This window comes from Pseudanabaena sp. Chao 1811 (assembly GCF_027942295.1).
Classification (GTDB): domain Bacteria; phylum Cyanobacteriota; class Cyanobacteriia; order Pseudanabaenales; family Pseudanabaenaceae; genus Pseudanabaena.
Map to the genome: position 1 here is coordinate 4,670,208 of NZ_CP101416.1, position 57,671 is coordinate 4,727,878.

The following is a 57,671-nucleotide window of genomic DNA, read 5'->3' on the forward strand; positions in this document are numbered from 1 at the left end:
AAATAACACTAGCAAGCCTATTGAATCCTGTAGTCTGATTTCACCATATATATAAAAACAAGAAGATTTGCCCCGTTTAATCTCCCCAAAGGTCTAGCACGAAATTTTGTTCAATTTTTTTGCTCGACTCAAGTATTAAATTTTTACGTCGAGTTTTATCTCGATATATCTAGCTGGTGATTGACTTTAGACTAGTCCTTTTTGGGTTGATCAATTTTTGCCAGAGCTTCATCGATTGAGGTCTGGAGCGACAGGAATTGGTCTAAGCGAACTAGTTTGACAGTTTGAGTAACTCTAGGATTGGTAATAATCTGAAGAGTACCATTCAGTCCCTGAGTTTTTTTTGCCATTTGCACCAAAACCCCAAGACCAGAGCTATCGACAAAATCAATGGTTGACAGATCTAAAATCACGTTAGAAGGACCATCCTCAACGCATTTGCCAATTACCTTTTTAAAGGCTGGCTCAGAGAAAGCGTCGAGAAGACCTGTGAGGCGGATCAATTGATAGGTGTCCTTGACTTCGCGGCTGCCTCGTAAACTCACAGTCAGGGTTAGCGGTTCAGGAATAATGACCTCCAAGCGGTGCGAACGTACCTTAATTTGCGGGTATATTGTATTTGCTTTCTCGGCACTTGTCCAGAAAATTTGTTAAATTACCCCATCGTTAGCATTAGCTGGTTTAGTTTTATAATTGGGATTCTGCCCAATAACCCATCAGATTGTTTATGTCATCGATCGCCCAAATTCGGCAAACCTTAATCAATAAAGAGCGATCAGCAACTGAAATTGCTCAAGAGTTTTTAGATCGCATTGATCGGCTAGAACCGAAATTACATAGTTTTGTCACTGTTACTCCCGAAGTGGCGATCGCCCAAGCAAAGGTCATTGATGCCGCGATCGCCGCAGGTGAAACCTTGCCAGCACTGGCAGGTGTCCCCCTTGGCATGAAAGACAATATGTGCGTCAAAGGGATGCCTACCACCTGTGGCTCCAATATGCTCAGAAATTTTGTACCACCCTATGAAGCAACGATTACGGCAAAATTGCGCGAAGCTGGAGCCGTGATGGTTGGTAAAACCAACCTCGATGAGTTTGCAATGGGTAGCTCTACAGAAAATTCAGCGATCGCCCAGACTACGAATCCTTGGAATACGGACTATGTTCCGGGAGGATCGTCAGGTGGCTCGGCAGCAGCAGTTTCTAGCGGTGAATGTGTCATTGCTACAGGTTCCGATACGGGTGGCTCGATTCGTCAACCTGCTTCCTATTGTGGTGTGGTAGGACTAAAGCCTACCTATGGACTAGTTTCCAGATTTGGGTTAGTTGCCTTTGCTTCATCCCTCGATCAAATTGGACCTTTTGCTAACACCGTTGAAGATGCAGCAATTTTCTTGGGCGCGATCGCAGGTTATGACCCTAAGGATTCAACAAGCATTAAGACAGAGATTCCTGACTATGCAGCTTTATTAACCCCTGATTTGACTCAATCCCTCAAGGGCAAAAAAGTTGGAGTGATTACCGAAACCTTCGGCGAAGGTTTAGATAGTGAAGTAGAAGCTGCGGTCAGAAAAGCGATCGCCCATTTCGAGAGCATGGGTGCAGAGGTCTACGAAATTTCCTGTCCGCGTTTCCGTTATGGATTGCCCACCTATTACATCATTGCTCCATCAGAGGCATCAGCAAACCTCGCTCGTTATGATGGCGTAAAGTATGGCTTGCGGGATGAAAATGCCGATAATTTGCTGAGTATGTATGAAAATACTCGCGAACAAGGCTTTGGGGCAGAGGTCAAGCGACGGATCATGATTGGGACATATGTATTGTCCGCAGGTTATTACGATGCCTATTACCTGAAGGCGCAGAAAGTCAGAACTTTGATTGTGCAAGACTTCCAAAAAGCCTTTGAAAAAGTTGATGTTTTAGTCTGCCCCACAGCTCCGACTACCGCTTTCCAAGCTGGCAGTAAAACTGAAGATCCCCTTGGGATGTATCTATCGGATTTGATGACTATTCCTGTCAACCTTGCGGGACTACCTGGAATTAGCATTCCCTGCGGGTTTGACTCTAAAGGTTTACCCATCGGTCTCCAGTTAGTTGCTAATGTCTTGCGAGAAGACGTGTTGCTGCAAGTTGCCTACGCCTATGAGCAATCAACGGAATGGCACAAGCGCCAACCTACGCTATAAACAAAAAAGCCTTGCAGAGCAAGGCTTTTTTGTTGGGATTTATCGCAACTTTTTCACAATAAGTTGATAAGCTCCTCTACCTGTGCGATCGAACGCATTGACTATCGTTTTATAGGTTCCTGTGAAAGGTAGTTCAACGGTCATAGAGGCATTATTACGGCTAGGTAAGCCATTGTTTTCCTTTAAAACTTTGCTATTTGGGGCAAATAGAACTAAATAAGGATGAAAATCAGCGCTAATTAGCTCAATTTTCACAACTTGCCCTGCTCGTCCATTAAAACTAAAGGTGTCGAAAAGACTGCCATCCCTAGCTAAAACACGACTTTGAGAGCCTAAAATGCCATTTTTTTGCAAAAGCACTTCGCGATCGCCTGTTGCATCTGCGGTGAAGTTATTGCTCAAACGTCCTGAGATTGTAAAGGAGCCAGCTTCCCCGACTTCGTAGGAATTAGCATAGAGCGTATATCTGCCTGTGCTAGGTAAGGTAATAGCAAGACGAGCATTTTTACCGCCACCGCCATCATCATCTTCTGCAATCTTGCGCCCTTTCGGATCAAATAACACTAAATAGGGATCGATACCATTACCGCGCATCTCGATCACCACCGATTGACCTGCTTGACCTTGAAATTGATAAGCTTTGTAATAGCTACCATCGGGCAAGGTTTTGTCATTGGCATTGAGAGTGGCAGCGATCGCATTGCCATCAAGGGTCAAGGTACTGGGACTTGGCAGACTAGCTGTGGAATTATTCGTAATCGTGCCTTGGCGGACAGCCGCAATAAATTGATTCACGGTATCTGCTTCGATCGCTAGTCCAATACCGCTATTAGTAGAGTTAGGTGTAAAAATTGCGGTATTTACGCCCACCAGTTCACCACGACTATTGAGCAAAGGACCTCCCGAATTTCCAGGATTGAGGGCAGCATCGGTTTGTAATAATTTGCGATCGCGATCGATACGGCTGATGATGCCTGTGGTGAGTGTCCCCGCAAAGCGCCCAAAGGGATTCCCAATCGCAAAAGCTCGCTGCCCCACTTGAATACCACTGGAAGTCGCGATCGGAATTGTCGGTAAACTGGTCGTCACGCCCTCTAGCTTAATCAAGGCAAGATCTGGATTGCGGGTGCTAGCTATCACGACACCACGAAATCGACGCTTATCGCTGAGGACAACATTGACTGTAGTGACACCCCGCACAACATGGGCATTGGTCAAAATCAACCCCGTAGGATCAATGATTGAGCCACTGCCACTACCACTTTGAGATTGGATAGATACAACCGCAGGACTAGCTAATTTATAAACGCGAATATTCGTATCTTCATCGGATTGGGCATGAACTGGGGTGGATGCAACGAAAGGAAGGGTTGCGATCGCACTCATACCAATGCTAAGCAAAAAACTAGAGGCAAGCAAATTCACAAAGCTTGTTTTGATGCTCTTGTTGATCCCCTTTTTTATCTCTTTTTCCACAACGCCATCCTCAAACACAGTCATTTTTTATCTATAGCAGTTTTCAAATGAGCATATAGCGCTTTGGGTTGTGTTCCCGCCTTCGGCGGGGACACAACCCTCTACTTCACTAGATTGGTATACGCTATATGCTCATTTAAAAACAAAAAATTAATCTCGGTAAGGTTTTTGCTCTTTCATTTTGCTGACGGCAAATTGAAAACTGCTATAACACCAATGTAGACCATCTACTACAGCTTCTTGTTTCCAAAATCTATACTGCCTTACCAATTGTGAAAATATTTAGTATGTGCAGATTTTTGGGTTTATGGAAGCGTGAAGGGTTACGCTTCCATAAAACATTTAAAATTGCTATAGCTATATCAGATGTAGAAATCCTATGGAAAGTCAGAAGATCAGAGCTCTACAAAATATCTTCAGTTCTAGACTAGATACCTTGAGTCATCTCTTAGATGTAGCGGAGAGTCATTTCGGAGAGAGTATAGGGTCTCTATTGCAGCAACGTATAGCACCTGATATGTTTCCTTTCGGTACACAGATTGCATTTACCTGCAACCAGCCCCGTAACTTTGCATTGTGGTGCTTAGGACAGGCGGAAAGCAACCTCAACCCGAATGTAGACTCTTTAGCTGAAGCTCATGGTCATATTGCATCGACTCAAGAACTGCTGAAGAGTATCAATGTTGCTGATGTAAAACTTTCAGAGATAAAGCGCATTGATTTTGGACAAGGGTTGTATGCGGAAGTCCTTGGACTCATTTATGTAGATGATTTTCTGATGCCAAACTTTTATTTCCACATGACGACGGCCTATGACATTATGCGGATGGCAGGAGCACCAATCGGCAAGCGCGATTTTATGAAGCATTTCTTGCCCTTCGTAAAACATCAGGATAATGGATAAGTAGCTATGCATAATTAAAAAATAGAACCAAAAGCTGTGGCGCACGCTGCGCGTGCGCCACAGCTTTTAGGTTTTTATATTTAATTGCGCCCAACTACTTAGTTAATCACTGAAATAGTCTACAGTCCCCAATATTTCACCCTGTCTGTCAGCCAGCTATTTTTGCGCCATTTCTCCACAATAGCAAAGACCCGATCGCGAAAATCTAAATGTTGTATTCCACGCGGTAAAGCGATCGCTAAACTATGAACGGCTAAAGGTTGACCAATGATCGCGTAGTCAGGATGCTCTTTTAGCCATTGAGTGAGACTGCTACGATCACCCACAAAAGCTTTAACTTTGCCCGATTGCAAAGCATCTAAACCATCTTGATAGGAACTAGCTCCAATAATTGCTGCCTTAGGAAATTGTGATTGAATCACAGCGATCGCTGCCGAATTTTTGAGAACGGCGATCGCTATCGGTTGTCGCAGTTCTTGGATGGAGAGGTCACGCTGAGCGATCGCAATGGTGCTGTCGGTGTAGTATGGCAACGAGAAATCAACTAGGCGTGAACGATTATTTGTGACCGTAATTTGGGCGATCGCTAAATCCACTTGATTATTTTGTAATGCGGACAGGCGATCGCGATTTTTTAATGGCACAAGCTCTATGGGAAGATTTAGCTCCTTGGCTAATTCACGGGCAATGTCAATTTCTAACCCTGATAAATTGCCATCGCGATCGCGAAATCCTAAGGGTGGCAGATTATCTTTGACCCCAATCAATAACTTGCCGCGCTTTTGAATTTTATCAATGGTATTGATTTCTGGAGTGATTTCCGAAGCAATCACCATATTTGCCCTGTTTAGAGGCAGCAAAAATATGGCGATCGTGACTAATACCCCAATATTCCTCTGCGCTTTCCTCACAGAAGCTTCTCCTCAAAAAATCCAAAAAAATTTGGTCAAATCTGTCGTTTTTAAACACTTGACCAAGATAACTTATTTTAGGTGACATTTAGGTGACAAAAAAGCTTAAGGGTTCTGCGATTTAACAAGGAACCGATTTTTTGTGGTGCGGCAAAGCCGCACCACAAAAAATCGGTTCCTTATTTTCCTGCGCGTCCCTAAACAAAAAAGCTCAGCTAATAGCCGAGCTTTTTTGTTTAATTTTTTTATTCAACTAAGAGGATAAACACTCTACCGCTCTGCGGTGTGAGTACATTCTCTAAGCAAGAGACTTGGCTTTATCGACAATCGCCGTAAATGCCTGAGGATCAAGGATCGCAATTTGCGAAAGCATCTTACGATTGATATCGATGTTTGCTTTCTTCAGTAGACCAGCAAATTTGCTATAGCTCAGACCTTGTTGGCGAGCCGCAGCATTAATGCGGGTAATCCAAAGACTACGGAAATCGCGCTTCTTCTTGCGGCGATCGCGGTAGGCGTTACGAAGAGCTTTCATTACCTGCTGGTTAGCAGTGCGGAACAGCTTAGAGTGCGATCCGCGAAAGCCTTTGGCTAATTTTAATACCTTATTGCGGCGCTTTCTAGCTACGTTACCGCGTTTTACTCTCGTCATGGCTTCGTTATTATCGTGATTTGTTTTTTATTTAATTTTTTACAGGATGCTTAGCACCCTGTAAAAACCTCTTAGGCGTAAGGCATCATTGCGCTTACTCTGTCATTATCAGTTTCGTCAACTATAGCCATTTGACCCAATCTGCTCTTACGGGCAGTGGACTTATGCTCTAGTAGGTGGTTGCGACCAGCGTGGCGGCGAGCAAACTTGCCGCTACCCGTCACCTTGAATCGCTTGGCGGCAGATTTACGAGTTTTGAGCTTAGGCACTTCTTTCTAGTCCAAATTTTTGACCTTTACGAGTGTACCATAATGAAATGCGATATGTTGCACTTTAGATTGAAATTTGAAGTGAAATAATATGGCACAAACTACTTTTACAATTCAATATGGAATCTAGCTCAGAAATTAAAATGAAACGCCGCATATTTATCAGTACAGGCGAAGTGTCAGGCGACTGGCATGGGGCGATTTTAATTGAAGCATTACAAGAACGGGCTGCCCTTAAAGGGATTGAGCTAGAGATTATTGGACTGGGTGGCGATCGCATGGAAGCTGTGGGCGCAAAGCTACTTGGTAATACTGTGGGTATTGGTTCAATTGGTGCTGTTGAGGCTATACCGTACATTTTGCCAACGATTCGGCTACAGGAAAATGCCAAGAAATCCTTAAAAAATTCGCCACCCGATGTTGCCGTCCTGATTGATTACATGATGCCCAATCAAGGTATGGGTTACTTTGCCAAGCGCGTGCTAAATGTACCTGTAATTTATTACATCGCACCCCAAGAATGGGTCTGGTCTTTTAATGACAAAAACACCAAGGCGATCGCTGCTTTTACTGACAAATTGCTAGCGATTTTCCCCCAAGAGGCAGTTTATTACGAAAAGCAAGGGACAAATGTGCAATGGGTCGGACATCCCTTTGTAGATTTGATGGCAAAAATTCCCGATCGCATGGCTTCTCGGAAACTGTTAGGTATCGCTGATGATGATTTGGTCGTGACTTTATTGCCAGCATCTCGTACCCAAGAACTCCGATCAGTCATGCCCATCATTCTGAAGGCTGCCAAAATTATCCAAACCAAGTTACCCCACGTCAAATTTTGGTTGCCGCTATCCCTAGAGCGTTATCGCCCCGAAGTTGAGAAGTTACTCAAGGAATATGACATTAATGCCACAATTATTTCAGGACAATCTCAAGTAGCCATCAGTGCTGCCGATTTGGTACTGAGTAAATCGGGAACGGTGAACTTAGAGACAGCTTTGCTGAATGTACCGCAGGTGATTTTATATCGAGTTAGTGCGATTACGGCTTGGATTGCCCGTTACATTGTTAAGCTGCAATTGCCATTCATTTCGCCAGTCAATTTGGTAAATATGGAATCAGTTGTCCCTGAATTTGTTCAAAATGATGCCATTCCTGAAGCGATCGCGGAGAGTGGCTTAGAGTTGCTAACTAATCCACAGGCGAGGCAGACTATGCTTGATGGCTATACAAGAGTAAGGTCAAGCTTAGGCGAACAAGGCGCTATTAACCGTGTAGCTGACGCAATTATTGATTATTTGTAAACAAGCACCTATCTATAGGACATAATTTTTGTGGCACGGCTTCGCCGTGCCACAAAAAATCTAAATCACAGAACCCTAAGCAGTTACAAACTATAGGCGTTTGCCATCGGTAATAAAGGTACAGAACCTATCAAAGGGGAGTGGGCGACTGTAGTAATAGCCTTGAATGCTATCACAACCTAAATCTTGCAGAACTTTGAGTTCACCTTGAGTTTCTACACCCTCAGCAACGGTCTTGAAGTCAAGACTCTTTGCCATCGTGATAATGGCTTTGGCGATCGCCCGATTTTGAGCATCAGTATCAATATGCTGCACAAAGCAGCGATCGATTTTGAGAGTATCTAAGGGAAACTTCTTGATATAGGCTAACGAGGAGAATCCTGTACCAAAATCATCAATGGATAGCTTTACACCAATCGCTTTTAATTCCATCAACTTAGCTAAACTAGCATCAATGTTATGGACAACTGTAGTTTCTGTAATCTCTAGTTCTAAATACTGAGGATCGAAAGAGGTTTCTTCCAAAATATCTAAGATGCGTTTATTGAGATTCTGTTGTTGAAATTGTCTTCCCGAAAGATTTACAGACACTTTGAGTGAGGGAACATTTAAATTTTGGAGATCCGTTCCAGCATTTTGAATGGCATTGTGGTAGATCAACTTTTGAGCTGCTTTTACCTGTTGACATGCAGTTTTGAGAACCCATTCACCAATTTCAATAATAGAACCATTGCTCTCAGCGATCGGGATGAACTTCATTGGAGAAACAGTCCCTTCAGAGGAGTGATTCCAACGAATGAGGGACTCCGACCCAAACATCTCTCCTGTGGCAATATTTACCTGAGGCTGATAGTGAAGTTCAAATTCTTGATTATCAAGAGCATGGTGTAAGTCTGTCTGTAATTCTAAGCTTAGCGGCATCCTAATTTGCGCTTCATCAAAAAACTGATAACAATTACCACCCCGACGCTTAGCTTCTTGCAAGGCCAGATTAGCTCGCTGCATGATCCCATTGGCATCTTTGGGATAGAGAGAAATACCAATGCTCGCAGTGACATACACCTCAGTCATTCCCACAACAAATGGTGTAGCAAAAGATTCCAATAAAGATTTAGCAACATTATCAGCTTCTGCTTTGGGATTAGATGTTGATAGGATGATCGCGAATTCATCTCCACTGAGACGACAAATCGTATCATCTTCGTGAACTGTATCGATAATGCGTTGTGCAATTACTTGCAGAAGGATATCCCCAAATTCTTCTCCCCTTGAATCATTAATCATCGCAAAGCGATCAATATCGATAAGCAGAATGGGAATCGGAGATAACGGTAAAGTCTCGGCAATTACCTTGTCCAAATGCTCTCTTAAAGCTAGTCGATTAGGAAGTTGAGTCAAGGTGTCAAAGTACAGGAGACGGTCTAACTGTTCTTGGGCAATATTTTGAGCAATATTTTGGGCAACTTCTTGATAATGTTGATCGACTTTCGCTTTTTTACTAAGCTGAGCTGAGATCGCTTCTAGTAATTCCTCACGATTCAATGGTTTAGTGAGATAATCATCAGCCCCTTTTAACATACCTTGGCGTAAATCTTGGCGATCAGCTAAGGAAGTTAAAAAGATAAAGGGAATTATTGTCAGTCTTGGATCTTGACGAATTTCCGCCAAAAGATCATAGCCATCCATTTCAGGCATTTGCACATCAGATAAAATTAAATCTGGTGTTTGCTGCTTGGCAAGCTCCAATCCCTCCCGTCCATTTGCTGCGGAAATAACACGATATTTTGACAGTTCAAGAATGTCACAAATGTTATCTCGAATATCATCATCATCTTCTATAACTAGTAAGGCATACATTTTGTGTAACCTCTGTAACATTCCATGTATTTTATGAGCTTTACTCAACTAATGAGTCTATAATTTTAGCTTTCCAGAGTGGCAACGACAACTTAGAAGCTACGATACCTAACATTTTAGAAGCATACCGCACTTTCTAATACTTGCTAATCATACTCCTTTTCTATTTTAAAGTTGGTAAGAGGAATATATCTCAATAAATTTAAGACTGTGAATAACTTTCATTCATTACAGAAAGAGATTCAAGAAAACTTACAGCTTATTTAAAAATCCTTATATTTAGCTATAATATCGATCCAGATTAACAACTTTTATATGTAAAAAATTAGGATAATTTACGCAATTTATTGACCAGTTTTTGAATATCTGTAGAATATTTTAGTTTCAATAATTCGTCCTATAATCAATATTTTTATAACCGAGTTTACAATAAATAAAAACTAAAATTTTATAGTTATTTCTTAGGGAATAAAACGTTAGTAATATGACCAGGCATTATATCTATACCTAATGAAGATTTAACAAGATAAACAATTAAAATTGTTACTGAGCTGATCAGGAGACTCATAGCAATAATCAATAAAATTGCCACAATGATATTAGCAATTTTGGTGATTCCATTAACTTGATATTGCCTTTGTTGTTTACGAATATCTCTACCGATCAATAAAACAACAAAATAGCGAGCAAAAACTAGATCGATAATAAAGCGTAAATCAATCAACTTTGGTGCAGGTCGAGGAATAGCAGTATTGATTACTGATTTTATATTTTCTCTTTCTTCCTCACTTAGTTTGTCTAGAATACCAATAGGAATTTGATGCATGTAGTAGTTAGCATCCCTATCGTTATAATTTCTAATAGGTCTATCCATAAAACAATTATTAACTAATCTGATTAAATTTGTATTAAAGCCATTGGTATATACTCCAACCAAGTATCATTGCTGCCCAGACAATTACTACTAATCCATATTTAGATTGGTTTTTAGTTAGCCCTAATTTTGACATTCTCTGGTTAGCAAACCCTAACAAAAAAACTATGCTAATGGCTATTGTCCAAGATAAAAGTAACCATAGAGCAGTAGTTGGTCCATCAGTTTGTATAAGTTTAGAGGGCTTTGCCCATATAAATACACTAGCCCAAAACCATACAGATAGCCAAGCGATCGCCAAACTAATTGAAGAGCTGCCTGTTTGTACTAACCTCAGTGTAACTAGATAGTTGCCTAGCCAAATCAACTGGTTCGCGTTATAGGCAGCAAGGAGAACCCCCCCAGATAGACATCCTAAGAATAAAATAATTAAATAAATAATTGCATCATAAGCTATAGGTTTCATCTTCATAGTTTCAAAATACAAAGCAAAAAATATCTGCTTGAAATAGGAGCTTATAGAATCTTAAAACATAAAATATACATATCTCTTTAATCTAAGCATAAACACAGATAAGTAGCTGGACACAATTAAATATAAACCCTAAAAGCTGTGGCGCAAGCTGCGCGTGCGCCACAGCTTTTGGTTCTATTTTTTCTTATAGAAATCCTCAATGAACGTGAGTTCGGTATAAGTCAGTTGCACTGTACTTCTCACAGTGCAATGGCAAGAAAAAGCAAGAATCGGTAATCGATTCTTGCTTTTTTCCACTTATAAAACTACGGATAGTATACCCAAAGAGAGTTGTGGCAATTTGTAACAGAATTCTCTTTAATTTTCTAAATTGCTTTATCTATCTCAAGATTTGTTCATCTGTTGAAAAATCGATGTCAGCTTGATGACGATTTGATGGGAGATAGTCCTGCTCGAAGGAAGTTTTTAAGCCAGATAATAGATCGTAATTGGGCTGCCAGTTGAGATCTTGGGTTGCCTTGGTGACGGAGGCAAAGAAATGTTGGAGACGGAAAGGAAATGCTTTCTTTTTGCCAAAGTCAAAATCCTTAGGATTGTAATAGACAAAATTCAATGAGCTAGGATCTTTGCCTGCGGCGATCGCACATTGTTTGGCAAGTCCGATAAAGGTAACATAGCGCGTATCGGAAATATTGTAAATTTCGCCGATCGCTTTTTGATTGCCTAGGACTGCTGCCATAGCACTAGCAAGATCTGCAACATGACCAAGCTGGGTAATAAACTTGCCATTGCCGGGGATCGGAATCGGGAGATCGCGCACAATGCGATCAAAGAACCAAGCTTCTACATCGTTGTAGTTTCTGGGGCCATAAATGTAAGTGGGGCGAATGGAAGTATAGGGAAAGCCAGATTCGGCACGGACTTGTTGCAAATATGATTCTGTATCGAGCTTGCCCTTGTGACGACTCTTGGGATCAACGGCATCGGTTTCGTGGTAGGGCAGGATGTCACTATCAAGATAGACACCTGCCGAACTCATATAGACAAAATGCTGGAGGCGATCGCGAAAAATTTCGACGAGGGGCTGGGTATCGCTAAGTTCACGCCCATTGTTATCAAAAATTGCCTCGAAGGATTCGCCACTAAGTTTGTCGCGTAGTTGTTGGGGATCAGTGCGATCGCCAATAATTGTGCGGAGTCCTGCAACGGGTGAAGGCTTTTTACCACGGTTAAAGAGGGTTACTTCATGTCCTTGATCAACCAACAATTTGACCAGTGACACACCAATAAATCTTGTGCCACCCATTACTAAAATTTTCATTTTTGAATTAATTTAATTAGTTTTCTTGAAATTTACTAAATTCAGAATATAGCGTTTTGTGCTGTAGATTCTGCTAAGTCCATCTGCTTAATGAACTCTAAGAAGCGGATTCGTCCACTTCGCGGGCAAATTTTAATTGTGACTGCCTAGTAGGCTGTTGGAATTAAATGTAGGATGGGTTAGCGATCGCGTAACCCATCATCTTTAACTAATGGATGCGTTACGTTGCACTAACGCATCCTACAAATAATTAAGCCTAGCGACTTACTTATGGGGATAGTATTAAATAGCGATGCGTTAGATCTCTATTTTTAGATAAGCACTAGGAATTATGCGGCGACAGATAGGAATTTTTCTAATTGGGATGTTGAGCTTTTTTATTGCTACCGCAACAAGCGCCCAAAACTTTATCCCACCCACACAACTACATCTCACCTATCCGCCGTTACAACATACCACCACCGACGATCGCCTATTTTTTATTGGTACTGCCCCCAAGGATGGTCAGGTCAGTATTAACGGCAAGGTGATATCACGGAGTAACGCAGGGCATTTCGCCCCAAGTTTGCCGCTTCGGATTGGTGAAAATATTTTTCAGCTCAAGTACACCAATCCTACGGGCGATCGCAATAGTGACAAGGAAATCACAGTGAAGGTTGTGCGGGAATCAAGAATTACCTTACCGCCCAAGGACATAGGCTTTATCGGAAATTCTCTATTCCCTGCTGTCAATATTGCGCGACAGCCCAATGAAAGAATTTGCTTTGATGCGATCGCCACACCTAATGCCCAAGTTGTCGCTAGAATTGGCGATCGCGAAATTCCTCTCTTACCTCGCCGCCGTAATATTCAACTACCCCCGAATTCATCGGTACTAACAGGGAATAACGCAGCTAGTGCCGAATCGCCTTCAGGTTATTTCCGTGGCTGCGCTACCTTTGAAACGCCTAGCCAACTTGGTCAGCCTGAATATGAAATGCGCCTAGGCGATCGCATTGTTAAACAAAAAGCGCAAGGCTCCGTCGAAATTCTCTCGCCGAAAAAACTCCAGATTGCCGAAATTACGGCAACTGCGGATGCCAGAACTGGTGCAAGTACTGACTTTTCGCGCCTTACTCCCTTACCCCAAGGCGTTAAAGCTCTAGTCACAGGCAAACAGGGGGAATGGCTGCGGCTCGATTATGGTGGCTGGGTGAGAGAACGCTTTGTGAAAGTATTTGATACTGACACACAGCCGCGATCGCTAGTGCGCGGAATTAGTACAAGGATAGCGATCGATAAATACGATCCGCAGAATATTTGGACAGAGATCGTTGTTCCCCTGGAATGCAACGTCCCGATTTCTGTCAGTCAAGGCGATCGCACCTTTACATTGACTCTATATAACGTCACGTCTCAAACTGACACTATTTCCATTGTCCCCGAATCCATCATCAATAAATTGGAATGGTTGCAGTCTGATCCTGATAAAGTCACCTATACAATTGGCCTCAAACCAAAACAGCAATGGGGTTATAAGGTTCGTTATCAAGGTACAAATCTGATTGTTTCTCTCAAGCATCCACCAGTTCTCTCTACTGCAAATAAAGAACCTCAACCTCTCAATGGCATGAAAATCCTCTTAGATGCAGGACATGGTGGTAATGAAGACTTAGGCTCACGAGGTCCAACGGGATATCCTGAAAAGGATGTCACCCTGATTGTTTCCAAACTCCTGCAAGAGGAATTGCAAAATCGTGGGGCGAAGGTAGTAATGACTCGTACCGATGATATTGATCTAGATTTAGCCCCCAGAGTTGCCAAAATCGAACAGGAGGAACCAACGGTCTCCATCAGCCTGCATTACAATGCCTTGCCCGATAATGGTGATGCGATTAATACATCAGGAATTGGGGCTTTTTGGTACAATCCACAGTCTCAGGACTTCGCTAAGTTTATCCATAACTATGTTTCCCAAAAGCTGCATCGCCGTGAATATGGCGTTTACTGGAATAACTTAGCATTAGTTCGTTCTACGGTTACACCAGCAGTACTTCTAGAATTAGGTTTTATGATCAATCCCGATGAATTTGAATGGATTATCGATCCGCAGCAGCAAAAGTTGCTTGCCAAAACCCTTGCTGATGGTATTACCGAATGGATGCTGAATGCTGCTAACTAATCCTGATGACTTCTGGTCTATCTTCCATTTTGGTGATCTGATCAATGCATATATTCCTTTGCTTCTATGGACAGGGGTTGGTTTATTAATTTCCCGATTCGCGCCAATCAATACTTCTAAATTTCTTGGAGTTGGTCTCTATTGGATAGGAGTCCCATTACAACTATTTGTCCTTGCTAGACATACGCAGTTTTCGGATACACCCTACATTCCCTATGTGGCGATCGCCGCTTTAGTGCTTAGTTGGCTACTAGCCCTCATCGGTTGGCAATTTGCCAAGCAGGAACATAGCGATCGCTCTAGTTTGGGCAGCTTCATTTTGGCGACGATGCTTGGTAATACGGGCTTTGTGGGCTTGACGCTGACTAATTCCCTTGCGAGTTCTAGCTATGCCGATTGGGCGGTTTTGTATAGCATTGCTAGTAATGTGGCGGGAAATTATGGGATTGCCGTATTTATTGCTAGCTATTTTGGGAAGAGCGAGGTCAAGCCACCTTGGTGGAAATTGTTGCTCGATGTAGCCACGGTTCCAAGTCTATGGGCTTTTGCGATCGGCTGGTATACTCGCCCCATTGGTTTACCCGCAGCGATCGAGTCGGGGCTAGATGCTGGAGTATGGGTGACGATCGCCTTTGCATTGTCTCTCGTCGGTTTACGCCTTGGCAAAATCGAGAAATGGGAAAGCCTCAAACCTGCGGCGATCGCCGCTTTTTTGCGAGTGGCGATCGTGCCTTTAGCGATCGGTTTAGGCTCGACTGCTTTTGGCTTAAGACATGATCCGCGTTTAATCCTCACCCTGATGTCAGGAACCCCTACAGGGCTATCGGTATTAATTCTGGCGGAAGTCTATAACCTTGATCGCGATTTGCTAATTAGCACGATCGCCTTCTCCTTCATTGGTTTATTTTTAATGCTACCGATTTGGATCATCTTTTTTGGTTAATTGGCGATCGCTACAAAACAAGCTCTGCCCCTAGATTTGGCTGCATATAGTCCTTGATCGGCTATTTGAATGAGATCATTGACAGTGGTTTCATATTGAGGAATACAAGCACAAATACCCGCGCTGACTGTCACATAGGGACTAGCCTGTGAGTAGGCGTGAGGAATCTTTAAATCAGCGATCGCCTTGAGAGTAATTCCCACAAGTTTTTCGGCATCAGTCAAATTGGCTTCGGGTAGTAACAGTACAAATTCTTCGCCCCCATACCTTGCTGCCATATCAGTTTTGCGCTTAGCCATGTTGTTAATCGTATGGGCAACCACTTGAAGACAATGATCGCCCGCCAGATGCCCATAATGATCGTTATAGCTTTTGAAATAATCGACATCAAACAGAATCAATGCAAGGGAATGCTTATGGCGATAGGCGCGTCCTAATTCTCTATCGATCGCAATATTGAAGGCTCGACGATTAGGGATTTCGGTTAAGCTGTCGATATAGGATAGTGTTTCTAATTGTTGATTCAACTCCAAAATTTCTGCTTGGGCAAGTCGCAGTGCTTGTAACTGCTCATAGGATCTAGACGCTAACCACACAGCGATCGCAATTACAATTGAGAAGATTCCTCCAAAAATCAAAATACCTTCAGCAACAAAATTGGAAGTGGTAATCCCATATCTGGTCATCACATACAACTGCGAAGAATAAAGTGCTTGCCAAAGACAAATCGTAATCGTAAAACCTAAAACAATGAGACTCAGGGGTAAAAATAGAATTGGCAATTTTTGCTTAATCTGCAAACTTAAATAGCGAGCTTCGAGCATCAGCATCAGCCCAGTCGCCATAAAGCCAACGGAAGTATGGAGCGCCATCTTTGTGAGTTTTCCCCACCCATAGGCTGTTTCCACATGGGACAAATATCCCAAAAAAGCAACACTACCTAACCCCATTGTTAAGGCTCCCAATACACTCCCAACCAAATATTGGTTGAGGTTAATATTTTTGACTGACATGACTAAGAGCGAAATGCCACTGAGCAGGAATGCCAGAGCAGTATTAGGAGCCATACGTCCGGGTTGTGAAGTGTCAGTGACGATGTAATGTTCCATAAACAATTCATCAATATAGAAATTCACTCCTAAAATTTGTTGGGTTAGGGTTAAACCACCCAGCAATACCAACAATATCCCGATATACAGGGATACTTTCCTATATTGATTATTTAGTCCCATGAGTGCAAGACTAGCACCAATAAAACCCAACGATGTATTAAATTGCATGGGTACAAATCGGGGATTGAGCTGAATTAATTGATGTGAGCCTGTATACCAACCAAACATCACCGTTAATCCCAGTACCAGTAAAAGACCTGCACCGAAATTGACACAAAATCTCAAGGAAATATATTTACGCATCGTTGGTGATGATTTAGTAAATAGAGCGATCAGTCCGCTCATTTTTAATTGTTTTTCAAATAGAAAAGACGTGCATAGCGCGTCTTTTCTATTTGCTTCTATTTTGTTTTGCTGGCAAGGCGATGTTGAATCTCTAGATAAACAAGTAAGGCATTAACATCCGCAGGGTTTACACCACCAATGCGACTTGCTTGTCCAATCGTCATGGGTCGAATTTTACTGAGCTTTTCTCTTGATTCTTTAGAAAGAGTCTCGATCGCATTGTAATCAATATCTGGTGGCAGCTTGCGATCGCTATGTTTGGCAACTTCCTCAATCTGATGCTCTTGACGCTGGATATAGCCGACATACTTTACTTCAATTTCGGCGGCAAGACGTTCAAAGCGATTCAAATTGTCATCGGCTAAGCCATAGTGAATTAACTCCGCATAGTTAAACTTAGGACGACGCAATAGGTCAGAGAGGGTAATTGCCCCACGAATTACTTCACCAGTCTCAGCAGTAATCCTTTGACCGAGTTCATCCTTTTCCTTGACGCGAGTTTCATTGAGACGTTGCACTTCCGCATGGACACGCTCTTGCTTGTCACAGAACATTTGCCAACGGCGATCATCGACTAGTCCGATTTCACGACCGATGGGTGTCAGGCGGCGATCGGCATTGTCTGATCGCAAAATCAAGCGATATTCAGAACGGCTCGTCAACATCCGATAGGGTTCGCGCAATTCCTTTGTACATAGATCGTCGATGAGCGTACCGATATAGCTACTGGCGCGAGGCAATACCACCATCTCTTTCCCTTTCGCATAGAGAGCAGCATTCATCCCTGCAATGAGTCCTTGTGCGGCAGCTTCTTCATAACCCGTAGTTCCATTAATCTGACCCGCACAAAATAGCCCTTCAATCAATTTGGTCATCAAAGTGGGATAACACTGTGTCGCAGGAATATAGTCATATTCCACCGCATAGGCTGCACGGAGCATCTGACAATTCTCTAATCCGGGGAGAGTCCGCAACATTTGCAGTTGAATATTTTCAGGCATTCCCGTGGAGAATCCTTGAATATACAGCTCAGGAATAGTCCTCCCTTCGGGTTCGATAAAAATCTGATGGCTCTCTTTATCCGCAAAACGGACAATCTTATCTTCGATGCTGGGACAGTAGCGGGGGCCCTTAGCATCGATGAAACCTCCATACACAGGCGTAAGATGCAGATTTTCGCGAATGATGCGATGGGTTTCCGCAGTGGTGCGCGTTAAATAGCAGTTCATCTGCTCCCGTTCCACCCATGCCGAAGGATCAAAACTAAACCAGTTCTGTTCTTCATCCGATGGCTGAACTTCCATTTTGCTATAGTCTACACTGCGGCGATCGACTCGCGCAGGTGTTCCCGTTTTTAAGCGATCGGTGACAAAGCCCAAGGCATTCAGGGTTTCAGTAAGTCCTGTGACTGCAAATTCGCCTGCCCGGCCTGCGGACATAGAGCGATTTCCCACCCAGATCTTGCCATTGAGAAATGTACCTGTCGTTAAAATGACTGCTTTACAGCCATAGCCGACACCAAATTGAGTTTCAACACCATAAATCCCTTGATTGGCATCTAATAAAACATTAATGACCGTTCCCTCACGCACCGAGAGATTTGGTTCATTTTCTACCACCTGCTTCATTTCGGCGGCATATTCGCGCTTATCGGTCTGCGCTCGCAAAGCCCATACTGCGGGACCCCGCGAACTATTGAGAATTCTTTTTTGTAAATAGGTGCGATCGGTGATTTTGCCAATTTCGCCACCGAGGGCATCGACTTCATGGACGAGTTGTGATTTAGCAGGGCCCCCAACGGCGGGATTACAGGGTTGCCATGCAATGCGATCGAGGTTGAGGGTGAGGAGTAAAGTCTTGCATCCCATTCTCGCTGAAGCAAGGGCAGCTTCACAACCTGCATGACCTGCACCAACGACGACGACTTCAAATTCGTCTAGAAACTGGACTTGATTAGCTAAATTAATCGAATTCTTTATCTCGCTCATTGCCTGACAGACCTGACCAACAAAACATTATTCTAGCCTAAAACCCCTAAATATACGATGAAGCACCGTGCTTTGCACAGTGCTTCATAGGGTTGTGCTATCCGTTACGTGGTTAGCACAAGAGCTATCTACATCAAAGCTACATACGACCACGCAACATTTGCGCCATTTCGTTGGGCTTCGGCGAGTTCTCTACGGCAGTTTCTTCCGTAATGCGTCCATCCTCATAGAGCTTATAGAGAGACTGGTTCATATTGACCATTCCCTCATAGGTACATTTAGGAATGATTGCCTCAATCTCGTCTACTTCACCACGTTTGATATAGTCACGCACCGCATCGGTATTGATCATGATTTCATGAACAGCTGCACGCTTGCCATCGGTAGTTCGTACCAGCGACTGAGCAATAACACCCACCAAGGATTCCGCCACCTGAATTCGCATTGGTCCCTGTTGTTCAGGTTCATAGAGATTCAGAATCCGCTCAATGGTTTTAACTGCGCTATTAGTGTGCAGCGTTCCGAATACTAAGTGACCAGTTTGTGCAGCTTTCAGTGCTGTGTTCACAGTTTCTTTGTCGCGCATTTCCCCAATCAGAATGATATCGGGATCTTCACGCAAAGCTGCCTTGAGTGCATTATCGAACTTGAGAGTATGAATACCTACTTCCCGTTGTTTGATCAGCGCTTTTTTACTTTGGTGGACAAATTCAATGGGGTCTTCGATGGAAATTAAGTGCTTCTGCATTTCCGTATTGATGAAGTCCACCATTGCCGCTAGGGTCGTAGACTTCCCTGAACCAGTAGGACCTGTGACAAGGATCAAACCCTTATGGGTGTAACAAAGTTCACGGAATACCTCAGGTAAACCAAGTTGATCGATGGACAGAATCTTGAGGGGGATCAGTCGCAAAACCATTGCAGATCCCCGTAACGAATCAAAGACATTAATCCGACAACGGGCAAAGTCGTACTGGGTTGCACCATCAAATTCTAAGGTGTCGCGAAATTGCTGGATTTGTTTATCATCCATAATTTCGGTCAGCCATGTATCAAAGGTTTGCTTGTCGGGAACGGGATATTGCTCCTGTGTCACCATCAAGCCACGACTCCGAAAACGTACTGGTTCATTTACACCAGCATGAATATCGGAGCATCCTTGCTCATAAGCATCCTTGACAATTTGAGCAAGGGTGGGTTGCCCTGAACTACGCTGTAAAATCGCTGGTACACCTAGATTTGGTAGGTTGGGAGGTGGACCTGGCCGAATTGGAGGGCGGGGGTTAGGAGGAGGGGGAACGCTTGTAATCTGGGTATCTGTGGGGATTGCCATTTGGGCTTGGCGTGCTGCTGCTGCCACCTGAGCTTGCTTTGCTTGTAGTTGAGCCTGTTGTAGTTGAGCTTGCTGTGCAGCCTGCTGTTGAGCGGGATTTGGAACTGCACGCACTTGACCAGCAGCTCCTTGAGCAGTGGGAGCAACACGCTGCTGAGCTGCGGGATTAGGAGGTATTTGAGGATTGTTGGGAGGAGCGACACGCTGCTGGGCGGGTGGTGGTGCGGCGGGATTACGTGGCTGTTGTGGTACACCACCCCCAGAGGAAGGTGGCGGTACGGGAGGCATCCCAGATTGCGTCATAGTTGAACCTCGTTCTTAAACATTTTGGTTAGGCAGCAGGCTTAGTAATGAGAGTTTTGCTAGTCAAATTGTGCGATTTGACCTAAAAATAACCAATCCTGTTACCTCATAGGCTAAAAATATATTAGCTGTTGTAAATACTATCCTCAAATAATTAATGAATATTCTTAGTGCCCTGCGATCAAAACCGAGCGCAGAAAGCAAAAAAGCTTCTAAGCAAGCAGCCCCTAAGCAAACTAAAGGTATTGAAATCAAGTCGCAACGTGAGTTGGACTATATGCGTGAATCATCTCGCATTGTCGCTACGGTACTTAAGGAGATTTCCCAAATCATTGCCCCCGGTATGACGACGATGGATCTCGATGCTTATGCCGAGAAACGTATTCGGGAAATGGGTGCTGTCCCTAGTTTTAAAGGATATTGCGGTTTTCCTGCCAGCATTTGCTCTAGTATCAATCACGAAGTCGTTCATGGTATTCCTAACGCCAAAAAGGTAATTAAGCTAGGTGATCTGGTCAAGATCGATACTGGTGCTTTTAAAAATGGGTTTCATGGAGATTCTTGCATCACGGTGGGTGTAGGCACAATTAGCGAAAAGGCAGCTAAGTTGATGCGCGTAGCTGAGGAAGCACTATATAAGGGTATTGAGCAGGTCAAACCCGGTAACTGTATGCTCGATTTGGCTGGGGCGATCGAGGATCATGTCAAGGCTAATGGTTTTGCGATCGTTGAAGACTTTACGGGACATGGTGTTGGTCGGAATCTCCATGAAGAGCCATCGGTATTTAATTTCCGTACCCATCAATTGCCTAATGTGCGTTTTCGTCCGGGGATGACCTTAGCGATCGAGCCAATTTTGAATGCGGGAACCAAACGAGTCAGGATTTTGGCTGATAAGTGGACGGCTGTAACGGTGGACAATCAGCTTTCGGCTCAGTTTGAACATACGGTTTTGGTGACTGAGACTGGCTATGAAATTTTTACCGATCGCAACAAAATCTAAACCATTTCCAAGGCGCTGCAACGCAGCGTTTTGGGATTAGTAAAACTCAAGATTATGCAGAATATTTTTTTAGCAGGTTCGAGTCGCGGCGTTGGGCGAGAAGTTGCCAAGCTTTTGCTGGAAAATGAACCACCATCGGTAAATTTAACTGTCCTTTTACGCAATCCGACCTATGCGGTGGAGCTAGAAGCTCTAGGGGCAAAGGTTGTCTTTGGTGATGCGCTCAATGCTGCGGAACTAGAAGCGGCGATCGCGAAAGCAGGAGATGTCGATATCGTGATTACGACGATGGGTGGTCTGCCTAGCGATCGCGGCGAAAGAGCAGATTGTGAAGGCAATAAAAATCTGATCGATCTAGCTGTGAAGGCAGGAGTTCAGAAATTTATTCTCGTTTCTTCGATTGGTAGTGGCAATAGTGTGGTTGCCTTAGCGCCGCAGGTTTTAGCAACCTTAGGGGCAATTCTCAAGGAAAAGGAAAAGGCGGAGCAGCATCTCGTGGCAAGTGGCTTGACCTACACGATTATTCGTCCAGGAGGGCTAAAATCGGAGCCAGCGACGGGTAATGCTGTGCTTACGGAAGATCCTACGATATCGGGGATTATTCACCGTGCGGATGTTGCTAAGCTGGTCTGCAAATGTGTAAATTCAGAGAAAACGAATCATAAAGTTTTTTCAGCGATCGATCGCAATATGCTCTTTAAGCCAGTAGAGTTTGAGACGTTCAATTTTTAAGCTAATAGAGTGAGCTTGCTCGCTTTGTTAAAAATACAGTGAGGCAGCCATGCAGGAATATATTGTCCAAGCTGGAGACACACTTTCTAATATAGCTAGGCGATTTTTGGGCACAAATGGAGATTGGCGCGAGATTGCAAGGATTAATAACATTACGAATCCTGCAAGTTTGCAAATTGGTCAGCGCTTACTGATTCCTAATCCTGCTACACCACCGATCGCCCAAAATCCTGAAGTGGCGATGGTGCGAAATACCTTGCAGGGAGTTTATCCGCACAATAAGATTGCGATTTCCTTTACGACGGTAGGCAGTGATCTGATCGCAAATTTGCTCAATACTGGTCAGCAGGAGCGATTTGCCAAAACTAAGGATCTGGGACTGTATCGGTTCGGCATTTTTAAGCTGCGTGATTTCATTATCTATGGCTCTGGGTTGCTGCAACAGTTGCAAATGAGTCCCTCAGAAATCAATGTGATGTTGGTAACGTCTGCTAATGAAGGAAGTCTCGATGCCATTAATACTTGGGACAATCAATATTTGAGTTTTGGTATCTTTCAATGGACATTAGGCTCCGCAGGACAAGCTGGTGAGTTACCTGCTTTGTTGAGTAATTTAAAAAGACGGTATCCTACGGAGTTTCAGTATTATTTTGGACAGTTTGGCGTAGATACCATATCAATGGATGGCGTGACGGGTTGGCTTTCCCTCAATGGCAAACAACTTGTTAACGCTGCGGATAAAAACATTATGCGTCAACCGATTTGGGCATTACGTTTTGCGATCGCAGGTATGGATGCGTTAGTGCAGTCAGTCCAAGTTCTCCATGCAATTTCTCGACTCGATCAGTTCTATTTTCGACCCTCCCAGACGTTGCAGGGATTTGCGCTTTCGCAGTTACTCACCTCCGAGTTTGCCGCTGCTCTGTTACTTGATCACCATGTCAATCGCCCTAGTCATGTGATTGGTTGTGTGGCGGATGCGATCGCGCGATCGGGGTTAACGGCTGCTCAGATTGCTCAAGGTTCTGGCGATAATGAGGCTTTAATCATTCAAAATTATTTGATTTTGCGTGAAACCTATGGTGGAGCAAATGCGATGACCAAATCACGGGAACGTGCTGAGTCAATTAGAAAGGCGATCTCCACTGGCAATCTCTCACCGCAAAGGTTTTCGTTCCGTTCTAATCGCCAAGTAAGAGTTTAAGCTCTTAGCCTACAATTTATTGCAAAGCTAAACTTCTCAAACACACTTTTACATTGGATTAACTCGCTCTACGCGATCGGCGATCAGACTGCTTAGGAAATTTTAGCCTAACGACTCAAATCAGCGACTCAGCACCAACGGCTCTCAATTGTCCGCTGCATTTGAATTGTTGGGCATACGATCACAAGGTAGATACAGCTATTGCTGCTTAGATATACTGTTGATACGAAGTGCCATTGCGGCAGCCATCATGATAACAAGTGTTGTATGGTAACAAGCAAGAAACTTACGCCGCTGTGGTGAGTCTTTGTCAGTGTATAAGAAAGTTCCTGCTCCATCTGGCCCAGTAACAGAGCCATCTTCACATTGATTTTCAAGCACAGCAACCAATGGATGTTCAAAAGAGCTGCAAAAGCCGCTACCAACACAGCTCCAAATCATAGCGAGTTCCCCTGCAACATCATTGTTGCAATCAGAAATAAAGACATTAGTCCAATACGGAATCCATATTCTTAAATAGGAGATAATACGCTGACTTCGAAGCGGACGAAACCCAAAATCCGATAGATAAAAAACTTCATGGGTGATTGCGTATGCAACTTCTGCAGATACAACCCATGGTTCTGGACATGCTTCGACGTAGAGACTAGCACGCCAAGTAGTTGGTCGTTTAGACAAACCAAGCTGCCACAAATTGTAATAGAGCGCAAGATGGGACCAAGGTTGCAGTGGCAACACTTTTGCCATGTCAGATTGAGATAACATTTTGAGGACGGCATGCAACCTCTTCGAGCGGTATCCGAGTTTGTACAAAGATGCATAGAACGCACAGCAGGGAAGAAAGTCGTTTCTTGCCAGTAGAAGGTGAGTTAAGTACTGACCATGATCGCACTCCTGCCACATCCATTTAGCTATCTCATCGAGTATAGGCAGTTGAACTCCACATCGCTTGAGGAGCCAAACGGTAAGTGCCAGCTCTGAAATTGGTTTTATTCGTGTAATATCTTGCTCGGAAGATACTACCTGTCGTCCACGATTGATCGAAAACTCCTGCAATTGGCTGCTAACCCATGCCAACCCAAGCAACAAACTCCTTTTTAGGAACGAATCAAACACTAGGGAATCGTTCATTTCACTTGAAGCACTGTTCTCTCCCATTCCAAATCTATGCACCTTGAAAGCTTCGATAGAGTTTCCAAAACAATTTTAGTTTGGCGGAGTAGTTGCGCTGCCGAACTAGTCCAAGAACCTGATCTCATAAATTTTGAAAGGACAAACTGCCAGCGCAAAATATCAACAGATGATAGCGTTTTTGCTGCATCAGATAGCGCATACATACATTCAACAGCACCGCATGTAAACTCGAACCCACATAGGTTAAGGCGCGAAGCAAGAAATGAGCCAAGCTCTGTGGGAAAAACTTCGATCTGCATGCCATGTTCCTCTGTAACAAGCAGCAACTCAAAGTACTGAATACAACTAGACGGTGCAACTAAGCTAATATCACAATCAATAACTTTGGCTTGCCCAATTCGCCTAGCCAGAATCATTGAATCAATTTCTATCTCAAGCTTCCGAAGTTCGGAGTTAGACGACAGGAGTTGCTTGGACGACAGGAGTTGCTTAAAAATTCTTTTTGAAGGATCTTTCCTGCTTGATCCTATACATCTGCGGGTAACCATAGGCATCTTCTAGGATGGTAAATTATTCAACCTAGCTGGCAATGCCTCCAGCTTTACACAGTGCAAGCAGAAATCACATACAGTTGCGACGAGTTCTCCTCGTGTGCCTAGCCGAACACCAAGCTCTCGAATGCTTTCAAACTCATCAGTGGTTAAATATTGACTCGCAGGACCATTCATACCTCTCTCTTGACTGTGGCGATGCTCCTCATCCGTAACGACCAAAACTGGATTTTGACTAAAAAGCTTTAGAACAGTTCTTCGCTGTTCCTCAGTCATCGGTACTCTATCTAGATCAAAGTTAATGAAAACACTATCTTCGTTACCAAGAGCGACATAGTGAGAAACCTTGGAACGAAGAGCAGACCGAAGCTGAACTTTTTCAGACATATTGTCATTCATGGGAAACCTCACTTAGATATAACCATTTATCTGAAATCATACTCACCTAACGAAACCTGGTCAGATCAGTTAACAGAAATTGATGTTACGCCCTCTACGTTAAGAAAGTATGCCTAACTATGTATTAGACGGAAAATTTCTGTCTAATCTGACTATAGGGGATATAGGCTGAAAGTCAAATTTCTGTCTATATCCCCTATAAGGGACGTTATGCAGAAAAATTCTGTCTATTTACCTTATAAGGGATGTTATACAGAAAAATTCTGCCTAATCACCTAAATGGCGTGTTAGCCCGACGATATCATGTATTATTTAGGCTAGTTGCTTCATTATTTCATTTATGCAAACTGAGCTACAACCTCGGAAATTGCTAGATAGAGTCAGGGATCGCATACGGATTAAGCATTATTCCTCCCGCACCGAAGAAACCTATGTGCAGTGGATCAGACGGTTTATTTTGTTTCACAACAAGCGGCATCCTAGCGAGATGGGCGGCGATGAAGTCAATGACTTTTTGACCCATTTGGCAGTCAATGAAAACGTTGCTGCATCAACGCAAAATCAAGCCTTGAGCGCTATTTTGTTTCTATATCGAGAAGTCTTAGAACTTGAGTTAGGTCTTAACCTTGATGCAGTAAGGGCAAAGCGTCCCCGTAACTTACCGACAGTCTTAACTGTTGCAGAAATTTTAGAAATCTTAAATAATCTTACAGGTACTTATCAGATTATTGCTAAGTTACTATATGGTTCGGGATTACGATTAAATGAGGCGCTACAACTGCGCGTGAAGGATCTGGACTTTGCTCAGCAACAAATAATTGTCCGTGATAGCAAAGGCATGGAAAGCCGAGTTACGATGTTACCTCGCAATGTGATAGAACAACTTCAAGAACATTTACAAATTGTTAAACGTACTCATCAACAAGACCTAGCTAGAGGTTATGGTGAAGTGAATTTACCATTTACTTTGAACGAAAAATATCCCAATGCATCAAAAGAATGGATTTGGCAATATGTATTTCCTTCTAGCACGATCGCTAAAGATCCCCATAGTGAATTAATGTGCCGCTATCATATTCATGAAACTGGTATCCAAAAGGCATTAAAACAAGCTGTAAAGTCCGCCAAGATCGAAAAACGAGTTGGCTGTCATACCTTTCGTCACAGCTTTGCCACGCATTTGTTACAGAATGGCTATGACATTCGCACGGTGCAAGAATTACTGGGACACAAGGATGTGAAGACAACGATGATTTACACCCATGTGCTAAATCGTGGTGGGAAAGATGTAATTAGCCCCCTCGATTTCTAAAGGAAGTATAGCGGTTTTCAAATGAGTACACACTCATTTGAAAACAAAAAATCAGTCCCATTAAGAGTTTTGAGTTTTCATTTTGCCTACGGCAAAATGAAAACCGCTATAGCGAAGTATTGCAATGACAGAAAAGGGAGCGCTAAGCGCTCCCTTTTCGTTGACTTTATTGATTTATGTTCCTTCTGTCCAAGAATTGAGATAGTGGACTTGCTCAGGAGTGAGGGTGTCAATAGTGATGCCCATTGCTTGCAACTTCAAACGTGCAATCTCTTGGTCAATGTCCTTAGGAATTGGCACAACACCAGCAGGCAACTTGCCCTTGTTCTTAACGAGGAATTCACAGGCAAGAGCTTGGTTTGCGAAGCTCATGTCCATTACACTAGCAGGATGGCCTTCGGCAGCCGCAAGATTAACTAAGCGACCTTCACCGATGACGATGACCGACTTGCCAGACTTCAGCTTGTACTCTTGAGTGAAGTTACGCACAAAGCTTGCCGATTCGCTGAGATCGTTAAGCGCAACGAGGTCGATTTCTAGATCGAAGTGACCAGAGTTAGCCACGATCGCACCATCTTTCATGTTTTCAAAATGTTCGCGACGGATAACATGCTTGTTACCAGTGACGGTGATGAAGATATCGCCAACCTTAGCTGCTTCCGACATAGGCATCACGCGGAATCCATCCATTGCGGCTTCGATCGCGGCAACAGGGTTGATTTCGGTAACAACTACGTTTGCGCCTAAGCCCTTAGCACGCAATGCAACGCCCTTACCGCACCAGCCATAGCCAGCGACGACGATTACTTTACCTGCTAATAGGATATTGGTAGCGCGGATGATCCCGTCGAGGGTGGATTGACCAGTACCGTAACGGTTATCAAAGAAATGCTTGGTTTCTGCGTCATTAACAGCGATCGCAGGGAAGGTCAACTTGCCATCCTTGAACATGGCATTGAGGCGAACTAAACCTGTGGTGGTTTCTTCGGTAGTACCGATGATTTCAGGAATTTGATCGGCGTGGTGTAGTACCAAGGTGGTGGTTACGTCGCTACCATCATCAACGATGATGTGAGGACGGTGGGCAAGGGCAAGTTCAACGTGACGATGGTATGTAGCGTTATCTTCACCTTTGATTGCAAATACCGAAATCCCGTGATCGTAAACCAAGGAAGCAGCAACGTCATCTTGAGTCGAAAGAGGATTGCTGGCGATCAATACGGCATCTGCGCCAGCCGCTTTGAGGGCGATCGCAAGGTTTGCGGTTTCGGTGGTGACGTGGCAGCAAGCGGCGATGCGGATACCTGCAAGGGGCTTTTCGGCAGCAAAGCGATCGCGAATTTGACGTAATACGGGCATTTCGCGGCTAGCCCATTCGATGCGTTGTTTGCCTAGAGGTGCAAGAGTGATGTCCTTAATCTCGTGCTTAACGGTCACGGTTTCGGGCGCAATGGTAGTGGTCATGTATTGAGTTGAATTTTTTACAAAATTTAACCTCATTATATGCTAATCCCCATCACAGAGTTGCGGATCTTGCCCCTGCTTTTTTTAAGATGTCAATAATTTCGAGATGGCTTTTTTTAATGGCGATCGCTAAGGGTTTCGCAAAGCTATTACCAAAATTGACATCCGCACCATGTTTGATCAGCAGACGGACAATATTTGTATATCCACGGCTAGCAGCATCATAAAGCGGCGTATATCCCTCCACATAATAGTTAGGGTTCATACCGCGTTCTAATAAAAATTGCACCACCTCAGCCCGATTTTCAGCGATCGCTTCATCAAGAGCCGTATATCCGCCATCGGCTGCCAGCTCCAGTTTGGCTCCTTTATTAACTAACAGTTTCACGATTTCCAGATGCCCCATAGCTGCGGCTGTAGATAAGGGAGTACCGCCAATATAGGTATATTTGGGATTGCCATTCACATTTGCCCCATAGGCAATTAATAGTTTGGCAATTTCCAGACTATTGTTCTCAGCCACAATTTGTAAAATAGCTCTACCGTTTAAGGCTTCTTCCTCATTTTTATCAAGAGTATTAGGATCAGCGTTTCGAGATAAAGCCAATTTAGCTAAATCCAAATCCTCATTCTTAACCGCTTCCAGTAGAATCGCATTCTGTGGAACGGAATAGACTGGGCTTGTTTGAGACTGCTTAGTTAAGGGTGAGTTTAGAGTCTGATTACTTTGCGTTTTCTGTAGACTGAGTTTCGGTAGAGCCTCAGCAGCTCTTGTGGAAAATGTGGTAGCGATCACGATCGCTAGTAAGACCGAAGAAGTTGATTTCATTATCAAAATGATGTTGATGCAAGTATTTTAAATTTAGCCTCTGAACAGGTAGTCGGCTAAAATAATTAAACTTAAAAACGATCATTATCACGTTTAAAACAAAGATTTAGAGAGGACTTCGAGAAATGGCAAGATCGAAATCAAGATCAAACTATGGATGGGTATATTCTCCTAAAAAAGAGCCAAGTCCTAAAATACCCGAAGCTCTGAAAAAATTAGTACAGGAGCGTTTTCAAGAAGTTATTGACAACGATCTCAAACCTAATTGCATTCATCCGCCATCCCCCGAAGGCAAGCTCATGCACTTGGCAGATATTTTTGGCAAGTGGTATCGCAATTACTTTTACATTTGTGGAACCTATAAATATAAAAACCCCTTGACAGGTGAAGATTCTTCATCTGAGCACAAGTTTTCTCGATTTGAGTATATGGGAAGCGATCGCTTTAATGTTGCTTACATGCGCCACACAGAAAAGTTTTGGGAATTTATGCAAGATGTCACCCTAGAACAATGCCTTGAAGCATTGCAAACTCTACCGCATTTACGTCCGTTTTAGTTTGCTTTCTCTCATAGTTGCCTGTTTCCGCCATCAAAGGTGAGGAAGGAAACAATCCTCTGTACCTCACTTGTTGGGAAAGCGCTATATACTTGGGAAATAATGTAGAACATAGTGACATGATCGAGCCGATTGGATATATCTTGGGAACCAAAGATGCGACCCCCCTTGAGTTTTGGGTGGCGGTAAGTGATGGCAAAGTCCTACGTCTGGATGATGTCGTGCAAGTAAAAACCGATCGCCCCGATAAAAAAGGTGTCGTCAACTTCTATGGTGTCGTCGATCATGTGCGAACTATTCATGAAGGAACCCAATTTGATACGGATACATTTCTCGTTACCACTGGCAGTATGCCCGTAAATGTCTCCTATGCCGCCCATATCCAAGTCACCCGCATCGAGCCAGAAGAATATTTACCACCACAACCTAGCGATGCCGTCTATTTAGCCGAAGATGAGAATCTTCGCTTTGCGCTGAATTTTGATGGCATGGAGCAGCGCATCTCCGCAGGAATTATGCGAAATGGTAGTCCCGCCTATTTGAATTACGAATTTATCGATGGCACAAAGGGCGCTCATGTTAATATTTCGGGCATATCAGGCGTAGCGACAAAGACTTCCTTTGCCCTGTTTATTCTCCATTCCATTTTCAATTCGGCAGCACTAGGTTCTAAGAGAGCGAATACGAAGGCGCTAATTTTTAACGTTAAGGGAGAAGATTTATTCTTCTTAGATAAGCCCAATAACAAAATGCGGGAAGAGGATCGGGCAAGCTATCACATTCTCGATCTGCCCGTAGAGCCATTCCGTGATGTTAGGTTTTGCGTTGCGCCTAAGAAAAACACACAGGAAATCGAACCCCATCTCGATCAACGTTCCGATAATATTTCCGCCTATGTGTGGGGGATGCGTGAATTTTGTCGCGATCGCCTATTTCGGTTCTTGTTTGCAGGTGATGACCTAGAGCGAGGAAATATTGGCTTTTTAGCGAGTATTGTCGAGGAACGCTTAGCGAGATTAGCTGCGGATAATGACAAATATGATAAGAAGTTAGGATTTTTGCCGAGAACGAGTCTCGATCTAGATGATAGCTATGGCGAAGATGGCAAGGATAAAGTGGAAAACTTTCGAGATTTGATTGAATTTCTCGAAGATAAGTTGGTAGAGAATCCCGATCAAAAATGGCTAGGGCGTAATGCTCCTGCGACAGCCGAGGCGCTCACCCGTCGGATGTGGGGGATTGCCGATGAAATGGGACATCTGGTGCGTGGCGATCTCCCTGCGGAGGAGTTACAAAAGTATAAGCTCGATCCTCTGGCGGCGGAATATCAATTAACGATCGCGGATATCAACAAACTCGGTAGCAAAGCACAAAAGTTTGTGGTGGGTGTATTGCTACAAAAGCTGTTCATGGAAAAGGAAAAGCGCGGACAATATCCCGTTGTCTTTATCGTGCTTGATGAATTGAATAAATACGCCCCCAAGGAAGGTCGTAGCCCGATCAAAGATTTGTTAGTGGAAATTGCTGAACGAGGGCGATCGCTAGGCATTATCTTAATTGGAGCACAACAAACGGCTTCAGAAGTTGAGCGTCGTGTCGTTGGTCAAGCCGCCGTGCGCGTCGTTGGTCGTCTTGATTCTGCCGAGGTAGAGCGTCCTGAATATAACTTTTTAACAGGAGCCTGTCGGAAGCGATCGCTTCTTTTAAAGTCTGGCAGTATGTTTATCCACCAACCCGAAGTTCCATCACCTTTGCTAGTTGGTTTCCCTTTTCCTGCCTATGCAACGCGATTGCGCGAGGTGCAAATCAATGAAGTTGAGGAGAAGATTCTCAAAAGTAAAGTTAAGCGGCTTTAAATAGACTCAACGCCAACTGTACTACTAATTTCAATTAATGGAATTAATACACCATTTTGAATTTGTCCATTAGTACTCAACTCACTGTGACAGAGATAGAGGCGATCATCTGTGCGATCAAGTAAATCTCTGAGTAACCTTTGCAATCTCTGCATATCAGCTTGATTCTGCGATTCAACTGTCCACTTTTCACCATTCCAGCCCTTGAGGAATAAGGGTGCAGCAAATAGAGCTGCCGAGCCACCCTGTAACCACAGATCAGAGCTAGCATCCAGCCAAAATTGCCAACGATGGGAAAGTCTTGCCATGCGATATTGAAAAATCGTAGCCAGAACAACACTATCTTCAGGTAGGTTAGGCGCATAGGGATTGGCGGTAACAGTACCTTGGCGGATTAGCTGAATAAAATTTTCGAGAATTATCGACTCTTCCAAATCGAGACGATATCCTAATTGCCAATAATACTGAGCAGTTTCAATCAATGCTTGCAATGTGGCGGTATGCTCGTAACTGAGTTTACGCGGTTTAAAAAAGGATTGAATAGCGCGATCGATAAATAGAAGGGGTGCATCCTTAGGAGACTGTTGTTCTAGCCATTGACACAATTTTGTATAGGCTTGAGTAGCTTCATAGCCAAGGCGATTCCATTGGTTATAGGTTTCGGCAGCGAGCAAGTGGGGATTTTCAGGATGAGGAACAAAACAATAATTTGCAAGCATTCCCGCCCTTACGGGATCGATCGCTTCCGTCAGTACCACTAACATCTCGGCAATGTGATCACGGCTGACAAGTTTACCAAGATTGGGATAGCCCAAAGTGATCAATGTGAGAAGAGATCGCACTTGAGCTGAATGGGATAGTGGGCGCTGGTCGTTGAGGGGGAGAATATTAATTTCTTTTTTACGGAGAATTTCAGCGATCGCATAGTTAGCAATATTATCTAATCCGGGGGCAATAATGGCGATATCACTAGCCTTGACTTCTCCAGAGGCGATCGCCAAAGCAATCATATCAACGACATTTCGGAACAACTTGGCACGGGAAACTGATTCAATCGAGCGCACAGTTTCATAAGGTTCTATAAATTGCAAAATTGGCTCATTGACAATCGATAGAACAGATTCGGCAATCTCATAACCTAAGGTATTTTGAGAATGAGAAAGTTGAATCACTTCGCATTCCGCTTTGATTTCCTGCCAATAGTTAGGATCAGCTCCCAAACCTAACCTTGCGGAACCATCAGGATTAAAGGTAAAGATTCCTTGAGCATTATTTTTCAGCAAGAACTTACTTAAATCACAGGCGATCGCTGGCATTTCATCGGCGCGATCGATCATGACATAGCCAAATCTCTGTTTGAGTTTACGCTGATATTGAGGATTAGGAAGTAAGTGATGGGCAAATAAATCCGTAATAATCCCATAGGTTAGTAATCCCCTTTCCCAGCAATATTTTCGCCATTCCTGCAACGCTTCCCCTATCTCTTGCCACTGTTCTAATATGTCATTGGTTTCTATACTAGACTCCGCCTCATCAGAGTTTATAAGCAAATTAGTCTCAATACCTGCGTTCAAGATTGTAGGTATTTCATCAATATCGCGTACTGCATAGGCAGCCAACAGAAATAAATCTAGTAATCGCCGCACAAGACGTTCTCGCCCCACACCCTCCATTCTCAAAGTTCCAGTCTCAATTCGAGACTTCCATACTTGATCAGCTAATTCCTGTTCATTCTCAACACGCAATAGCAAAGGGAACTGCGCTTTTAAATCTAATTTCTGTACTAATAATGTCCAAAACAGGCGCACTTCATCACGAAAAAAGCTGAGGGGTGTAGCAGCCGTGACAGGATATTGCCCATGAGTTGCGAGTATTAGGCGATCGCTTAAATTCTGCCTTTGTCGTGAATCAACGGCTAAAACCAAAACTTTTTGAGAGGCAGCCTGAGGGTTAATCTGTTGAGCAAACTCAGTTTCCGACCAATGACAAAATTGCTGAATCATGCGCTCAGTTTTGCCGCTACGACTACCACCCTCAATCCACAAATTAGCCATGATCCCTTTTAGAATAGAATTGTGCTTCGCACAATTCTATTCTAAGTGTTTTTATGTGGCGATCGCATTTAGCTCGAAGTTTACATCAACACCGCAATCAGCCTGAAGCCAAGTTTTTACAGCTAGCAACCGTAGGACTCGATCAACGTCCGCGCAACCGCACCGTTGTATTTCGAGGCTTTCTCGAAAATGGCGATCGCTTCCAAACGCCTCTACAGGATTGTCTCAAAATCGTCACCGATCTTCGTAGCCAAAAACCTGCTCAAATTAATGCCAATCCTTGGGCGGAAGCAAGTTGGTATTTTACGAAAACGAGATCGCAGTTTCGGATTGCAGGAAAATTGCTATTGATCGATCAAGATTGCCCCAATGCAGAACTGCAATCTGCTCGTAATGAAACATGGCAAGCTCTGTCAGATCCTGCAAGAATTCAATTTTCATGGCCCTATCCTAAAGAAACAAGGGTACATTTCCCAAAAACCGAGCCACCTGATCCTGAAAAGCCGTTATCTTCTTTTTGTTTAATTTTATTAGAGCCTACGGAAGTCGATCGCCTTGAATTACGCGGCAATCCCCAAAATCGCTATCTATATTTTCGCGATGATCAAGGTAATTGGATAGAGCGGGAAGTCAATCCTTAAAGCATAGTAATAAAGGGTGACAATTTGCTCTGCCCTTTATTACCTCTAAAATTCTGCCATCTTTAGCATTATAGAAAAAAGATGTTATCTTAGAAAAATCATCCAAAAAAGACAAAATATTCACATCAAAAGTTAAGATTGCCGCTATTTAGGAGTTGCATTATGTCGAGATTGCTGGTTACACAGTATCAGGCGGAGGTTGAAAAAATTATTCGCTATGGTGGCTCGAAAAAAGAAACCAGCATTCGCAATGCTTTTGAGCGATTATTAAATGATTATTGCAAGCCTCGCAATTATTTGTTAGTTCCTGAATTGGACTTTAAGACTAAGTTCAATACGACGGTTTTTCCTGATGGCACGATTAAGGACGCGATTAGGCTAGAGCATGGCTGGTGGGAAAGTAAGGATGAATACGACAAACTGGATCTAGAAATTGAGAAGAAGTTTGAGAAGGGGTATCCCGATGAAAATATTTTGTTTGAGGATTCTCAAAATGCGGTTTTAATCCAGAATAGCCGTGAGGTGGGGCGCGTGGCGATGCGGGATGCGGATGCGCTCGATCGCCTACTCAATATTTTTGTCGATTATGAACGTCCAGAGGTGCGGGACTTTCGGGCGGCGATTACCAAGTTTAAGGAAGATATTCCCAGTATTCTCGATAAGTTGCGCGAGACGATTCAGGCTGCGGAGAAGGAAAATCAACAGTTTCGCGATCGCCGCAATGCGTTTTTAGAGGTATGTCGGCAGTCGATTAATCCTGAGATTGAGATTTTTGATGTCCATGAGATGTTGATTCAGCACATTCTCACGGAGGATATTTTTACAAATATTTTCCATGAGTCACAGTTTCATCGGGAGAATAATATTGCCCGTGAGTTGTCGGCGATGATCGATACGTTTTTTACGGGGACGACGCGCCGCAATACGTTGAAGAGTATTGAGTATTACTATGCGGTGATTCGCCGTAGTTCAGAGAATATTGCGAATCATCATGAGAAGCAGAAGTTTCTCAAGGCTCTCTATGAGAATTTTTACAAGGCTTATAATCCGAAGGCGGCGGATCGGTTGGGTATTGTGTATACGCCGAATGAGATCGTGCGATTTATGATCGAGAGTGCGGATTATCTGGTGCATAAGCATTTTGGCAAGTTGTTATCGGATGAGGGGGTGGAGATTCTCGATCCTTGTACGGGGACGGGAACCTATGTGACGGAGTTGATTGAGTATTTGCCAGCGCATAAGTTGGAGCATAAGTATAAGCATGAGATTCATTGTAATGAGATGGCGATTCTGCCCTATTACATTGCGAATTTAAATATTGAGTTTACCTATGCTCAGAAGATGGATAAGTATGAGGAGTTTAAGAATATTTGTCTAGTGGATACGCTGGATCATTGTGGGTTTGAGGGGAAGCAGTTTGATTTGTTTGCGATGAGTGTGCAGAATACGACAAGGATTCAGAATCAGAATGATCGCAAGATTTCGGTGATTATTGGCAATCCGCCGTATAACGCATGGCAAGAGAATTTCAATCAAAATAATGCGAATCGGGTTTATGGACAAATAGATAAACAGATTAAGGCGACTTACATCAAGCAGGGAACGGCGCAAAACCAAATCGCTGTGAGATTGTCAAGTAAAATGTGTAAAGTCTAGAAGCTAGACGTGGAGACGATCCTCGAAGAGGATGGCAAAGCGATTAAGAGCAGGTTTCCAATCACGAATCGGCATCGTCCGAGACTGTCAAGTAAAATGTGTAAAGTCTAGAAGCTAGACGTGGAGACGATCCTCGAAGAGGATGGCAAAGCGATTAAGAGCAGGTTTCCAATCACGAATCGGCATCGTCCACTTCTTCGAGATATTCCGCATTGCTAAATAAACGAGCTTGAAAGCAGCATCATCAGAGGGAAAAATCTGTTGGGATTTAATCACCTTCCGCAAACTACTGTTCATCGACTCAATCGCATTGGTGGTATAAATCGCCCTGCGAATCTCGGTCGGGAAAGCAAAGAAGGGGATAATGTTTGCCCAATGACTGCGCCAAGACTTGGAGATTGATGGATATTGCTTGTCCCACTTTTCAGCAAAGAGTTCGAGATTAAACTCAGCCTCCGATTCCGTCGCCGCGCTATAAATAGCCTTGAGGTCAGCACAAACTTGCTTGCGTTGTTGCCAAGGTACAAAAGCGACCGAGTTTCTGACCATGTGGACAATGCATAACTGCACCTGAGTTTTAGGAAATACCGTCTCAATCGCATTAGGGAAACCAGTCAAGCCATCGACACAGGCAATCAAAATATCTTTGACCCCACGGTTGTGAATTTCGGTGAGTACTGACAACCAGAATTTCGCACCTTCATTCGGAGAAATCCACATACCCAGTAATTCCTTGTACCCGTCCATATTCACGCCCAAGGCAAAGTACAAGGATTTGTTAATCACTCTGCCATTGTCTCGGACTTTGATGACTAGACAGTCCAGAAAGACGATTGGATAGACTGCTTCAAGGGGACGGTTTTGCCATTGCTTCACCTCGTCAATTACTGCATCTGTAACATTGGAAATAAGTGTTGGTGATACTTCAACACCATACATTTCTTGCAACTGGGCTTGAATATCCCTGACACTCATACCTCGTGCGTAGAGAGCAATGATCTTTTCATCTAGTCCTGACAAGCGACTTTGTCCTTTCTTCACCATCTGCGGTTCAAACTCCCCTTGCCGATCTCGGGGGACTGCGATTTCGGCTACGCCAAAGTCACCTTGCACTTTTTTCTGGCTATAGCCATTGCGACTGTTGGTTTGTCCTTCTGGTCTTGGTTCGTGCTTACCGTATCCCAGATGGGTTGATAGTTCTGCTTCCAAGGCTCTCTCCACCAACGCGGTTGTCAGTTGTTTCAGAATGCCTCCTTCTCCGAATAGGTCAGGTGGTGTTTTACATTCTTGCAGCAATTCGTCGAGCAATTCTTTGCGTATATTCATCAGTTTTAGTGTTGGTAATTGTGTGTCTAGATCATCTCTCTGTATATATCCCAGACTTTACACACTTCACTTTACACTCTCATCGCTGTCTATGATATGTATACGCGCTTCTATCGTTGGGCAAGCGATCGCCTTGGTAAAAATGGTTTAGTTGCATTTATCACCAATCGCTCATTTATTGATTCGCAAACATTTGATGGATTTCGTAGGTGTTTGGCAGATGAGTTTGATTATATTTACATTGTTGATACGCAGTCAGATGTGAGAAGTAATCCTAAAATTTCTGGCACAAAAAATAATGTCTTTGGTATCCAAACTGGCGTTGCTATAATGTTTTTAGTTAAAAATCATGAGGAGAAAAGAAAATGAACGCTCAACTTATGGTTCAACCATCTTCTTTTGTTGATTCTGGAATACAGATGAAGCGAGTCCGTAATTTGTATTTATTCAAGTTTAATGATGATTTACAGGATCGGCTTGAATTTTTGAATGAGAAAAAAAGAGATTTAAAATTAACCTCAGAAGAAGATTCTGAGTTAAAAGGAATCCTTGAACTAGACCGCATTTTTACATTATTAAACGCTAAAGTCATTGCTGAGTCTGCTTAAACATGTCTATTTCTAAAGAGATTCGTCAGCAAGTTCGAGACAGAGCCAATTATTTATGTGAATATTGTCATTCTTCAGAAGATGCGAGTGCAGCAAGATTTGAGATCGATCATATTAAACCGCGTTCTTTAGGTGGTTCAGACAAACTTGATAATTTAGCTTTGGCTTGTCAAAGATGTAACGGCTATCGTTATAATTTCACAGAAGGACTTGATCCTAATTCTTTGATTTCTGTGATCTTATTTAACCCACGTTTAGATAGTTGGAACGATCACTTTATCTGGACAAGTGACAGATTAAAAATCAAAGGTAAAACTTCAATTGGTCGTGCAACTTGCGATCGCTTAGATTTGAATGATGATAAACATAATGATAGTGCGATCGTGACGGCGCGACGTTTATGGATTCGTGGCGGATGGCATCCTCCATTAGGTGATGGTATAGAGGTTAATAATGGAAAAGGATAAAGCGAGAATTTTTTACTTTACGTTGAGGGATGAGCAAACTAAGGATGAAAAGCTAGATTGGTTTGCAAATATAAAGATTGAGAATATTCCTTTTGAGCAGATTAAGCCAGATAAAAAGGCTAATTGGGTAAATCAAACTGATAATGATTTTGATGATTTATTGCCTTTGGTTGATAAAGAAGTAAAAGCAGGAAAATCGGAAGAAGCAATTTTTCAATTTTTTTCAGCAGGAATTAAAACTCAGCGTGATGAATGGGTTTATGATTTCTCAGAAGATATTTTAGTCAAAAAAATCAAATATCTTGTTAGTGCTTATATGGAGCAGTTAACAAAAGGTTCAACAAGAGATTTTGACGTTAAGTGGGATCGAGAAACAACTAAGTATTTAGTTCGTAATATCTCCAAAACCTTTAAAAAATCTCAGATTTTTAAAGGTTCATACCGTCCCTACACAAAGCAATATTTTTATTTTGATAAACATTTCAATGGGATGACTTATCAATGGTTCAATATTTTCAATCCAGAAACTCAAGATAATTTATATTTATCTTTTGTCGCCATAGGAAATAATTTACCTTTTCATTGTTTGGCTAGTAATACAATTATAGATCTTCATTTTACAGGTGATTCTCAATGTCTTCCTCTTTTTCGTTATGATGAAAATGGAGATCGCATTGAGAATATTACTGATTGGGCTTTGGAGAGGTTCCGCGAGCGTTATCTGCCCTCACCCCCAGCCCCTCTCCCGCAGGAGAGGGGAGCAAGAGAACCCTCACCCCCAGCCCCTCTCCCGCAGGAGAGGGGAGCAAGATTGGAGCAGGAGAGGGATGGAGGATTAGATCCTGATTTGGTGCGTTTGGTGGGGGCTAGACGGGATATTCCTGAAGCTTTGTTGCAAAAGGCTAAAGAGTTGCGGCAAAAGCAAACTCCAGCAGAACAGGTGTTATGGCAGTGTTTACGCGCAAATCAGCTACATGGTGCAAAATTTCGCAGACAACACAACATTGGTCAATATATCGTTGATTTTTACTGCCATGCAGCCAAACTCGTCATCGAGCTAGATGGTGGAATCCATGAATTACAAAAAGACCGAGACAGCGATCGCGACACATACCTAAAAGCCAACGGCTTACAAGTCCTCCGCTTCCAAAACGAAGAAATTACCCAAAACCTCCCCCAAATCCTCCAAACCATCTCGCAATTTCTCTTTCTCCCCTCTCCTGCGGGAGAGGGGCAGGGGGTGAGGGCAGAAACTCCTGCGGGAGAGGGGCTAGGGGTGAGGGCAGACTCTCTTGCTACGGAAGAGTTGAGGGCAGAAACTCCTACTCTCTTGTCCCCCTCTCCTGCGGGAGAGGGGCTAGGGGTGAGGGCAGAAACAATCACCAAACTCGACATCTTCCATTACACCTACGCCGTCCTTCACCATCCAGCCTACCGCACCAAATACGAACTCAACCTCAAACGCGAATTTCCTCGACTTCCCTTTTACGAAGACTTCCATCAATGGGCATCATGGGGCAAAGCTCTAATGGACTTACATCTCAACTACGAAACCATCGAACCCTACGGACTACAACGAGTCGAAATTGCCACCAAAGACAACCCCAAAGCCAAACTCAAAGCCGATAAAACCAACGGTGTGATTAGCCTTGATGATAATACCCAGTTAACAGGTGTACCAGCGATCGCATGGGAATACAAACTCGGAAATCGTTCCGCCCTTGAATGGATACTCGATCAATACAAAGAAAAGAAGCCCAAAGATCCCACTATTGCCAAGCTTTTCAATACCTACAAATTTGCTGACTATAAAGAGCAAGTCATCGATTTACTACAAAGAGTCTGCACAGTCAGCGTCAAGACAATGGAAATTATTCAACTTATGTGAGCTTCCAAAATATGAAAATTATAATCGAGCTATTTAGACTGTTTATTACCGTAACGGATAAAATCAACTAACCGCTTTGGTAAATTAATCAAGCCCTTCCACAACCTAATAAAGAAATTTTCGATTTTGAGAATAATGGCATCGAGCCAAAAGATTACGGTCATTACAGGGTTATAGACATAGCCTAAAAGCGTTGCCTTAGCTTCAATCCATGCTCTTAACGGGCGCTCATTTTCTGTATCTGAAGTTGAATTTTGATAGGCTAATGTTTCTTCTTCAAAGAGCAAACTTCCTTCGATTCGATCTTGAGAAATTTGTGTAGTTGTGGTTTCAAAACTTTGTAACTCTCCTGAAGAGTTAATTGCTGTCATATCTTGAGACTTCGTAAAGGCATGAGATTCATATTCCAAAGGAAGCGGCCAAGGTCCATTATCATCACCAAAGACATCTTCCATTGTTAGCCATGATTCCTCGCTGGGAGCTATATCAGAAGTTTCATCTAGAGTAGGTTTTGATAACTGTCTCCCAAAGAAATAGGCAATCGCTTCGGCAATCAATCTCTGTAAACGTTCAAGCTGATCGTCAACTTTGAGTTCATCGGAACTTTCAGAACTAGATTTTTTAGCTTTATTTGGAGATTCCTGAGAACTGGTTTGGAGCTTATCGGCAGCTTCTCCCGATAGAAATTCTGACGCTTTTTCTTGGAAATCCTCAAGGACATCACTAGATGTTACTGCCTCGCCATCAAGCACACGTTTACCAATAAAATAGGCGATCGCGGCAGCAATCAATTCTCGTAATCGCTCTAGATTGATATTTTGAGTTAATGGTGCATTTTCTTTGATCGCACCCGTTGATTTAGCACGTCGTCGCCGCAATTTGGGACTAGAGGGTAAAGCATCAGATTCTGTACCTGATAAATCTATTAATTCTTCATCACTAGCTAAATTTTGTTCTTGAGTATTAGCTTGATTGCCATGACCAAAAAAATAGGCGATCGCTGCTTCGATCAAACGGCGCAATTGCTCTAGACTGCGATTTTTCCCTAGGGCGACATTTTCCGCCAAACCATTACTTTCTTTTAAGGCATTCTCCTCAGCTTGACGTTGCTCCACCTGTTGCTGCCAGATTTCCGCAAAGATCCGATTGGCAATTATTCTTGGCTCTAATTCAGGATTATCGATGTTCGCGAGATTATCAGGCTGGCGCTTGACGATCGCGGCAATATTGCGATCTAGTTGGATTTTGGTACGATCGATCCAATTTAAAAATTTGACTAAAGGTCTTAAGAGTAAAGGAATTTCTGGGGAGATTTCGGGCTTTGGTAACTCTTGCTCAATTGCCTGCTCAATATTTTCAGTATTTGCCTCAGATTCCGATAATAACCCGACGGACTCAGGTTGCGATCGCAGTTTTTCTCTATCCTCAGTTTTAGTACGACCTAGTGCAGGAAAAATCCGCTTAGTCGTCGAAGCAACCAGATACACAGGATATAAAGCCGCTTTTGCTACTTGATAGGCAAGCAAGCGCGGTAAGTCCTTCACGCTGGGCATCTGCTTTAATTGGCGATCAATTAATCGTCTTGCACTGCGTCCTAATTTGGCAGGCAAGGATTGATCGATCCAATTAAAGAGGCGGCTTTGAAAACGTGGCATAGATACATCATAAAAAAGAAAGGCGCGATCGCCAATAAAAAAGGTCTGTCAATGGGTGAAGGGGGAGGTAAACTTCAAACAATGGGTAAAAGTTATAAGAAATTCACATGCTGTCATTTCGGCAAAGCGATGGGAATGATAGTCTCAGTGGGCTTTGTCCAAAGTCATGAGTTTATCTGTTCCCTTATCCATTTCCTAAACTCACGGATCAATTTATTATCGTCATTGACTGACTGTTGCAAAAATTGATTAAGAACCTCACTAGAAACCATCGGGAATGCAAGACTAAACTCGCTCTCTAAATATTCACTAGCTTCCAATTTATAAATGCGAATACTCGAAGCACTATACTTCCATATCTCAGGTACACCTAAATCCCGATAAATTGCAAATCTACGGTTGCTAGGACTAGTGATATCAACTTCCACCACTAAATCAGGAGGCGGATCAATCGCAAGGTCAATTTCACGCCCATTAATGCGATCGTAGTTTTGGATATAAAAGCAACAGTCTGGCTCTACACCCACAGCCAAGTCTTCCCGATTTAACGTTGTGGAACCAAATCCCCTTATCCCTAAATCTAATTCCTCTGTCAGTGCAATGATTATTCTCTCTAGAAGATAATTAATGGCTTCATGCAATCCCAAAGGCATTTTTATTTCTAAAACTCCATGATAGTAAGCCAAAAGAATTGATCGCTGGTCGCCCATATCATTCAGCATGGATTGATAGGTTTGCCAACTAATATTGGGCAATACAGCGTTATTAGCCGAAGATGCTGTGGTTTCGGGTTTTATGATTGGTGTAATAGTCATAACGGGTTGCTACTACGACTTTATTTAAAGTTGCTGAAAATTTGAGATGCATTAAATAACTTGTAGCACAAAACAGCAAAATGCCCCTTTACACAAAAAGACTTCGAGCGTTGCTCGAAGTCTTTTTGTGTTTTCAAATAATTTGCAAAGCAAATTATTTAAACAAATTAGAACAAGCCCAAGGTCAAAGACTTGTCAATGGGCAAGGTGGAACCGATACCCAAGTAAAGGGTAAAAGCAGTACCAAAGAGGAATACTGCCATCGCTACAGGACGACGGAAAGGATTTTGGAACTTGTTAACATTCTCGATGAAGGGAATGAGGATCAAGCCAACGGGAATCAAGCTTTGGAGCAGTACACCCAAAAGCTTGTTAGGTACGATCCGCAAAATTTGGAATGCAGGATACAAGAACCACTCTGGCAAAATTTCCAAAGGAGTTGCGAAAGGATTTGCAGGTTCGCCAACCAAGGTGGGGTCAAGCACTGCCAAACCAGTAATCAAAGCGATCGTGCCAGTAATTACAACGGGGAACATGTACAACAAGTCATTCGGCCAAGCTGGTTCGCCGTAGTAGTTGTGACCCATGTTCTTTTCCAACTTGGCGCGCAAGATTGGATCATTCAAATCGGGGAGCTTTTCAGTCTTTGCCATTTTATTGCTCTACTATTGCAATGTATTTTTTCTAAAATTATCTAATACGAAAATCCTAAATTTGGTTGTAAGATAACAAACCTTACAAAGGACCAGAAATACCTTGCTTACGGATCATCAAAAAGTGAGCAAGCATGAATACAGCGATCAACCAAGGCAATACAAAGGTGTGCAAGCTGTAGAAACGGGTAAGGGTTGCTTGACCAACGCTTTGACCGCCACGAAGTAGTTCAACTAAGGTTCCGCCAACGACAGGAATTGCTTCAGGTACGCCAGATACGATCTTTACCGCCCAGTAGCCGACTTGATCCCAAGGTAAGGAATAGCCAGTTACACCGAAGGTAACGGTGATTACGGCAAGGATTACGCCAGTAACCCAAGTCAATTCGCGGGGTTTTTTGAAACCCCCAGTCAAGTACACACGGAAAACGTGCAAGATCATCATCAAGACCATCATGCTAGCTGACCAACGGTGGATTGAGCGAATCAACCAACCGAAGTTAACGTCGGTCATGATGTAGCGGACTGAGTCAAATGCTTCAGTAACCGAGGGCTTGTAGTAAAAGGTCATCGCGAAACCTGTCGCGAACTGAATTAGGAAGCAGGTGAGGGTGATGCCACCTAAACAATAAAAAATATTGACATGGGGGGGAACGTACTTACTAGTAACGTCCTCGGCGATCGCCCCGACTTCAAGGCGATCGTTAAACCAATCGTAAACTTTACTCATGTAATTGAAAAACCCAAGATTGCTGAACTAGTTAACAATTTTTTGATAGCTGTAACTTATTTTAATACTTATGACCGAGTGAAGGCAAACCTAAAGACGGTTTTTAACAAGTTTCACTAAATATATAGAAAGATATAACAAGTTTTCTTGTTCTTGGTGAGCCTGCATGAAAATACATTTGCGTTTCAGATTAGCAGTTTTTGTGATTTCTCTATCCTGCTCTTGTGTGACTCCTTTATTTGCTCAAGTTTGCTCCAAGGATTCTCAGGCAAATCTGGGACATAATAACGAGGAATATCCACCAACTCAACGTGTTGCTTCTGTTCGTAGCGATCGCCGCTTGACTTTGAATTGGGCTATACCCGCAGAATTTACTGCAATCGAGCCATTTATAGGCAAGGACTATCAATTAGCGGAGCATGAAGGCATTGATTTCATTCATAGCAATCCGTTAGTTACTAAGGTTTTGGTGCGATCGGTTGCCGATGGCACGGTTATGTATGTGCGTCGTGACTGCCCACAATCGAATTCCTTTGAGCCAAATAGTTTACATCGTGACTGTGGTGGTGATTGGGGCAACCATATCGTGATTCGGCATCCGAATGGACTATTCACCCGTTATGCTCACCTCTACCCTGATAGCATTCAAGTAAAAGTTGGGCAGAGAATCACTCGTGGTCAAGTGCTTGGCTATATGGGCAATTCAGGACGCAGTGATACTAGACATTTACACTTTGAGTTAGGCGTGGCAATTAAGATTAATCCCTGTGCGCCAGCACAATCTTTTCACTATGTTTACAATCCAGCCACTTATCTACAATGGAAAGATACCCAATAGAAAGTTGTGGCGCTTACTGCTTATTGGGTATTAACTATAGCTAACCTAGCAAAACTTAAATGTATGAATGATTTAACTGATAAATCTCCTGAAAAAGATAGCGATCGCCATGAAGGTAATAGCGTTGATATTCGCGAGATGAATATTGATGATATTGCACCAATTTTTCACTTAGGCGAGCAATTATTTACCAGTGACTTATATCCATATCTCTATCGCACATGGGACGAGTGGGAGGTGATTGGGATGTATAACACTGATTCGGAATATTGCCTAGTTGCCGAAATTGATGATCAGCTTGCAGGATTTATTCTCGGTACGATCATCAATAAGGCTTCATGGAAATATGGCTATATTACTTGGCTCGGTGTAAATCCCAATTTCCAACGGCGAGGAGTAGCCGATCGCTTAGTCGATAAGATCATCGAACGCATGATTGAAGATAATGTACGACTCATGCTGGTCGATACCGATCCTGCAAATACGCCTGCCATTAATTTCTTTAATCGCAAAGGTTTCGGCAATGCCAGAGAACATGTTTTCCTATCGCTAAATCTCGCCAAACATGAATATTACGGTAGGCTGATCAATTACGAACGCGATAAAGCCGAACGCAACCGTCCGCGATCGCGCCGCCGTACTTAAATGGGAAGTCGCTTTTTGAATTTTTGATAATGTTAAAGTACTTAGTGAACACACTCAAGAAAATCCATGACGCTAACTCTTAACCTACCGTCAGAAGTTGAGCAATATCTTTTGCAGGAAGCCAATCAAAAGGGGATTTCGATTGAGTCCGTAACGTTGGATTTATTAACAAGCTTTATTCTGTTAAGGCAAAAGCAAGCTAAAGCGGTTAACTTAATTCAGTCTTGGATAGATGATGAAGATATTGAGGAACAGCAAGAAACTGGTGAATATTTGATCCATGCGTTGGATGAAGATCGCCTTTCTGAGCGTAAATTGTTTCCAGTTGAGATGAAGGGTATAACTTGGTGAGTCGAGTCATAATGTTGGATGCGGGTCCACTTGGTCTAGTCACCAATCCCAAACTGTCTCCCGAAAGTGTGGCTTGCGCTCAGTGGCTGCAAAATCACATCACAGCAGGGAGCCGAATTATCATTCCAGAGATTACTGACTATGAGGTTCGCCGTGAATTATTGAGAGCAAACAAGATTAAAGGGCTTACTCGTCTAGATGATTTAGCTAAGTTGATTGAGTATTTGCCGATTGGAACGGTGGCTATGCGTCAAGCTGCAAAACTTTGGGCGCAGGCGCGTCAGCAAGGGAAACCAACATCGGGGGATAAAACGATTGACGCTGATGTGATTTTGGTGGCTCAAGCTATGACTCTTGGTATTTCAGATATTGTAATTGCGACAACGAATGTGGGACATCTATCAAGATTTATTTCCGCCGAGTTATGGCAAAATGTCACTGTTGATTGAGTTTGAACAAATTTAATGCGATCGCTTTTTGAATTTTTATTAAAGGCAATAAGTGACTCGAAAATTTAGTTAATAGTAAAGGGATAAACAATTATGAGTAAATTCTGAAAAAACTGGCATTTCAAAATTTACGGCTTTGCGGTAGTTTAGAAGTAACTCAATGTTTATATCGCAGTTGCGGATAAATTATAAGTTAGCATCCCATATGAGATCGCACATTTAAATTTAAGGAGCCGAAGAATAAATGTCAAATATGTTTTCAGCTTTGGGTGACATTTTTCAACAGATTGCTGACCACACAGGCGATGTACGTCAGCGTCAGCAAAAAATGGCAAAAGTGGAACAAGCTCAAAAACGTATTTTTACCCTTATGGACCTTAATCGCTATGAAGAGGCAATTAAATGTATTGAAGATTTAATGGTTGAAATTCCAGAAGTTGCTTCATCTGGGAGGGCTTGGGCGTTCAGAGCTTTTTTTTGGTTCAATGTAGTCAGCCTGAAAAAGCCTCTCAAAGCCTTGACAAAGCTTTCCAACTAGACCCTAGTTTAAGGAATGACAAAATGTTGGTCGATCTCTCAATTCACGCCAAATCAGGTAATGGTCCGCTTAAGTAGGTGAATAGTTCGATGACCAATCTTGAATATGGTGAAATTCCGAGGTGCTGCTGTAATAAGAGCGTGTTTGAGAAGTTAATCCATACAAAACTTTTGGCTAAAGATAATATTTCTGACCCCTAAATCTCCCAATTCTGGGGGACTTTAATCTGGTTCCCCCCAGAATTGGGGGGCTAGGGCAAAACTTCTCAAACACGCTCTAACTAGTCGTTAGTGTAATCGCTGATCTTTTAAGTTGGGTTTCATACCTGATGCTGTTGGCAAAATGCTTCTTAACACCTCTGAAAGTCTTGAAATACAGTTGCTCCTTGACCGCAATTAGATAGCGCTTTGTAAACTGACAACGCAAGAATCAGCGTTTCAGGAGTGAAGTAATATTTCGCCAACAGCACCCGTACCTCAATCCGACCTATAAGCTTGAGCAGAATCTAGATATCGGGTTTTCAATATCTAAGCAATCTTACTCACAGACAGCAGACACAAGCTAACAACGCCCATACACACCGACCGCCGAGAGTTGATCGGTTATGATGCAAAGATTATCTACGGCGGGTGATGGGAAACTTTATGCGAAAGTTTGTTTCTTGGAGTGTGATCGCTTTGTTGGTTAATTGATCGCGCATTCGTTACTACAGTTACTAGCGATCGCTATTTGTTAAGAAGAACACCTGAGCCAAGCAATCTGCTAAATTAAAAAAGTTAGCCAGTATTAACGGCAAATTATGCGTTCAAATGTCGATTCTCAGAAAATCGAACAACTTATGGAAGCATTAGGCAAAGAAGCTCGTAGTTCAGGATGTATCTACTTTACAGGCGGTGCGAGTGCTTTACTCATTGGTTGGCGTAGTTCTACTGTCGATATAGATATTCGTCTAGATCCAGAACCATCAGGAATTTTCCAAGCGATCGCCAAGCTCAAACAAGAATTAAACATAAATATTGAACTTGCCTCTCCACAGGACTTCTTGCCACCTCTTCCAAGATGGCGTGACAGAAGCGTATTCATTGGTAAACGGGGGCAGATTTCGTTTTATCACTATGATTTTACAGCCCAAGCTCTTTCTAAACTATCCAGAGGATTTGATCGTGATATTAAGGATGTTGAAGCTATGTACGCTCAGAAATTATTCTCTCTGAGTACGCTGCGCGATTGCTTTGAGGCGATCGCACCCGAAATAATTCGCTTCCCTTCTCTTAACCCTGACGTACTTAGAAGCAGAGTCGAAAACTTCATCGAACGATTTGAAGGGCAGGAGCCATAATGAGTCTCAATGATTTGCCAGGAGCCGAAATAATATTACCTGGATTAAGTGATCTTCATAGTGGTAATTCCAATACAACTGGGGCTTTACTAGTTGCGATCGCCTCAACACGCTTAACCGAAGCAGGTTTAGATATTCCAAAATATTACTTAGCATCAGAGCCAGAACTAACCTTGTATGCTCGTCTCCAAGAAGAACGAGAAGATGCTTACCCTTACTATAATGCTTTACTGAATAGCCTTAATAGCTTTTGCAATGCACTTGAAATCAGTTATAGATACAATCGTAATTAGGTAACCTAATAATCCTCTGCTTTGTTGTGGAGAATGGGTTAAGCCAAAACTGCAAAATGACTTAAGGCAGTCTGACAATCAGCTTGAATCTGGTCTTTGAGGGCTTCAAGTGACGAGAATTTATGTTCAGGTCGAATAAACTTAACAAGATCTACATTTAACTCTTGATCATATAGATCACCTTGCCAATCGAATAAATGCACCTCAACCGATCGCCGATCACCATTAACTGTTGGTCTTAAGCCAATATTCATCACGCCGAATAGGGGTTTAGGGCTAGAGCTAATACTTACCTGTACAGCATAAACACCATCGCGGGGCAAACATTTTTGAGCAGGGAGATCGAGATTTGCGGTCGGGAAGCCGATGGTGCGTCCTAACTGCTTGCCTTGAATGACTTTGCCCACCAGATTATAAGGACGACCTAGCAACGCATTGGCAAGATCAACATCACCCTTAGCTAGAGCCGCACGAATATTTGAGCTACTAATTCTGATCGGAGTTGGATCTTTGAGGAGCATCGTCTGCTCTGGAATTACCGTGAGGCGATCGCCCCAAATACTTTTTAAGTCAGTAATATTACCCTGACGTTTCTGCCCAAAATGAAAATCAAAGCCAACGCTGATTAATTCCACCTGCAAAGAATCAATCAAAATTTGCTGCATAAATTCCGCAGCCGTTAGTTTGGCAAGATCCGCATCAAATGCCAGCAAAACTAGCTGCTCCACCCCAAGGGATTCAAGTAGGGCAACTTTTTCGTCAAAGGGGGCAAGTAGCGATCGCGGTTGTTTACTAAAAAATTCTTGAGGATGAGGCGAAAACGAAACAACGGTACTCGTTAAATGTTGATCGTGATTGCTCAAAGCAGATGGCAAAATCGGCTCAATCACATGGCGATGCCCTATATGCACGCCATCAAAGTTACCGAGGGCGATCGCAGTAGGACGGGAAATCTGGGTTGGGTCAAATATTACTCTCACACTTAATATTTTGACACAATTCTGGGATGTGATCTCAGTACTAATTTTGGGTTTTGTTGCACCTATAGCAATGAAAGAGATAGCTAGGGCAAATCAAAACCCAAATAAACAAAGACGGCGCTTCGCGCCGTCTTTGTTTATTTGGGTTTTATCTCCTAAGCAAAACTTTCACTGCTATATGATGCGACAAAACCCAAAATTTAGTTTTTGTCATGACATTCTGGTATGTTTGAGATCCCGCCGTTAGCTTACTATCCATGACCGTTAGAGAAACATTTCGCCGCACCAAAATTGTCGCTACTATTGGTCCCGCAACCAGTAGCCCTGATATGATTCGCCAGCTTATTGAAGCAGGCGCAACTACATTTCGTTTAAACTTTTCCCACGGAACCCATGCAGATCACCATCGCAGCATCTGCAATATTCGCCAAGTATCTAGCGAACTAAATCAACCCGTCGGTATTCTACAAGACTTACAGGGTCCCAAAATTCGCCTTGGGGTATTTAAAGATGGGCCCATTACTTTAAACAAAGGCGATAAATTTACCCTAACTAGCCGCCAAGTTCCAGGAACCTCGGAAATTAGCTGCATTACTTATGAAACCCTTGCTGAAGAAGTACCTGTTGGTGCGGTCATCATGCTCGATGATGGCAAGGTAGAAATGGTCGTCGAAGCTGTTAATGCAGAATTAGGCGATCTTTATTGTCGTGTGGTTATTGGTGGCACACTATCGAATAACAAAGGTGTCAATTTTCCAAATGTCCACTTATCTGTCAGTGCTATGACAGATAAGGATCGCGAAGATTTGCGCTTTGGTCTGTCGGAAGGTGTGGATTGGGTAGCATTGAGTTTTGTTTGCACACCTGAAGATGTACTTGAAGTTAAAGATTTAATTGCTGCCTCGGGGCGTAAGGCTAGCGTCGTTGCCAAAATCGAGAAGCATGAAGCGATCGCCAATATGGAAGCGATTCTCTCGGTATGTGATGGCGTAATGGTGGCGCGGGGTGATTTGGGTGTAGAAATCCCTGCTGAAGATGTACCGATCGCCCAAAAGCAATTAATTAAAACCGCTAATCGTTTGGGTATTCCCGTCATTACGGCTACCCAAATGCTCGATAGCATGGTGAACAATCCCCGTGCGACCCGTGCCGAAATTTCCGACGTAGCCAACGCGATCATCGATGGAACCGATGCTGTCATGCTTTCTAACGAAACTGCGGTCGGTAAATATCCGATCTTGGCAGTAGAAACGATGGCAAGAATTGCCGTTCGCATCGAAAGAGAACAGGATCTCCAAATGCAACCCCTTGAGAGTATGGGTCGCGCCGTACCTAATGCGATCAGTCAAGCGGTTGGTAGTATCGCCATGCAGCTAAATGCCGCCGCGATCGTGACTTTAACAAAAACAGGTTCGACAGCCCGCAACGTTAGCAAATTCCGTCCCCCGATTCCCATTTTGGCAGTTACGCCCAATGTCCAAGTCGCTCGACGCTTGCAAATGGTTTGGGGGGTGCAGCCCTTAGTCCTAGTTTCCTTGCCATCCGCCCGACAAAACTTTGAAGCGGCTCTCAACCTTGCTCAAGAAATGAAGTTACTTTCCGCAGGTGATTTAGTAGTTATGTCCGCAGGTACGTTACAGGATGTGGCTGGTTCAACGGACTTAATTAAGGTTGAATTTGTATCATCGGTAGTGGGCAAAGGCTTAAGCATTGGCTCTGGCATGGTTCATGGTCGTGCTAGGGTTGCTTTCCATCATCTCGATGTACGTGACTTTAACGAAGGGGAAATCCTTGTAATTGATCGTACTGATGCTGACTTTATTGATGTAATTCGTAAAGCAGCAGCAGTCATTACTGAAGATGCCAACCTTGATTCCCATGCAGTGGTCATTGGCAGAAGATTAGGTATCCCTATCCTAGTTGGGGTCAAAAATGCCACAGGCTTTATTCGTGATGGTGAACCGCTGAGTATTAATTTCAGCAAAGGCATGATTTATTCTGGTTCGCGATCAGACGATTTGGCATTTTAGCTATATTACAGTTGGTGCTAAGCACCAACTGTAATGTTTTTTGAGTTAGTCATGGAAAATTTTGCTTTTTATAATCCAGTCAAAATTCTATTTGGCAAAGGTCAAATCGCGAATATTGCAGCAGAAATTCCTGTTGATGCCAAAATCCTTGTCACCTATGGTGGTGGCAGTATCAAAACCAATGGAGTTTATGAGCAAGTAAAAGCTGCCCTAACAGGACGAACCTTTCTAGAATTCGGCGGGATTGAAGCCAATCCACATCTGGAAACATTACTCAAGGCAGTTGAGTTGATTCGTGCTGAAGGAGTTAATTTTTTACTAGCTGTTGGTGGTGGTTCAGTCGTTGATGGGACAAAATTTATTGCCGCAGCAGTTCCCTTTGATGGCGATCCTTGGGACATTTTGGCAAAACATGCCCCCATCAAGGCGGCGATCCCATTTGGTGCAGTTTTGACCCTGCCAGCAACAGGCTCAGAAATGAATACTAGTTCTGTAGTAACTAAGTGGGAAACCCAAGAAAAACTATTTTTCTCTAGTCCCCTTGTATTTCCTAAATTCTCGGTACTAGATCCTGAAACCACTTTCTCGCTGCCTCCAAGACAGGTAAGTAATGGCATTGTTGATGCTTTTACCCATGTAATGGAACAGTATTTGACCTATCCCGTTAATGCCCCACTCCAAGATAGGATGGCAGAATCAATTCTACAAACCTTGATCGAGGAAGGTCCCAAAACCTTGTTAGATCTCCGTGATTATGAGTCCAGAGCTAACGTGATGTGGTGCGCCACTATGGCTCTGAATGGTCTGATTGGTGTCGGTGTCCCTCAAGATTGGGCAACACATATGATTGGTCATGAACTCACAGCTCTGCATGGACTGGATCATGCCCAAACCTTGGCGATTGTTTTACCGAATATGCTAACGATTAAGCGCGATCGCAAGCGTGAAAAACTACTGCAATATGCTGAGCGCGTTTGGGGTCTGGTCGATGGTGATGAAGACGTGAGAATTGATCAGGCAATCCAAAAAACTCGTGACTTTTTTGAATCCGTCGGCGTTCACACCAAGCTTTCAGATTATGGTGTGGGCTTAGATGTCATTCCCTTAATCACCGATCGCTTCGAGAAGCGTGGCTTTGTGGCTTTAGGTGAACATCAAGATGTCACACCCAAGGTTGTCGAGCAAATTTTAGCACTCTGTGCTTAACTTCTAAAAGTGCTGCATAGCAGCACTTTTAGCTATTTATTTTGATGTTGATCAATATGACTAAGAAACTGTTATTTGTTTGTCTCGGAAATATTTGCCGATCGCCTGCTGCGGAAAATATCATGAATCATCTGATTGAGCAGGAAGGACTAAGCGATCGCTTTATTTGTGATTCCGCAGGTACAGGTGGTTGGCATGTAGGCGCACCACCTGATCGCCGAATGCGAGCTGCCGCCAAAGAACGAGGTTTAAATTTTGTTGGTTCCGCTAGACAATTTGAAGCGATGGACTTACGGGAATTTGACCTAATCTTGGCAATGGACAGAGACAACTATCACAATATCCTTGCCCTCGATCCACAGGGGAAATTCAAGGACAAGGTGAAAATGATGTGTGACTATTGCCAAACCCACAATGACAAAGAAGTGCCAGATCCCTATTATGGTGGTGCAGATGGCTTTAATTATGTCATCGATCTCCTCTTCGATGCCTGTGGTGGACTTCTCAAATCCTTGAAAAGTCGCTAAAGTCATGTAATGCTCTGCCCAACCAGAATAAACAGCGCAAAGGAGCAAAAAATATGTCTGCTTCAGTTACAGAAGATCTCATAACACCAAACGCAAAAGTCTGGACAGATCGGGCATTCATGGCTCTTCCCGATGATGAATGTCGTTATGAAATTGTAAATGGAGAACTAGTTGTCATGGGCAACTCAGGTGCTTTACATGGCTATATTTCCATTGTTTTGAGTTCCGCTTTGTTTGCAATTGTGTCACCGCAAAAGCTGGGGGTGTTATTTGACTCTAGCACCGCCTTCAAGATGAAAAATGGTAATAAACGCTCCCCTGATATTTCTTTTTTTGCAAAAGAGAGATTCCAAGGGATTGCAGATCTGCCCATTGGCTTTTTAGAAGGTGCACCTGATCTAGCCGTGAAAATCCTATCCCCTGGAAATACGGTCGAAGAAATTAGTACCAAACTTGTGGAATATTTTGAAAATGGTACAAAGTTAGTTTGGGTAATTAATCCTATCCAACACTATGTCTTAGTTTATCGTTCTGCCCAAGAACCCGATCGCCTACTTAAACGTGGTGATTTTCTGGATGGAGAAGATGTTATTAATGGGTTTAGTTTTGCTGTTGATCAGTTATTTCAAAGACTTTCATTCTAGGCAAGCTTTGATTTCCAAGAAATATTGGGAATGTTGTTATAATTCAGTGGCAATTGCTGAATATTTAATACCAATTCACAAAAATGCTGACGCACGTTTGTGAATAAAAAACAGATCTCAGTAAGGTTTTTAAAAGCTAAAAATAGAATGCCATTTTTAGCTTTGTTATATGTAGCTTTAAAGATAATCCTTTTTAAGGCTAGGAAATATCATTTTTTAAAGAGTAATGACAGAGACGAAAGCATTGAAATACGCCTACTATTCTGGTTGTGTTGCTAAGGGTGCTTGCAAAGAACTCCATGCATCGACAACAGCGATCGCTCAAGCCTTAGGTATTGAATTGGTGGAATTAACTAAGGCAACCTGTTGCGGTTCGGGAACCTTTAAGGAAACCGATGAGCTAATGGAAGATGTTGTCAATGCGCGAAATATTTCTCTCGCCGAAGAATTGAATCTTAATGTGATGACGCAATGTAGCACCTGTCAGGGTGTACTTGGTCGTGTCAATGACAAGCTCAAAAGCTCTGACTCCAGTCGCAAGGATGAAGTTAATGCCTTACTGAATACCCAAGGTCATCATTTCCAAGGCTCGACGGAAGTTTTGCATTTACTCTGGATTCTCATTCGTGACTATGGCTTGGAAAATATAGCGGCTAAAGTCACGCGATCGCTTGCCAATCTGAAATGTGCTGCCTTTTATGGTTGTTATCTATTGCGATCGCAAACCGTTACGCGCTTTGACGATCCCTTTAAGCCAGAATCCCTAGAAAACATTTTTCGTACAGTTGGTGCAACTCCTATTTATTACGATGGTCGCGTACAGTGCTGCGGTTGGCCGATTTCCAGCTATGCCCCAAAGGAATCTTTCTCAATGGCAGGAAGACATCTCACTGACGCGATCGCCGCAGGTGCAGATTGTATTGTTACCCCATGTCCTCTTTGTCACTTAAATCTCGATTCCCGCCAACCTGAAGTTGAGAAGGTAATTGGTCAAAAATTGGGTATCCCAATTTTGCACCTACCTCAATTAATTGGCTTAGCGATCGGCATTGATCCGAAAGTACTTGGCTTAGATCGCCACATCGTTTCTACAAGTTCAGTTTTACAAAAACTTGCTCTATAAACAAGAAAAGGTTTTCACTTTGTGAAAACCTTTTCTTGTTCTTATGGGCAAAGAGAGAATCGAACTCTCATGACATCGCTGTCGTCAGATTTTGAGTCTGATGCGTCTACCAATTCCGCCATTCGCCCTGACTTCAGGATTTATATAGTAGCCAACAATAATGGTCTTTGTCAAATATTTTTTTGAAAAACTCTATCATTGAGTGTTTCGTTAACCCAGAACTGAGATGCGGCGCTTTTCAGCATATCTAAGTTCTGGATTTTATAGCAATAAATGAAGGCGGCGCTTCGCGCCGCCTTCATTTATTGCTATAGATTGAAAAACTACTATAGGAGGGATATATCTGAACCTCTATGACAGCTACTATGAAGGCTAATCTTAAACAAACTTAACTTTTCAGCAACCTATGTCCAAGCTCGAACGCCTAATTATGCTGGCGGAAGATGAATTAGTTCAGTACAGCACCACCGCTCGCAAGATCGAAAAACTGCGCCAAAAAGTCAGCTTATCTCTGAATGTTGCTGAACAAAAGCAAGCTAAAGCGGAACTAATTGCCGCAATGCCCACCGATGACATTAGCCAAGTAGTCGAAAAAAATCGTCAGACTATTTCTCTACCTTTCTGGGGGATCGCAGGGCTAGGACTGCTATTAGGTATATCAATGGAACAGCCCCTAGATTTTATCGCTACGGGGATCGGCACTGTTGCCGCGATCGCCTTGCAAAAGTGGGGATGGCAACTACAGGCCAAGCGACTAGTTTTACAAACCCTAGAAGACATCGAAGAACGGACAAAGCGTTAGTCAAACAGTCTAAGTAGAAGCGCACCCCAAAGGGGTGCACTTCTACAAACTAAAAAATCTACAAATGATTTAGGACTGCTATATTTAAAGACTGTGCTACAACCACAGTCTTTAAATTTCCTGAATCGTCAATGCTGCAAGTCGCTCTCATCTATCCCGAAATTCCGCCCAATACTGGCAATATCGCTCGCACCTGTGCCGCCACAAATACCCATTTGCACTTGGTTGAGCCTCTAGGCTTTGAAATTAGCGATCGCCAACTAAAGCGAGCAGGCATAGACTATTGGGACTATGTAAACGTGACTGTACATCCCAATATCGAATCCCTACGCGAAGCATCCAAAGGGGGAAGGTGGATTTGCTTTAGTGCGCGTGGAGCAAAACATTTTCGAGAATTTCAATATCAAGATGGTGATTGGCTATTATTTGGCAGTGAATCCAGTGGCTTACCTCAAGAAGTCCTTGCCAATAATCCTGCGGTTTATATCCCTATGGAAAATCCCAACGTCCGCAGTCTCAATCTCTCCGTGAGTGCTGCCCTCGGCTTATTTGAAGCCAGACGACAATTAGGAATTTAAAAAGAGGCGAACCTCTCTTTTTAAATTTACTTAACATGAGTTCGGGATGATTTGAAACTGGCTTTGAGAGAGGGTTTGTTACACAAACCCTCTCTCAAAGCCCAAAAGCAAAAGCCTTGCGTAGCAAGGCTTTTGCTTTTGGGCTTTGAAAATTTGCCAGCTTAATCCGAAATAACGTTACTTAGTAACTAGTGCATCGTAACTAGCTTTAAATCCTGCTTGCTGTAAAGCTTTAACGGCAGTTTCTTCATCTTCAACCCAGAATTGATTGCCTAGGCGCACTAACTTTGGCATATATTCGATCGCTGCAATTACAGGAATTTTGGCAGAAGTATCAGGCTCATTTCTGCCATAGTTAGAATTGCCTTGGTTAGAGTTGCTATAGCTAGGATTAGGATTTAAGGCGGTTTTTAGCTGTTGCAAAACTTGGCGATCGCTAGCCTGTTCGCGAGTTAGCTCAACCCGCACCATTCTTACTGACTCAATCGGCTGCATATTGTCAATAATTAATTGCGTTTGTTCATCGCGACGATCAATCTTGCCCCACACCATCACCCGTTTATCCTTTTCCAAGAGATGCTTGACCTTATCAAAGGTCTTGGGGAACACGACAGCTTCAGTACTACCTGTGAGATCTTCGAGTTGCAAAATTGCCATCTGATCGCCTTTTTTGGTAGTTACGGCTTTGATATCAAGAATCAATGCGATCGCTGTAACGGTTTTAGTTTCTGAGGAATCAGGAATATCACAGAGATTAATCGGAGCCATTACCCTCGCCGAACGACTGACTACACTGAGGGGATGATCAGAAATATAGAAACCGAGTAATTCCTTTTCCATCCGTAACTTTTCCTGAGAGGAATAGTCCTGAACGCGATTGGTTGTAGGAGCAGTGTCGAAGGTCTTAGTATTACTACTTTCGCCAAAGAAATCAAACAGATTGCCCTGACCTGATGCTAGCTCTTTGGCGCGGCGTGAAGCCCATTCCATCGTGATATCAAGATCATTCATCAACTGATGACGATTTGGCTCTAGCAAATCTAACGCCCCAGTTTGGATCAATGCTTCTAAAGCTTTCTTATTGAGCGATCGCGAATCAAGGCGGCTACATAAATCAGCTAGCGAGGTAAAGGCTCCATCCTGCTGTCTAGCTTGTAGAATTGCAGCGATCGGGCCTGCCCCAAGGTTTTTAATTGCCGCCAAGCCAAATAAAATTTGCTGTCCCCTTGGCGTAAAGTCTTCACCTGAACTATTCACATCGGGGGGCAATACCTGAATCCCCATACTGCGACAGTTGGCAATATAGCGCTGTACCTTGTCTTGGTCGCCACTGACCGAAGACAACAAAGCTGCCATATATTCAACGGGATAGTTCGCCTTA

The 57,671-nt window shown here is 43.1% G+C and carries 53 protein-coding genes, 1 tRNA gene and 4 pseudogenes (1 of these 58 only partly in view); 32 read left to right on the forward strand and 26 right to left on the reverse strand.

From position 1 onward, the window contains the following. Window positions 1-191: 191 nt before the first annotated feature. Complete coding sequence (locus NMG48_RS21300) at window positions 192-602, reverse strand: STAS domain-containing protein (protein WP_126386247.1); 411 nt, start codon at window positions 600-602, stop codon at window positions 192-194. A gap of 125 nt (window positions 603-727) precedes the next feature. Between NMG48_RS21300 and gatA the strand changes: the two genes are divergently transcribed. Then, on the forward strand, window positions 728-2,188 hold the full coding sequence (gene gatA / locus NMG48_RS21305; RefSeq protein ID WP_271253391.1) for an Asp-tRNA(Asn)/Glu-tRNA(Gln) amidotransferase subunit GatA: 1,461 nt from the start codon (window positions 728-730) through the stop codon (window positions 2,186-2,188). Between the two features lie 39 nt (window positions 2,189-2,227). Here gatA and NMG48_RS21310 read toward each other — a convergent pair whose 3' ends face one another. After that, window positions 2,228-3,688 carry a trypsin-like peptidase domain-containing protein gene (locus NMG48_RS21310; protein ID WP_271253392.1) on the reverse strand — a complete coding sequence of 487 codons (1,461 nt, stop codon included), beginning with the start codon at window positions 3,686-3,688 and terminating at the stop codon, window positions 2,228-2,230. 355 nt (window positions 3,689-4,043) lie between these two features. On the opposite strand from NMG48_RS21310, the gene NMG48_RS21315 reads away from it, so the two are divergent. Continuing rightward, window positions 4,044-4,568, forward strand: coding sequence for a DUF1993 domain-containing protein (locus NMG48_RS21315; protein WP_271253393.1), 525 nt, complete (start codon window positions 4,044-4,046; stop codon window positions 4,566-4,568). A 119-nt stretch (window positions 4,569-4,687) separates the two neighbouring features. Here NMG48_RS21315 and NMG48_RS21320 read toward each other — a convergent pair whose 3' ends face one another. From NMG48_RS21320 to rpmI, 3 genes are all read right to left on the reverse strand, one after another. Then, entirely contained in the window at window positions 4,688-5,479 is a 792-nt protein-coding gene (locus NMG48_RS21320) for a transporter substrate-binding domain-containing protein (RefSeq protein ID WP_271253394.1), read from the reverse strand. Window positions 5,480-5,777: 298 nt separating this feature from the next. Further along, window positions 5,778-6,131 (reverse strand): 50S ribosomal protein L20, encoded by a 354-nt coding sequence (rplT, locus tag NMG48_RS21325; RefSeq protein ID WP_271253395.1) that lies wholly within the window; start codon window positions 6,129-6,131, stop codon window positions 5,778-5,780. A 71-nt stretch (window positions 6,132-6,202) separates the two neighbouring features. Beyond that, a complete protein-coding gene (gene rpmI / locus NMG48_RS21330; RefSeq protein ID WP_126386243.1) occupies window positions 6,203-6,400 on the reverse strand; it encodes a 50S ribosomal protein L35 in 198 nt (65 codons plus the stop codon). 119 nt (window positions 6,401-6,519) lie between these two features. Here rpmI and lpxB point away from each other — a divergent pair, with 119 nt between their 5' ends. Further along, the gene (lpxB, locus tag NMG48_RS21335; RefSeq protein ID WP_271253396.1) at window positions 6,520-7,701 is read left to right on the forward strand and encodes a lipid-A-disaccharide synthase; all 1,182 of its coding nucleotides are present in this window, start codon (window positions 6,520-6,522) and stop codon (window positions 7,699-7,701) included. Window positions 7,702-7,791: 90 nt separating this feature from the next. Here lpxB and NMG48_RS21340 read toward each other — a convergent pair whose 3' ends face one another. The 4 genes from NMG48_RS21340 to NMG48_RS21355 all read right to left on the reverse strand — a co-directional run bounded on the left by NMG48_RS21340 (window position 7,792) and on the right by NMG48_RS21355 (window position 12,228). Beyond that, window positions 7,792-9,558: an EAL domain-containing response regulator gene (locus NMG48_RS21340; protein WP_271253397.1), complete on the reverse strand. Its 1,767-nt coding sequence runs from the start codon at window positions 9,556-9,558 to the stop codon at window positions 7,792-7,794. Window positions 9,559-10,012: 454 nt separating this feature from the next. Then, entirely contained in the window at window positions 10,013-10,432 is a 420-nt protein-coding gene (locus tag NMG48_RS21345; RefSeq protein ID WP_271253398.1) for a hypothetical protein, read from the reverse strand. A 34-nt stretch (window positions 10,433-10,466) separates the two neighbouring features. Continuing rightward, window positions 10,467-10,898, reverse strand: a complete 432-nt coding sequence (locus tag NMG48_RS21350) for a hypothetical protein (protein ID WP_271253399.1) — start codon at window positions 10,896-10,898, stop codon at window positions 10,467-10,469. 388 nt (window positions 10,899-11,286) lie between these two features. Continuing rightward, window positions 11,287-12,228: an NAD-dependent epimerase/dehydratase family protein gene (locus NMG48_RS21355; RefSeq protein ID WP_271253400.1), complete on the reverse strand. Its 942-nt coding sequence runs from the start codon at window positions 12,226-12,228 to the stop codon at window positions 11,287-11,289. 331 nt (window positions 12,229-12,559) lie between these two features. On the opposite strand from NMG48_RS21355, the gene NMG48_RS21360 reads away from it, so the two are divergent. Both NMG48_RS21360 and NMG48_RS21365 read left to right on the forward strand, forming a co-directional pair. Then, a complete protein-coding gene (locus NMG48_RS21360) occupies window positions 12,560-14,389 on the forward strand; it encodes an N-acetylmuramoyl-L-alanine amidase (protein WP_271253401.1) in 1,830 nt (609 codons plus the stop codon). Further along, window positions 14,376-15,332: an AEC family transporter gene (locus NMG48_RS21365; protein ID WP_271253402.1), complete on the forward strand. Its 957-nt coding sequence runs from the start codon at window positions 14,376-14,378 to the stop codon at window positions 15,330-15,332. Before NMG48_RS21360 ends, NMG48_RS21365 begins: the two co-directional genes overlap by 14 nt. Here the strand turns inward: NMG48_RS21365 and NMG48_RS21370 are convergent. The 3 genes from NMG48_RS21370 to NMG48_RS21380 form a co-directional block, all read right to left on the reverse strand. Continuing rightward, complete coding sequence (locus NMG48_RS21370; RefSeq protein ID WP_271253403.1) at window positions 15,329-16,789, reverse strand: GGDEF domain-containing protein; 1,461 nt, start codon at window positions 16,787-16,789, stop codon at window positions 15,329-15,331. The two genes, NMG48_RS21365 and NMG48_RS21370, sit on opposite strands and share 4 nt — an antisense overlap. Before the next feature lie 56 nt (window positions 16,790-16,845). Next, complete coding sequence (gene mnmG, locus NMG48_RS21375) at window positions 16,846-18,777, reverse strand: tRNA uridine-5-carboxymethylaminomethyl(34) synthesis enzyme MnmG (protein ID WP_271253404.1); 1,932 nt, start codon at window positions 18,775-18,777, stop codon at window positions 16,846-16,848. A 139-nt stretch (window positions 18,778-18,916) separates the two neighbouring features. After that, window positions 18,917-20,413, reverse strand: coding sequence for a type IV pilus twitching motility protein PilT (locus NMG48_RS21380; protein WP_271253405.1), 1,497 nt, complete (start codon window positions 20,411-20,413; stop codon window positions 18,917-18,919). Between the two features lie 157 nt (window positions 20,414-20,570). Here NMG48_RS21380 and map point away from each other — a divergent pair, with 157 nt between their 5' ends. The 3 genes from map to NMG48_RS21395 are packed head-to-tail and all read left to right on the forward strand — an operon-like array spanning window position 20,571 to window position 23,352. After that, window positions 20,571-21,416 carry a type I methionyl aminopeptidase gene (gene map / locus NMG48_RS21385; protein ID WP_271253406.1) on the forward strand — a complete coding sequence of 282 codons (846 nt, stop codon included), beginning with the start codon at window positions 20,571-20,573 and terminating at the stop codon, window positions 21,414-21,416. Window positions 21,417-21,470: 54 nt separating this feature from the next. Continuing rightward, window positions 21,471-22,148 carry an SDR family oxidoreductase gene (locus NMG48_RS21390; protein WP_271253407.1) on the forward strand — a complete coding sequence of 226 codons (678 nt, stop codon included), beginning with the start codon at window positions 21,471-21,473 and terminating at the stop codon, window positions 22,146-22,148. A 49-nt stretch (window positions 22,149-22,197) separates the two neighbouring features. After that, complete coding sequence (locus tag NMG48_RS21395; RefSeq protein WP_271253408.1) at window positions 22,198-23,352, forward strand: LysM peptidoglycan-binding domain-containing protein; 1,155 nt, start codon at window positions 22,198-22,200, stop codon at window positions 23,350-23,352. A 198-nt stretch (window positions 23,353-23,550) separates the two neighbouring features. Here the strand turns inward: NMG48_RS21395 and NMG48_RS21400 are convergent, their stop codons facing one another. From NMG48_RS21400 to NMG48_RS21410, 3 genes are read right to left on the reverse strand one after another with little or no spacing between them, the layout of a single operon-like run. Then, window positions 23,551-24,483 carry a DUF6895 family protein gene (locus NMG48_RS21400; RefSeq protein WP_271253409.1) on the reverse strand — a complete coding sequence of 311 codons (933 nt, stop codon included), beginning with the start codon at window positions 24,481-24,483 and terminating at the stop codon, window positions 23,551-23,553. Further along, on the reverse strand, window positions 24,480-25,034 hold the full coding sequence (locus NMG48_RS21405) for a hypothetical protein (protein ID WP_271253410.1): 555 nt from the start codon (window positions 25,032-25,034) through the stop codon (window positions 24,480-24,482). Before NMG48_RS21405 ends, NMG48_RS21400 begins: the two co-directional genes overlap by 4 nt. 9 nt (window positions 25,035-25,043) lie before the next feature. Then, a complete protein-coding gene (locus tag NMG48_RS21410) occupies window positions 25,044-25,448 on the reverse strand; it encodes a hypothetical protein (protein ID WP_271253411.1) in 405 nt (134 codons plus the stop codon). Window positions 25,449-25,776: 328 nt separating this feature from the next. Here NMG48_RS21410 and NMG48_RS21415 point away from each other — a divergent pair, with 328 nt between their 5' ends. Next, the gene (locus NMG48_RS21415; RefSeq protein WP_271253412.1) at window positions 25,777-26,748 is read left to right on the forward strand and encodes an integron integrase; all 972 of its coding nucleotides are present in this window, start codon (window positions 25,777-25,779) and stop codon (window positions 26,746-26,748) included. A gap of 174 nt (window positions 26,749-26,922) precedes the next feature. Here NMG48_RS21415 and ahcY read toward each other — a convergent pair whose 3' ends face one another. Further along, complete coding sequence (gene ahcY, locus NMG48_RS21420) at window positions 26,923-28,212, reverse strand: adenosylhomocysteinase (RefSeq protein ID WP_271253413.1); 1,290 nt, start codon at window positions 28,210-28,212, stop codon at window positions 26,923-26,925. Between the two features lie 52 nt (window positions 28,213-28,264). Beyond that, complete coding sequence (locus tag NMG48_RS21425) at window positions 28,265-29,041, reverse strand: ankyrin repeat domain-containing protein (RefSeq protein ID WP_271253414.1); 777 nt, start codon at window positions 29,039-29,041, stop codon at window positions 28,265-28,267. 125 nt (window positions 29,042-29,166) lie between these two features. Here NMG48_RS21425 and NMG48_RS21430 point away from each other — a divergent pair, with 125 nt between their 5' ends. After that, window positions 29,167-29,598: a DUF3024 domain-containing protein gene (locus tag NMG48_RS21430; RefSeq protein WP_271253415.1), complete on the forward strand. Its 432-nt coding sequence runs from the start codon at window positions 29,167-29,169 to the stop codon at window positions 29,596-29,598. Between the two features lie 119 nt (window positions 29,599-29,717). Beyond that, the gene (locus NMG48_RS21435) at window positions 29,718-31,454 is read left to right on the forward strand and encodes an ATP-binding protein (protein WP_271253416.1); all 1,737 of its coding nucleotides are present in this window, start codon (window positions 29,718-29,720) and stop codon (window positions 31,452-31,454) included. Here the strand turns inward: NMG48_RS21435 and NMG48_RS21440 are convergent. Continuing rightward, window positions 31,451-33,508: a hypothetical protein gene (locus NMG48_RS21440; protein ID WP_271253417.1), complete on the reverse strand. Its 2,058-nt coding sequence runs from the start codon at window positions 33,506-33,508 to the stop codon at window positions 31,451-31,453. The two genes, NMG48_RS21435 and NMG48_RS21440, sit on opposite strands and share 4 nt — an antisense overlap. A gap of 53 nt (window positions 33,509-33,561) precedes the next feature. On the opposite strand from NMG48_RS21440, the gene NMG48_RS21445 reads away from it, so the two are divergent. Both NMG48_RS21445 and NMG48_RS21450 read left to right on the forward strand, forming a co-directional pair. Next, entirely contained in the window at window positions 33,562-34,149 is a 588-nt protein-coding gene (locus NMG48_RS21445; RefSeq protein ID WP_271253418.1) for an Npun_F5749 family FMN-dependent PPOX-type flavoprotein, read from the forward strand. Between the two features lie 162 nt (window positions 34,150-34,311). After that, window positions 34,312-35,775 (forward strand): annotated as a pseudogene (locus NMG48_RS21450) (N-6 DNA methylase); the annotation flags it as partial. A gap of 144 nt (window positions 35,776-35,919) precedes the next feature. Here NMG48_RS21450 and NMG48_RS21455 read toward each other — a convergent pair. Beyond that, complete coding sequence (locus tag NMG48_RS21455; protein WP_271251743.1) at window positions 35,920-37,131, reverse strand: IS256 family transposase; 1,212 nt, start codon at window positions 37,129-37,131, stop codon at window positions 35,920-35,922. 87 nt (window positions 37,132-37,218) lie between these two features. Here NMG48_RS21455 and NMG48_RS21460 point away from each other — a divergent pair. The 5 genes and pseudogenes from NMG48_RS21460 to NMG48_RS21760 all read left to right on the forward strand — a co-directional run. Continuing rightward, window positions 37,219-37,476: pseudogene (locus NMG48_RS21460) on the forward strand (hypothetical protein); the annotation flags it as partial. 20 nt (window positions 37,477-37,496) lie between these two features. Further along, window positions 37,497-37,739, forward strand: a complete 243-nt coding sequence (locus NMG48_RS21465) for a hypothetical protein (protein WP_271253421.1) — start codon at window positions 37,497-37,499, stop codon at window positions 37,737-37,739. A 2-nt stretch (window positions 37,740-37,741) separates the two neighbouring features. Next, complete coding sequence (locus NMG48_RS21470; protein ID WP_271253422.1) at window positions 37,742-38,206, forward strand: HNH endonuclease; 465 nt, start codon at window positions 37,742-37,744, stop codon at window positions 38,204-38,206. After that, window positions 38,193-39,353, forward strand: a pseudogene (locus tag NMG48_RS21755) (type ISP restriction/modification enzyme); the annotation flags it as partial. The gene NMG48_RS21470 and the pseudogene NMG48_RS21755, both read left to right, overlap by 14 nt. A 225-nt stretch (window positions 39,354-39,578) precedes the next feature. Next, window positions 39,579-40,094, forward strand: a pseudogene (locus NMG48_RS21760) (type ISP restriction/modification enzyme); the annotation flags it as partial. Window positions 40,095-40,123: 29 nt separating this feature from the next. On the opposite strand, the gene NMG48_RS21480 reads toward NMG48_RS21760, so the two are convergent. The 4 genes from NMG48_RS21480 to petB form a co-directional block, all read right to left on the reverse strand. Then, window positions 40,124-41,749: a hypothetical protein gene (locus tag NMG48_RS21480; RefSeq protein WP_271253424.1), complete on the reverse strand. Its 1,626-nt coding sequence runs from the start codon at window positions 41,747-41,749 to the stop codon at window positions 40,124-40,126. Between the two features lie 164 nt (window positions 41,750-41,913). Beyond that, window positions 41,914-42,564, reverse strand: a complete 651-nt coding sequence (locus NMG48_RS21485) for a Uma2 family endonuclease (protein ID WP_271253425.1) — start codon at window positions 42,562-42,564, stop codon at window positions 41,914-41,916. Between the two features lie 167 nt (window positions 42,565-42,731). After that, complete coding sequence (petD, locus tag NMG48_RS21490) at window positions 42,732-43,217, reverse strand: cytochrome b6-f complex subunit IV (RefSeq protein WP_126386221.1); 486 nt, start codon at window positions 43,215-43,217, stop codon at window positions 42,732-42,734. An 82-nt stretch (window positions 43,218-43,299) separates the two neighbouring features. Next, entirely contained in the window at window positions 43,300-43,947 is a 648-nt protein-coding gene (gene petB / locus NMG48_RS21495; RefSeq protein WP_126386220.1) for a cytochrome b6, read from the reverse strand. A 226-nt stretch (window positions 43,948-44,173) separates the two neighbouring features. On the opposite strand from petB, the gene NMG48_RS21500 reads away from it, so the two are divergent. The 7 genes from NMG48_RS21500 (at window position 44,174) to NMG48_RS21530 (ending at window position 48,400) form a co-directional block, all read left to right on the forward strand. Further along, window positions 44,174-44,785 (forward strand): M23 family metallopeptidase, encoded by a 612-nt coding sequence (locus NMG48_RS21500; protein WP_271253426.1) that lies wholly within the window; start codon window positions 44,174-44,176, stop codon window positions 44,783-44,785. 63 nt (window positions 44,786-44,848) lie between these two features. After that, a complete protein-coding gene (locus NMG48_RS21505; RefSeq protein WP_271253427.1) occupies window positions 44,849-45,430 on the forward strand; it encodes a GNAT family N-acetyltransferase in 582 nt (193 codons plus the stop codon). Between the two features lie 66 nt (window positions 45,431-45,496). After that, on the forward strand, window positions 45,497-45,781 hold the full coding sequence (locus NMG48_RS21510) for a hypothetical protein (RefSeq protein WP_271253428.1): 285 nt from the start codon (window positions 45,497-45,499) through the stop codon (window positions 45,779-45,781). After that, on the forward strand, window positions 45,778-46,230 hold the full coding sequence (locus NMG48_RS21515; protein WP_271253429.1) for a PIN domain-containing protein: 453 nt from the start codon (window positions 45,778-45,780) through the stop codon (window positions 46,228-46,230). Before NMG48_RS21510 ends, NMG48_RS21515 begins: the two co-directional genes overlap by 4 nt. 244 nt (window positions 46,231-46,474) lie before the next feature. Next, window positions 46,475-46,768 carry a hypothetical protein gene (locus NMG48_RS21520; RefSeq protein ID WP_271253430.1) on the forward strand — a complete coding sequence of 98 codons (294 nt, stop codon included), beginning with the start codon at window positions 46,475-46,477 and terminating at the stop codon, window positions 46,766-46,768. 799 nt (window positions 46,769-47,567) lie between these two features. Then, window positions 47,568-48,107, forward strand: coding sequence for a DUF6036 family nucleotidyltransferase (locus NMG48_RS21525; protein WP_271253431.1), 540 nt, complete (start codon window positions 47,568-47,570; stop codon window positions 48,105-48,107). Continuing rightward, complete coding sequence (locus NMG48_RS21530; RefSeq protein WP_271253432.1) at window positions 48,107-48,400, forward strand: hypothetical protein; 294 nt, start codon at window positions 48,107-48,109, stop codon at window positions 48,398-48,400. Before NMG48_RS21525 ends, NMG48_RS21530 begins: the two co-directional genes overlap by 1 nt. Window positions 48,401-48,438: 38 nt before the next feature. Here NMG48_RS21530 and NMG48_RS21535 read toward each other — a convergent pair whose 3' ends face one another. Next, complete coding sequence (locus NMG48_RS21535) at window positions 48,439-49,380, reverse strand: bifunctional riboflavin kinase/FAD synthetase (RefSeq protein WP_271253433.1); 942 nt, start codon at window positions 49,378-49,380, stop codon at window positions 48,439-48,441. A 257-nt stretch (window positions 49,381-49,637) separates the two neighbouring features. Between NMG48_RS21535 and pyk the strand changes: the two genes are divergently transcribed. The 5 genes from pyk to NMG48_RS21560 all read left to right on the forward strand — a co-directional run bounded on the left by pyk (window position 49,638) and on the right by NMG48_RS21560 (window position 54,910). Then, the gene (gene pyk, locus NMG48_RS21540; RefSeq protein ID WP_169362509.1) at window positions 49,638-51,410 is read left to right on the forward strand and encodes a pyruvate kinase; all 1,773 of its coding nucleotides are present in this window, start codon (window positions 49,638-49,640) and stop codon (window positions 51,408-51,410) included. Between the two features lie 51 nt (window positions 51,411-51,461). Further along, window positions 51,462-52,616 carry an iron-containing alcohol dehydrogenase gene (locus NMG48_RS21545; protein WP_271253434.1) on the forward strand — a complete coding sequence of 385 codons (1,155 nt, stop codon included), beginning with the start codon at window positions 51,462-51,464 and terminating at the stop codon, window positions 52,614-52,616. 56 nt (window positions 52,617-52,672) lie between these two features. Further along, window positions 52,673-53,143 carry a low molecular weight protein-tyrosine-phosphatase gene (locus NMG48_RS21550; protein ID WP_271253435.1) on the forward strand — a complete coding sequence of 157 codons (471 nt, stop codon included), beginning with the start codon at window positions 52,673-52,675 and terminating at the stop codon, window positions 53,141-53,143. 53 nt (window positions 53,144-53,196) lie between these two features. Then, on the forward strand, window positions 53,197-53,787 hold the full coding sequence (locus NMG48_RS21555) for a Uma2 family endonuclease (RefSeq protein WP_271253436.1): 591 nt from the start codon (window positions 53,197-53,199) through the stop codon (window positions 53,785-53,787). Between the two features lie 226 nt (window positions 53,788-54,013). Continuing rightward, the gene (locus tag NMG48_RS21560; RefSeq protein ID WP_271253437.1) at window positions 54,014-54,910 is read left to right on the forward strand and encodes a CoB--CoM heterodisulfide reductase iron-sulfur subunit B family protein; all 897 of its coding nucleotides are present in this window, start codon (window positions 54,014-54,016) and stop codon (window positions 54,908-54,910) included. Window positions 54,911-54,954: 44 nt separating this feature from the next. Here the strand turns inward: NMG48_RS21560 and NMG48_RS21565 are convergent. Then, window positions 54,955-55,038, reverse strand: a tRNA-Leu gene (locus tag NMG48_RS21565). 278 nt (window positions 55,039-55,316) lie between these two features. Here NMG48_RS21565 and NMG48_RS21570 point away from each other — a divergent pair. Both NMG48_RS21570 and NMG48_RS21575 read left to right on the forward strand, forming a co-directional pair. Beyond that, window positions 55,317-55,712 carry a hypothetical protein gene (locus tag NMG48_RS21570; RefSeq protein ID WP_271253438.1) on the forward strand — a complete coding sequence of 132 codons (396 nt, stop codon included), beginning with the start codon at window positions 55,317-55,319 and terminating at the stop codon, window positions 55,710-55,712. Between the two features lie 131 nt (window positions 55,713-55,843). Next, complete coding sequence (locus NMG48_RS21575) at window positions 55,844-56,290, forward strand: tRNA (cytidine(34)-2'-O)-methyltransferase (RefSeq protein WP_169362515.1); 447 nt, start codon at window positions 55,844-55,846, stop codon at window positions 56,288-56,290. 177 nt (window positions 56,291-56,467) lie between these two features. Here NMG48_RS21575 and NMG48_RS21580 read toward each other — a convergent pair whose 3' ends face one another. Beyond that, a protein-coding gene (locus NMG48_RS21580) for a helix-hairpin-helix domain-containing protein (RefSeq protein ID WP_271253439.1) crosses the window boundary here: on the reverse strand, window positions 56,468-57,671 show its 3' portion. The gene runs 164 nt beyond the window's last position; the window shows 1,204 of its 1,368 coding nt (coding positions 165-1,368); its start codon lies off the right edge, out of view; its stop codon occupies window positions 56,468-56,470.

What these genes read in the sequence shown, in the direction of transcription:
- NMG48_RS21505 (WP_271253427.1), top strand. Translation starts at nt 44,849, where the DNA reads ATGAATGATTTAACTGATAAATCTCCTGAAAAAGATAGCGATCGCCAT.
- NMG48_RS21510 (WP_271253428.1), top strand. Translation starts at nt 45,497, where the DNA reads ATGACGCTAACTCTTAACCTACCGTCAGAAGTTGAGCAATATCTTTTG.
- NMG48_RS21465 (WP_271253421.1), top strand. Translation starts at nt 37,497, where the DNA reads ATGAACGCTCAACTTATGGTTCAACCATCTTCTTTTGTTGATTCTGGA.
- NMG48_RS21445 (WP_271253418.1), top strand. Translation starts at nt 33,562, where the DNA reads ATGTGGCGATCGCATTTAGCTCGAAGTTTACATCAACACCGCAATCAG.
- petB (WP_126386220.1), bottom strand. Translation starts at nt 43,947, where the DNA reads ATGAGTAAAGTTTACGATTGGTTTAACGATCGCCTTGAAGTCGGGGCG.
- NMG48_RS21525 (WP_271253431.1), top strand. Translation starts at nt 47,568, where the DNA reads ATGCGTTCAAATGTCGATTCTCAGAAAATCGAACAACTTATGGAAGCA.
- NMG48_RS21345 (WP_271253398.1), bottom strand. Translation starts at nt 10,432, where the DNA reads ATGGATAGACCTATTAGAAATTATAACGATAGGGATGCTAACTACTAC.
- map (WP_271253406.1), top strand. Translation starts at nt 20,571, where the DNA reads ATGAATATTCTTAGTGCCCTGCGATCAAAACCGAGCGCAGAAAGCAAA.
- NMG48_RS21470 (WP_271253422.1), top strand. Translation starts at nt 37,742, where the DNA reads ATGTCTATTTCTAAAGAGATTCGTCAGCAAGTTCGAGACAGAGCCAAT.
- NMG48_RS21550 (WP_271253435.1), top strand. Translation starts at nt 52,673, where the DNA reads ATGACTAAGAAACTGTTATTTGTTTGTCTCGGAAATATTTGCCGATCG.
- mnmG (WP_271253404.1), bottom strand. Translation starts at nt 18,777, where the DNA reads ATGAGCGAGATAAAGAATTCGATTAATTTAGCTAATCAAGTCCAGTTT.
- NMG48_RS21435 (WP_271253416.1), top strand. Translation starts at nt 29,718, where the DNA reads ATGATCGAGCCGATTGGATATATCTTGGGAACCAAAGATGCGACCCCC.
- NMG48_RS21560 (WP_271253437.1), top strand. Translation starts at nt 54,014, where the DNA reads ATGACAGAGACGAAAGCATTGAAATACGCCTACTATTCTGGTTGTGTT.
- NMG48_RS21520 (WP_271253430.1), top strand. Translation starts at nt 46,475, where the DNA reads ATGTCAAATATGTTTTCAGCTTTGGGTGACATTTTTCAACAGATTGCT.
- pyk (WP_169362509.1), top strand. Translation starts at nt 49,638, where the DNA reads ATGACCGTTAGAGAAACATTTCGCCGCACCAAAATTGTCGCTACTATT.
- NMG48_RS21390 (WP_271253407.1), top strand. Translation starts at nt 21,471, where the DNA reads ATGCAGAATATTTTTTTAGCAGGTTCGAGTCGCGGCGTTGGGCGAGAA.
- NMG48_RS21365 (WP_271253402.1), top strand. Translation starts at nt 14,376, where the DNA reads ATGCTGCTAACTAATCCTGATGACTTCTGGTCTATCTTCCATTTTGGT.
- NMG48_RS21400 (WP_271253409.1), bottom strand. Translation starts at nt 24,483, where the DNA reads ATGAACGATTCCCTAGTGTTTGATTCGTTCCTAAAAAGGAGTTTGTTG.
- NMG48_RS21360 (WP_271253401.1), top strand. Translation starts at nt 12,560, where the DNA reads ATGCGGCGACAGATAGGAATTTTTCTAATTGGGATGTTGAGCTTTTTT.
- NMG48_RS21355 (WP_271253400.1), bottom strand. Translation starts at nt 12,228, where the DNA reads ATGAAAATTTTAGTAATGGGTGGCACAAGATTTATTGGTGTGTCACTG.
- NMG48_RS21395 (WP_271253408.1), top strand. Translation starts at nt 22,198, where the DNA reads ATGCAGGAATATATTGTCCAAGCTGGAGACACACTTTCTAATATAGCT.
- ahcY (WP_271253413.1), bottom strand. Translation starts at nt 28,212, where the DNA reads ATGACCACTACCATTGCGCCCGAAACCGTGACCGTTAAGCACGAGATT.
- NMG48_RS21405 (WP_271253410.1), bottom strand. Translation starts at nt 25,034, where the DNA reads ATGGTTACCCGCAGATGTATAGGATCAAGCAGGAAAGATCCTTCAAAA.
- gatA (WP_271253391.1), top strand. Translation starts at nt 728, where the DNA reads ATGTCATCGATCGCCCAAATTCGGCAAACCTTAATCAATAAAGAGCGA.
- NMG48_RS21485 (WP_271253425.1), bottom strand. Translation starts at nt 42,564, where the DNA reads ATGACTATTACACCAATCATAAAACCCGAAACCACAGCATCTTCGGCT.
- NMG48_RS21570 (WP_271253438.1), top strand. Translation starts at nt 55,317, where the DNA reads ATGTCCAAGCTCGAACGCCTAATTATGCTGGCGGAAGATGAATTAGTT.
- petD (WP_126386221.1), bottom strand. Translation starts at nt 43,217, where the DNA reads ATGGCAAAGACTGAAAAGCTCCCCGATTTGAATGATCCAATCTTGCGC.
- NMG48_RS21480 (WP_271253424.1), bottom strand. Translation starts at nt 41,749, where the DNA reads ATGCCACGTTTTCAAAGCCGCCTCTTTAATTGGATCGATCAATCCTTG.
- NMG48_RS21350 (WP_271253399.1), bottom strand. Translation starts at nt 10,898, where the DNA reads ATGAAACCTATAGCTTATGATGCAATTATTTATTTAATTATTTTATTC.
- NMG48_RS21530 (WP_271253432.1), top strand. Translation starts at nt 48,107, where the DNA reads ATGAGTCTCAATGATTTGCCAGGAGCCGAAATAATATTACCTGGATTA.
- NMG48_RS21370 (WP_271253403.1), bottom strand. Translation starts at nt 16,789, where the DNA reads ATGAGCGGACTGATCGCTCTATTTACTAAATCATCACCAACGATGCGT.
- lpxB (WP_271253396.1), top strand. Translation starts at nt 6,520, where the DNA reads ATGGAATCTAGCTCAGAAATTAAAATGAAACGCCGCATATTTATCAGT.
- NMG48_RS21440 (WP_271253417.1), bottom strand. Translation starts at nt 33,508, where the DNA reads ATGGCTAATTTGTGGATTGAGGGTGGTAGTCGTAGCGGCAAAACTGAG.
- NMG48_RS21380 (WP_271253405.1), bottom strand. Translation starts at nt 20,413, where the DNA reads ATGACGCAATCTGGGATGCCTCCCGTACCGCCACCTTCCTCTGGGGGT.
- NMG48_RS21310 (WP_271253392.1), bottom strand. Translation starts at nt 3,688, where the DNA reads ATGACTGTGTTTGAGGATGGCGTTGTGGAAAAAGAGATAAAAAAGGGG.
- NMG48_RS21555 (WP_271253436.1), top strand. Translation starts at nt 53,197, where the DNA reads ATGTCTGCTTCAGTTACAGAAGATCTCATAACACCAAACGCAAAAGTC.
- NMG48_RS21430 (WP_271253415.1), top strand. Translation starts at nt 29,167, where the DNA reads ATGGCAAGATCGAAATCAAGATCAAACTATGGATGGGTATATTCTCCT.
- NMG48_RS21425 (WP_271253414.1), bottom strand. Translation starts at nt 29,041, where the DNA reads ATGAAATCAACTTCTTCGGTCTTACTAGCGATCGTGATCGCTACCACA.
- NMG48_RS21455 (WP_271251743.1), bottom strand. Translation starts at nt 37,131, where the DNA reads ATGAATATACGCAAAGAATTGCTCGACGAATTGCTGCAAGAATGTAAA.
- NMG48_RS21545 (WP_271253434.1), top strand. Translation starts at nt 51,462, where the DNA reads ATGGAAAATTTTGCTTTTTATAATCCAGTCAAAATTCTATTTGGCAAA.
- NMG48_RS21575 (WP_169362515.1), top strand. Translation starts at nt 55,844, where the DNA reads ATGCTGCAAGTCGCTCTCATCTATCCCGAAATTCCGCCCAATACTGGC.
- NMG48_RS21340 (WP_271253397.1), bottom strand. Translation starts at nt 9,558, where the DNA reads ATGTATGCCTTACTAGTTATAGAAGATGATGATGATATTCGAGATAAC.
- NMG48_RS21415 (WP_271253412.1), top strand. Translation starts at nt 25,777, where the DNA reads ATGCAAACTGAGCTACAACCTCGGAAATTGCTAGATAGAGTCAGGGAT.
- rplT (WP_271253395.1), bottom strand. Translation starts at nt 6,131, where the DNA reads ATGACGAGAGTAAAACGCGGTAACGTAGCTAGAAAGCGCCGCAATAAG.
- NMG48_RS21315 (WP_271253393.1), top strand. Translation starts at nt 4,044, where the DNA reads ATGGAAAGTCAGAAGATCAGAGCTCTACAAAATATCTTCAGTTCTAGA.